General features: G+C 64.4%; 59 protein-coding genes and 2 pseudogenes (2 of these 61 cut by a window edge). 29 read left to right on the plus strand and 32 right to left on the minus strand.

What is annotated here, in order from left to right; all coding sequences use genetic code 11:
* On the minus strand, positions 1-803 hold the 5' portion of the coding sequence (locus BST42_RS14930) for a sigma-70 family RNA polymerase sigma factor (RefSeq protein WP_083120276.1). 46 nt of this gene lie to the left of the window's left edge; the window shows 803 of its 849 coding nt (coding positions 1-803); the start codon lies at positions 801-803; the stop codon falls past the left edge of the window.
* 95 nt (positions 804-898) lie between these two features.
* Here BST42_RS14930 and BST42_RS14935 point away from each other — a divergent pair, with 95 nt between their 5' ends.
* Positions 899-1,126, plus strand: a complete 228-nt coding sequence (locus BST42_RS14935) for a hypothetical protein (RefSeq protein WP_237159457.1) — start codon at positions 899-901, stop codon at positions 1,124-1,126.
* A 15-nt stretch (positions 1,127-1,141) separates the two neighbouring features.
* Here the strand turns inward: BST42_RS14935 and BST42_RS29365 are convergent, their stop codons facing one another.
* A complete protein-coding gene (locus BST42_RS29365; RefSeq protein WP_133057462.1) occupies positions 1,142-1,510 on the minus strand; it encodes a hypothetical protein in 369 nt (122 codons plus the stop codon).
* A gap of 506 nt (positions 1,511-2,016) precedes the next feature.
* On the opposite strand from BST42_RS29365, the gene BST42_RS14950 reads away from it, so the two are divergent.
* Positions 2,017-2,694, plus strand: coding sequence for an energy-coupling factor ABC transporter permease (locus BST42_RS14950; RefSeq protein ID WP_083120010.1), 678 nt, complete (start codon positions 2,017-2,019; stop codon positions 2,692-2,694).
* Positions 2,695-2,785: 91 nt separating this feature from the next.
* On the plus strand, positions 2,786-3,271 hold the full coding sequence (locus BST42_RS14955; protein WP_133057463.1) for a hypothetical protein: 486 nt from the start codon (positions 2,786-2,788) through the stop codon (positions 3,269-3,271).
* A gap of 240 nt (positions 3,272-3,511) precedes the next feature.
* Here the strand turns inward: BST42_RS14955 and BST42_RS14960 are convergent, their stop codons facing one another.
* Positions 3,512-4,372, minus strand: coding sequence for a cyclopropane mycolic acid synthase family methyltransferase (locus BST42_RS14960; RefSeq protein ID WP_083120016.1), 861 nt, complete (start codon positions 4,370-4,372; stop codon positions 3,512-3,514).
* 310 nt (positions 4,373-4,682) lie between these two features.
* Here BST42_RS14960 and BST42_RS14965 point away from each other — a divergent pair, with 310 nt between their 5' ends.
* The 4 genes from BST42_RS14965 (at position 4,683) to BST42_RS14980 (ending at position 8,674) form a co-directional block, all read left to right on the plus strand.
* On the plus strand, positions 4,683-5,750 hold the full coding sequence (locus tag BST42_RS14965; protein WP_083120018.1) for a glycosyltransferase: 1,068 nt from the start codon (positions 4,683-4,685) through the stop codon (positions 5,748-5,750).
* Positions 5,747-6,988, plus strand: coding sequence for a glycosyltransferase (locus BST42_RS14970; protein WP_083120021.1), 1,242 nt, complete (start codon positions 5,747-5,749; stop codon positions 6,986-6,988). Before BST42_RS14965 ends, BST42_RS14970 begins: the two co-directional genes overlap by 4 nt.
* A gap of 82 nt (positions 6,989-7,070) precedes the next feature.
* Complete coding sequence (locus BST42_RS14975; protein ID WP_165760858.1) at positions 7,071-7,844, plus strand: glycosyltransferase; 774 nt, start codon at positions 7,071-7,073, stop codon at positions 7,842-7,844.
* Positions 7,841-8,674 carry a glycosyltransferase family 2 protein gene (locus BST42_RS14980; RefSeq protein WP_083120026.1) on the plus strand — a complete coding sequence of 278 codons (834 nt, stop codon included), beginning with the start codon at positions 7,841-7,843 and terminating at the stop codon, positions 8,672-8,674. The genes BST42_RS14975 and BST42_RS14980 overlap by 4 nt, the downstream gene beginning before the upstream one ends.
* Positions 8,675-8,686: 12 nt before the next feature.
* Here the strand turns inward: BST42_RS14980 and BST42_RS14985 are convergent, their stop codons facing one another.
* Positions 8,687-9,373, minus strand: a complete 687-nt coding sequence (locus tag BST42_RS14985) for a GAF and ANTAR domain-containing protein (protein WP_083120029.1) — start codon at positions 9,371-9,373, stop codon at positions 8,687-8,689.
* A 558-nt stretch (positions 9,374-9,931) separates the two neighbouring features.
* Between BST42_RS14985 and BST42_RS29055 the strand changes: the two genes are divergently transcribed.
* Positions 9,932-10,834 (plus strand): hypothetical protein, encoded by a 903-nt coding sequence (locus BST42_RS29055; protein ID WP_110918618.1) that lies wholly within the window; start codon positions 9,932-9,934, stop codon positions 10,832-10,834.
* Positions 10,835-10,848: 14 nt separating this feature from the next.
* Here the strand turns inward: BST42_RS29055 and BST42_RS15000 are convergent, their stop codons facing one another.
* From BST42_RS15000 to BST42_RS29370, 7 genes are all read right to left on the minus strand, one after another.
* A complete protein-coding gene (locus BST42_RS15000; RefSeq protein WP_237159435.1) occupies positions 10,849-11,244 on the minus strand; it encodes a hypothetical protein in 396 nt (131 codons plus the stop codon).
* Positions 11,245-11,252: 8 nt separating this feature from the next.
* Positions 11,253-12,395, minus strand: coding sequence for a sulfotransferase family protein (locus tag BST42_RS15005; RefSeq protein WP_083120037.1), 1,143 nt, complete (start codon positions 12,393-12,395; stop codon positions 11,253-11,255).
* Positions 12,392-13,174: an SDR family oxidoreductase gene (locus BST42_RS15010; RefSeq protein ID WP_083120040.1), complete on the minus strand. Its 783-nt coding sequence runs from the start codon at positions 13,172-13,174 to the stop codon at positions 12,392-12,394. The genes BST42_RS15005 and BST42_RS15010 overlap by 4 nt, the downstream gene beginning before the upstream one ends.
* A gap of 3 nt (positions 13,175-13,177) precedes the next feature.
* Positions 13,178-14,305, minus strand: coding sequence for a hypothetical protein (locus BST42_RS15015; protein ID WP_083120042.1), 1,128 nt, complete (start codon positions 14,303-14,305; stop codon positions 13,178-13,180).
* A 181-nt stretch (positions 14,306-14,486) separates the two neighbouring features.
* Complete coding sequence (locus tag BST42_RS15020) at positions 14,487-14,990, minus strand: SRPBCC domain-containing protein (protein ID WP_083120045.1); 504 nt, start codon at positions 14,988-14,990, stop codon at positions 14,487-14,489.
* 214 nt (positions 14,991-15,204) lie between these two features.
* Positions 15,205-16,131 carry an undecaprenyl-diphosphate phosphatase gene (locus BST42_RS15025; protein WP_083120048.1) on the minus strand — a complete coding sequence of 309 codons (927 nt, stop codon included), beginning with the start codon at positions 16,129-16,131 and terminating at the stop codon, positions 15,205-15,207.
* 159 nt (positions 16,132-16,290) lie between these two features.
* Complete coding sequence (locus BST42_RS29370; RefSeq protein WP_133057464.1) at positions 16,291-16,566, minus strand: hypothetical protein; 276 nt, start codon at positions 16,564-16,566, stop codon at positions 16,291-16,293.
* A gap of 268 nt (positions 16,567-16,834) precedes the next feature.
* Between BST42_RS29370 and mspA the strand changes: the two genes are divergently transcribed.
* On the plus strand, positions 16,835-17,473 hold the full coding sequence (gene mspA / locus BST42_RS15030; RefSeq protein WP_083120050.1) for a porin MspA: 639 nt from the start codon (positions 16,835-16,837) through the stop codon (positions 17,471-17,473).
* 289 nt (positions 17,474-17,762) lie between these two features.
* Entirely contained in the window at positions 17,763-18,440 is a 678-nt protein-coding gene (locus tag BST42_RS15035; RefSeq protein WP_083120278.1) for a response regulator transcription factor, read from the plus strand.
* Here BST42_RS15035 and BST42_RS15040 read toward each other — a convergent pair.
* The 6 genes from BST42_RS15040 to BST42_RS15065 form a co-directional block, all read right to left on the minus strand.
* Positions 18,413-19,813, minus strand: a complete 1,401-nt coding sequence (locus tag BST42_RS15040) for a sensor histidine kinase (RefSeq protein WP_237159460.1) — start codon at positions 19,811-19,813, stop codon at positions 18,413-18,415. The genes BST42_RS15035 and BST42_RS15040 overlap by 28 nt on opposite strands.
* Positions 19,814-20,079: 266 nt before the next feature.
* Entirely contained in the window at positions 20,080-22,737 is a 2,658-nt protein-coding gene (locus tag BST42_RS15045; RefSeq protein WP_083120053.1) for an ABC transporter permease, read from the minus strand.
* Positions 22,734-23,336: an ABC transporter ATP-binding protein gene (locus tag BST42_RS15050; RefSeq protein WP_237159436.1), complete on the minus strand. Its 603-nt coding sequence runs from the start codon at positions 23,334-23,336 to the stop codon at positions 22,734-22,736. The genes BST42_RS15045 and BST42_RS15050 overlap by 4 nt, the downstream gene beginning before the upstream one ends.
* A 119-nt stretch (positions 23,337-23,455) precedes the next feature.
* Positions 23,456-24,175: an ABC transporter ATP-binding protein gene (locus BST42_RS15055; RefSeq protein WP_083120280.1), complete on the minus strand. Its 720-nt coding sequence runs from the start codon at positions 24,173-24,175 to the stop codon at positions 23,456-23,458.
* Entirely contained in the window at positions 24,172-24,780 is a 609-nt protein-coding gene (locus BST42_RS15060; RefSeq protein ID WP_083120059.1) for a hypothetical protein, read from the minus strand. The genes BST42_RS15055 and BST42_RS15060 overlap by 4 nt, the downstream gene beginning before the upstream one ends.
* A gap of 139 nt (positions 24,781-24,919) precedes the next feature.
* Positions 24,920-25,153, minus strand: a complete 234-nt coding sequence (locus BST42_RS15065) for a hypothetical protein (RefSeq protein WP_083120062.1) — start codon at positions 25,151-25,153, stop codon at positions 24,920-24,922.
* A gap of 580 nt (positions 25,154-25,733) precedes the next feature.
* Between BST42_RS15065 and BST42_RS15070 the strand changes: the two genes are divergently transcribed.
* Positions 25,734-26,423: a response regulator transcription factor gene (locus tag BST42_RS15070; RefSeq protein WP_083120065.1), complete on the plus strand. Its 690-nt coding sequence runs from the start codon at positions 25,734-25,736 to the stop codon at positions 26,421-26,423.
* Here the strand turns inward: BST42_RS15070 and BST42_RS15075 are convergent.
* Together BST42_RS15075 and BST42_RS15080 are read right to left on the minus strand one after the other, a co-directional pair.
* Entirely contained in the window at positions 26,384-27,790 is a 1,407-nt protein-coding gene (locus BST42_RS15075) for a HAMP domain-containing sensor histidine kinase (protein WP_083120068.1), read from the minus strand. The genes BST42_RS15070 and BST42_RS15075 overlap by 40 nt on opposite strands.
* A gap of 242 nt (positions 27,791-28,032) precedes the next feature.
* A complete protein-coding gene (locus BST42_RS15080; protein ID WP_083120071.1) occupies positions 28,033-28,845 on the minus strand; it encodes a ZIP family metal transporter in 813 nt (270 codons plus the stop codon).
* 128 nt (positions 28,846-28,973) lie between these two features.
* Between BST42_RS15080 and BST42_RS15085 the strand changes: the two genes are divergently transcribed.
* Positions 28,974-30,254, plus strand: coding sequence for a COG4705 family protein (locus BST42_RS15085; RefSeq protein WP_083120074.1), 1,281 nt, complete (start codon positions 28,974-28,976; stop codon positions 30,252-30,254).
* Positions 30,255-30,276: 22 nt separating this feature from the next.
* On the opposite strand, the gene BST42_RS15090 is transcribed toward BST42_RS15085, so the two are convergent.
* Positions 30,277-31,032 (minus strand): ABC transporter permease, encoded by a 756-nt coding sequence (locus BST42_RS15090; protein ID WP_435406039.1) that lies wholly within the window; start codon positions 31,030-31,032, stop codon positions 30,277-30,279.
* A 295-nt stretch (positions 31,033-31,327) separates the two neighbouring features.
* Positions 31,328-31,510 (minus strand): hypothetical protein, encoded by a 183-nt coding sequence (locus BST42_RS15095; RefSeq protein ID WP_083120077.1) that lies wholly within the window; start codon positions 31,508-31,510, stop codon positions 31,328-31,330.
* A gap of 516 nt (positions 31,511-32,026) precedes the next feature.
* Between BST42_RS15095 and BST42_RS15100 the strand changes: the two genes are divergently transcribed.
* Complete coding sequence (locus tag BST42_RS15100; protein ID WP_207569505.1) at positions 32,027-32,365, plus strand: hypothetical protein; 339 nt, start codon at positions 32,027-32,029, stop codon at positions 32,363-32,365.
* Between the two features lie 768 nt (positions 32,366-33,133).
* Complete coding sequence (locus tag BST42_RS15105) at positions 33,134-34,279, plus strand: Fic family protein (RefSeq protein WP_276010124.1); 1,146 nt, start codon at positions 33,134-33,136, stop codon at positions 34,277-34,279.
* A gap of 44 nt (positions 34,280-34,323) precedes the next feature.
* Here BST42_RS15105 and nicT read toward each other — a convergent pair whose 3' ends face one another.
* Both nicT and BST42_RS29645 read right to left on the minus strand, forming a co-directional pair.
* Positions 34,324-35,463, minus strand: coding sequence for a Nickel transporter NicT (nicT, locus tag BST42_RS15110; RefSeq protein WP_207569506.1), 1,140 nt, complete (start codon positions 35,461-35,463; stop codon positions 34,324-34,326).
* Positions 35,464-36,356: 893 nt separating this feature from the next.
* Positions 36,357-36,626: a hypothetical protein gene (locus tag BST42_RS29645; RefSeq protein ID WP_165760859.1), complete on the minus strand. Its 270-nt coding sequence runs from the start codon at positions 36,624-36,626 to the stop codon at positions 36,357-36,359.
* A gap of 45 nt (positions 36,627-36,671) precedes the next feature.
* Between BST42_RS29645 and BST42_RS30475 the strand changes: the two genes are divergently transcribed.
* The 3 genes from BST42_RS30475 (at position 36,672) to BST42_RS15130 (ending at position 38,462) form a co-directional block, all read left to right on the plus strand.
* The gene (locus tag BST42_RS30475) at positions 36,672-36,884 is read left to right on the plus strand and encodes a hypothetical protein (RefSeq protein WP_133057465.1); all 213 of its coding nucleotides are present in this window, start codon (positions 36,672-36,674) and stop codon (positions 36,882-36,884) included.
* Positions 36,885-37,025: 141 nt separating this feature from the next.
* A complete protein-coding gene (locus BST42_RS30480) occupies positions 37,026-37,181 on the plus strand; it encodes a hypothetical protein (RefSeq protein WP_165760860.1) in 156 nt (51 codons plus the stop codon).
* Between the two features lie 525 nt (positions 37,182-37,706).
* The gene (locus BST42_RS15130) at positions 37,707-38,462 is read left to right on the plus strand and encodes a winged helix-turn-helix domain-containing protein (protein WP_133057466.1); all 756 of its coding nucleotides are present in this window, start codon (positions 37,707-37,709) and stop codon (positions 38,460-38,462) included.
* Positions 38,463-38,678: 216 nt separating this feature from the next.
* On the opposite strand, the gene BST42_RS15135 is transcribed toward BST42_RS15130, so the two are convergent.
* Positions 38,679-38,951, minus strand: a complete 273-nt coding sequence (locus tag BST42_RS15135) for a hypothetical protein (RefSeq protein WP_083120086.1) — start codon at positions 38,949-38,951, stop codon at positions 38,679-38,681.
* 312 nt (positions 38,952-39,263) lie between these two features.
* Between BST42_RS15135 and BST42_RS15140 the strand changes: the two genes are divergently transcribed.
* The 5 genes from BST42_RS15140 (at position 39,264) to BST42_RS15160 (ending at position 43,088) form a co-directional block, all read left to right on the plus strand.
* The gene (locus BST42_RS15140) at positions 39,264-40,535 is read left to right on the plus strand and encodes a L,D-transpeptidase (RefSeq protein WP_083120087.1); all 1,272 of its coding nucleotides are present in this window, start codon (positions 39,264-39,266) and stop codon (positions 40,533-40,535) included.
* Between the two features lie 111 nt (positions 40,536-40,646).
* Entirely contained in the window at positions 40,647-41,144 is a 498-nt protein-coding gene (locus tag BST42_RS15145) for a hypothetical protein (RefSeq protein WP_083120088.1), read from the plus strand.
* A 38-nt stretch (positions 41,145-41,182) separates the two neighbouring features.
* Complete coding sequence (locus tag BST42_RS15150; protein ID WP_237159438.1) at positions 41,183-41,767, plus strand: TlpA family protein disulfide reductase; 585 nt, start codon at positions 41,183-41,185, stop codon at positions 41,765-41,767.
* Complete coding sequence (locus BST42_RS15155) at positions 41,764-42,189, plus strand: BlaI/MecI/CopY family transcriptional regulator (RefSeq protein WP_083120091.1); 426 nt, start codon at positions 41,764-41,766, stop codon at positions 42,187-42,189. Before BST42_RS15150 ends, BST42_RS15155 begins: the two co-directional genes overlap by 4 nt.
* Positions 42,186-43,088, plus strand: coding sequence for a M56 family metallopeptidase (locus tag BST42_RS15160; protein WP_237159440.1), 903 nt, complete (start codon positions 42,186-42,188; stop codon positions 43,086-43,088). Before BST42_RS15155 ends, BST42_RS15160 begins: the two co-directional genes overlap by 4 nt.
* 209 nt (positions 43,089-43,297) lie before the next feature.
* Here BST42_RS15160 and ripB read toward each other — a convergent pair whose 3' ends face one another.
* Complete coding sequence (gene ripB / locus BST42_RS15165; RefSeq protein WP_353961512.1) at positions 43,298-43,957, minus strand: NlpC/P60 family peptidoglycan endopeptidase RipB; 660 nt, start codon at positions 43,955-43,957, stop codon at positions 43,298-43,300.
* Between the two features lie 312 nt (positions 43,958-44,269).
* A pseudogene (locus BST42_RS30105) lies at positions 44,270-44,365 on the minus strand (hypothetical protein); the annotation flags it as partial.
* Positions 44,366-44,765: 400 nt separating this feature from the next.
* On the opposite strand from BST42_RS30105, the pseudogene BST42_RS15170 reads away from it, so the two are divergent.
* From BST42_RS15170 to BST42_RS15180, 3 genes and pseudogenes are all read left to right on the plus strand, one after another.
* A pseudogene (locus tag BST42_RS15170) lies at positions 44,766-45,143 on the plus strand (L,D-transpeptidase); the annotation flags it as partial.
* A gap of 147 nt (positions 45,144-45,290) precedes the next feature.
* On the plus strand, positions 45,291-45,698 hold the full coding sequence (locus BST42_RS15175) for a BlaI/MecI/CopY family transcriptional regulator (protein ID WP_083120097.1): 408 nt from the start codon (positions 45,291-45,293) through the stop codon (positions 45,696-45,698).
* Entirely contained in the window at positions 45,695-46,639 is a 945-nt protein-coding gene (locus tag BST42_RS15180) for a M56 family metallopeptidase (protein WP_083120100.1), read from the plus strand. The genes BST42_RS15175 and BST42_RS15180 overlap by 4 nt, the downstream gene beginning before the upstream one ends.
* A gap of 129 nt (positions 46,640-46,768) precedes the next feature.
* Here BST42_RS15180 and ccsB read toward each other — a convergent pair whose 3' ends face one another.
* Positions 46,769-47,743: a c-type cytochrome biogenesis protein CcsB gene (ccsB, locus tag BST42_RS15185; RefSeq protein WP_083120102.1), complete on the minus strand. Its 975-nt coding sequence runs from the start codon at positions 47,741-47,743 to the stop codon at positions 46,769-46,771.
* Between the two features lie 446 nt (positions 47,744-48,189).
* Between ccsB and BST42_RS15190 the strand changes: the two genes are divergently transcribed.
* On the plus strand, positions 48,190-49,194 hold the full coding sequence (locus BST42_RS15190) for a M23 family metallopeptidase (RefSeq protein ID WP_083120105.1): 1,005 nt from the start codon (positions 48,190-48,192) through the stop codon (positions 49,192-49,194).
* Positions 49,195-49,604: 410 nt separating this feature from the next.
* Here the strand turns inward: BST42_RS15190 and lnt are convergent, their stop codons facing one another.
* Positions 49,605-51,248, minus strand: coding sequence for an apolipoprotein N-acyltransferase (lnt, locus tag BST42_RS15200; protein WP_083120108.1), 1,644 nt, complete (start codon positions 51,246-51,248; stop codon positions 49,605-49,607).
* Positions 51,249-52,007: 759 nt separating this feature from the next.
* Between lnt and BST42_RS15205 the strand changes: the two genes are divergently transcribed.
* Entirely contained in the window at positions 52,008-52,448 is a 441-nt protein-coding gene (locus tag BST42_RS15205; RefSeq protein ID WP_336389818.1) for a rhodanese-like domain-containing protein, read from the plus strand.
* A gap of 700 nt (positions 52,449-53,148) precedes the next feature.
* Positions 53,149-53,556, plus strand: a complete 408-nt coding sequence (locus BST42_RS15215) for a four-helix bundle copper-binding protein (RefSeq protein WP_083120284.1) — start codon at positions 53,149-53,151, stop codon at positions 53,554-53,556.
* Between the two features lie 15 nt (positions 53,557-53,571).
* Here BST42_RS15215 and BST42_RS15220 read toward each other — a convergent pair whose 3' ends face one another.
* The 3 genes from BST42_RS15220 to BST42_RS15230 all read right to left on the minus strand — a co-directional run bounded on the left by BST42_RS15220 (position 53,572) and on the right by BST42_RS15230 (position 54,630).
* Positions 53,572-53,898 (minus strand): metal-sensitive transcriptional regulator, encoded by a 327-nt coding sequence (locus BST42_RS15220; RefSeq protein ID WP_083120115.1) that lies wholly within the window; start codon positions 53,896-53,898, stop codon positions 53,572-53,574.
* Positions 53,899-54,077: 179 nt separating this feature from the next.
* Entirely contained in the window at positions 54,078-54,323 is a 246-nt protein-coding gene (locus tag BST42_RS15225) for a hypothetical protein (protein WP_083120117.1), read from the minus strand.
* 97 nt (positions 54,324-54,420) lie between these two features.
* A complete protein-coding gene (locus tag BST42_RS15230) occupies positions 54,421-54,630 on the minus strand; it encodes a heavy-metal-associated domain-containing protein (RefSeq protein ID WP_083120119.1) in 210 nt (69 codons plus the stop codon).
* Positions 54,631-54,966: 336 nt separating this feature from the next.
* Here BST42_RS15230 and BST42_RS15235 point away from each other — a divergent pair, with 336 nt between their 5' ends.
* Positions 54,967-55,527: a DUF1942 domain-containing protein gene (locus tag BST42_RS15235; RefSeq protein ID WP_083120121.1), complete on the plus strand. Its 561-nt coding sequence runs from the start codon at positions 54,967-54,969 to the stop codon at positions 55,525-55,527.
* Between the two features lie 105 nt (positions 55,528-55,632).
* On the opposite strand, the gene BST42_RS15240 is transcribed toward BST42_RS15235, so the two are convergent.
* Positions 55,633-56,753, minus strand: the 3' portion of a protein-coding gene (locus tag BST42_RS15240; RefSeq protein ID WP_083120285.1) for an NADH-quinone oxidoreductase subunit N. The gene runs 271 nt beyond the window's last position; only the last 1,121 of its 1,392 coding nucleotides appear in the window; its start codon lies beyond the right edge, outside the window; it ends in the stop codon at positions 55,633-55,635.

A 56,753-nucleotide genomic window follows, 5' to 3' on the forward strand; every position in this document is an offset into this window, starting at 1 on the left:
AGGTCGGGCTCGGCGCGAAACTGCAGACGGCGCACCTGCCCGGCCTCGATGGTGAAGTCGAACGCGACCTTGACTTCGCCGCGGTGAATCCAGGCCGACCCGGGCCGGTCCTCGACGAAGACCGGAAACGCCGCCGCGGCGGCCCCATTGAAGAAGGCGGCCACCTCGTCGCGGCCCTCCATGTGGGCCGGTGTGCCGAGAGCGGCCGCGGCGGCGTCGGCGGAGACCGTCACGTCGGGTGCCAGGAGTTGCAGCAGGCGGGTGAAGTCGCCCTCGCGCGCCGCGGTCATGAACGCGTCGACGACTTCCCAGTCGGCGAGCGCATCTTCCGGCGACGCCGGGCGCACCTTGGCCCGCGCCCGAGATGCCAGCTTGCGGGCTGCGACCGGCGTGGTGTCGAGCATCGACGCAATCAACTCGAAGTCCACACCGAAGCTGTCGTGCAGGACGAAAGACACCCGTTCGGCGGGTGTCAGCCGGTCGAGCACCACCTGAAGGGCGATACCCACGGTGTCGGCCAACACCACGTCGTCGGCGGGGTCGGGTGCGGTCTCTTCGACCTCGATCGACTCGGTCGGCACCGGGGTGCGTGCGCGCAGCCGGTCGAGGCACAGCCGAGAGGTCACGGTGGTCAGCCAGCCGGCAAGGTTGTCGATCGGTTCGTCGGTGCCATGCAGCCGCAGCCACGCCTGCTGCACGACGTCCTGCGCCGCATCGGCATCACCGAGGATCCGCCCGGCGATGCGCTGTAGGCGCGGGCGTTCGGCCTCGAAGCCGTCGCGGAGCTGATCATCATTCACCATCGCGGTCACACTTTCCTCGTTGGGCGCGTCAACATCTTGACGCGCCCGGACAGCCGGGTGTGACACCGACAGGAGGAGTTAGCCCCGTGAAGACGATGACCTGCCAGGACCTGGGTGGCCCCTGCGATCTCGTGCACCGCGGCGAGACCGCCGACGACATCATCAAGGCGCAAGATCAGCACCTCAAGGATGTGGTCTCACGTGGCGACGAGGCCCACGTGCCCGCGCGGGAAGAGATGAAGGGCCGCTGGCGTCACCCGATCAAATCGATGGGGTGGTACAACGACGTCAAGAAGCGATTCGCGGAGCTGCCGGAAAAGTAAGTTTGCGGACGGTGCCTAGAACCACAGCGGCGAGTTGACGAGCTGCACGAAAAGGTAGACCGCCAAGGGGATCTCGACGGGAAGTGCCACGATGAAGACGACCGTGAAGACGGCGCCGGCAATGCCGTTGGCGACCCCGCCGATGGCGCCCGCAACGGTGTTGACTCCGCCCCGGACGGCACCCGCGACAGCGTGCTCGACACTGTGGATCGCGCGAACGACGTTGAAGTGTTGAATATCGCTGCCCAGCATGACGATGCGGCCGAGCAGGTCAGTGATATTCGGGACGCCACTTGCGTGCGCTGCCGACGAGGCGCTGCTGGCCGTCGTGTGCCGGGTGGGTGCTGTCAACGGCCTGGGCTTGGGGTCGGCGACGCCCGTCACGGCGCTCGCCGCCAACAGGGTCGCCGATGTCTTTGGTCGCGGCGAACTGTGGGCGGCAGGACGGGTCGAGTGACTCGCAGAGACGTGGTGTCGCGCCGAGGACCCGGTACCTGCATCGGCGTGTGCCGCAGCTGAAGCCGCCAGTGCAGCCGCACCGATACCGATGGTCAACGCACCTGCGCCCAACCAGGCCGAATAACCAATCACAGCAACCCCCGATGTGCCGAATCCACCCTTGTTTGCAGCCTACGGGGGCCGGGCTGCCGCCGTCAGCAAAATTGCGTGCTGACCGCTATATGTCGGTGCGGCGCCGGCCGGCCACGGCGAACGCAGCGTCGCGTGGACCTGTGATGAGAATCGAAGCCCCTCGATTAGTCGCATACGGCGAGTGTTTGGTTCCGGTGCCATTCGAGGTGGAGGCGACTACTGGCCGACTTGAGACGACGCCGGGAATTCGTGTTTAACTCTATTGCGAGCCAACGCTTTAGAGAGAGGTCGGGTCCGCCGTGCACATCGAACCGGGAATTGTCGAAGGCCCCAAACTCATCTTGAGTTATGTCACTGCCGGGGGAGCGGGGGCGTATGCGCTGTATCTGGCGTCGAAGCTGGTGAAGGCCCGTGGTCTGGGATCGGTGCTGCTTCCGACCCTGGCGACGACGGCGTTGGTGTTCGTGTTTTTTCAGGTTTTCCCGCACTATCCCGTCGGGATCTCGGAAGTGCACCTCATCTTGGGGTCCACGCTGTTCCTGATCTTCGGCGCCGCGCCCGCTGCCTTTGGTTTGGCGGGGGGCCTTCTACTGCAGGGGGTCTTCTTCGCGCAGTTCGATCTCCCGCAGTACGGGATGAACGTGACCACGCTGCTCGTGCCGCTCTTCGCGCTACAGTTCGTCGCGCACAAGGTGATCGCGCCGGAAACGCCCTATGTGGATCTGAAATACCGTCAGGCGCTCGCGCTTTCGACCACATATCAGGCAGGCATCGTCTCCTGGGTGGCGTTCTGGGCGCTGTACGGCGAGGGTTTCGCGGGACAGACCGTCAGCAACATCGTGACGTTCGGCGCGGCCTACATGACGGTCATCATCATCGAACCGCTCGCCGATCTCGGTGTGCTGGCGGCTGCCAAAGGTCTACGTCAACTCAGAGATAGCCCGGTCGTCGAGCGACGGTTGTTCAACCCCGCCTAGATTTCTGCCCAGACGTCACGGGAACCATCGGCATCTCGATTCCGACTATGAGGTTTGCACTGGTGGTGGTTCGGCGATGAACGGGGATCACGTGAAAGATGTTCTGAGAGAGTCGATCCGACACGAGCTTGCCGGGATAGAACGCCGGGTGCTGGATGAGGCGTGGATTGGTAAGCCCCGCTGGGCAGGCTACGCCGTGCTGACGATCCTTGTTTTCGTCTCTGCCGCGGCCTGGTGTAGCGACGTGGTTGGCGAGGTGTCGGGACCCGGGTCCAACCGGGTGCCGGTGATCGGCACGGTGGCGCTCCTGGGCGCGGCCGGCGCATCGGCGTTCGCCCTGGCAGTGCGCCGGTTTCGGGAATGTTGCGCCGCGGCGTATGTCTGTGGGCTGGCCGCAGTGATCGGTGCCGGCGCCCTCTGGTGGTTGCGCACGGGACGGCCGGACGCGCCGGTGGGGTGGTTGATCGTTGCCGATGTGGCCGCAGTGCTGCTGACCTTCGGGTGGCTGTCGGTCGTGGTAAAACCGATCGAGCATTCACAGCCCGAGATGCGCGCTCACCTCGGGGCGGACACCTGAACTAGTTCGAGACCTTCGCCATTTGTTTTTCGCAACAGATTTCGGAGTGCGCCGAATCCGAACAGCACGGGCAGTCCTTCTCATATCGCAGAGTTGAGCCGCACTCGGTGCACTGGTAGGTGTCGCCGGCATTTCGAGTCATACCGATGATTCTGCGCCGCGCGCGCTCGAGGCGGCGGCGGAATCAGCAGAAACAACGAGACAGGCGCGAGGTCTGTCCTGTGAGGCCCCTGACCTGGTTCATTTCTCGAGAGTGAACTGGTTGATGTCGATCGAGCCGTTGCGGAACAGGTCGGCGCAGCCGGTCAGATACTTCATGAACCGGTCGTACACCTCCTGTGACTGCACTTCGACGGCTCGGTCGCGGTTGGCCGCCAAGTTGGCCGCCCAACCTTCCAGCGTCAGAACGTAGTGCGGCTGGAGCGAATGGGTGCGGGTCAAGGTGAACCCGGTATTGGCGACGTGCTGTTCGATCAGATCAGCCGACGGCAGCTGGCCGCCCGGAAAGATCTCGGTCACGATGAACTTGATGAATCGGCACATCTCGAAGGTCAGTGGCAAGCCTCGACGATGCATCTCATACGGATGAAAGCCGCAGATGGTGTGCAGCAACATGACACCGTCGGCGGGCAGCGCATCGTAGGTCTTCTCGAAGAAGGCGCCGTATTTCCGGTGGCCGTAGTGCTCCATGGATCCGATGGAGACGATGCGGTCGACCTTTTCGTCGAAGTCCTCCCACCCCTGCAGCCGCACGTCGAAGCCGCGTCGGGTCGGGATGCGGGCGAGTCGTGCCTCCGCGGCGTCACGCTGTGTCCTACTCAGCGTGAGGCCGATGACGTTGACGTCGTAGCGTTCGATGGCCCGCTGCATGCCGGCCCCCCAGCCGCAGCCCACGTCCAGCAGGGTCATGCCGGGCTCCAGCCTCAGCTTGGACAGGGCGAGGTCGAACTTGGCGATCTGGGCCTCGTCGGTTGTCATGCCCTCGCGCTCGTAGTACCCGCAGGTGTAGCCCATGGTGGGGCCGAGGAAGAGGGCGTAGAACTCGTCGGAGATGTCGTAGATCGACTGCATCAGGTCGAAATCGGTTTCGAGCGCCGTCACGGCGACACCCCCCGGGCTTAAGTTTGCTGGCACGTTTGCCAACAAGCGTAGATCAAAGCTCTCCCGCATGCCGCGTCTTGGGGGCCGCTGCCCTTCGTGTTGACTGATAGCTAGTCTGCCGACTTAGCCAGAACCCCCTAGTCGGTTGCTCGGCTCAGGACGCAACCGGCCCCGGACCCTCAACTCGACGCGGGGTTTGGCGCCCCCGTCGTCGGGTATCCGTCTGCTCGTCGCGGATCGGTGCACACGGTCTCGTCAATCCTCGTGATCAAGCAGTTGTCACGCCCTCGATCAACAGACGGGCCAATCGTTGCTGCGTGTTGCTTCCGTTCCCGCCTCCCACCTCTATGTGCGGCATCTGTCGGACCCGGATGACGCCGATCCGGTGCGTCGACTTCCTGACCCGGTACCCGCCGATGGGCGCAAAGTGCCTGGCGGCTGGTGGCCCCCACTGATGCTGGATCCGGCCTGGATTCAGGCGCATCACGCTGAATTCGAGGTATTCCACGTACATTTCGGTTTCGACGCCATTGATCCTGTCGTATTGCGCGATGTGCTTGATGCATTGGCGACGCACCGCAAGCCGCTGGTGTATACGGTGCATGACCTTCGAAACCCACACCACCGCGACCCGGACGCGCACGAACGTCACCAGGACCTGTTGGTGCCCGCCGCGGAGCGTCTTGTGACGCTCACGGAGGGCGCTGCGCAAACGGTGGCCGACCGCTGGGGACGTCGGGCAGATGTCCTACCGCATCCCCATGTGTTGAGCCGAGAGCGCATCAGCCGCAGACGATCTCAGCACGACATGTTCGTCGTCGGTGTCCACGTCAAGAGCCTGCGCGCCAATATGGATCCGTTTCCGGTGCTGGACAGCCTGGTGCGCACCATCGCTGATCTCCCCGGCGCGGTTTTGCGAGTCGACGTCCACGACGAGATCTTCGACGTCGACAACCACTGGTATGCGCCGGCCGCAGGGGAGGCGCTGCTCCAGTACGGCAGATACCCGTGGGTGGATCTGCGGGTGCACCCGTACTTCTCTGATAGCGAGCTGTGGGATTACCTTTCGGACATCACCGTCTCGGTACTGCCGTATCGTTTCGGCACCCACTCGGGCTGGCTTGAAGCCTGTTACGACCTCGGTACCGCCGTCATCGCGCCCAACTGCGGCTTCTATCCTCAGCAGAGGCCGTGCGAAGTGTTCGAGTTCACCGAGACATCTTTCGACGCAGCAACTTTGGACAGGTCGACACGTGCCTTGTATGACCGCTTCCAGTCTGGACAATCGGCGCCGCGGGCCACGTGGCCAGGTCGCCGGGCCGAGCGCGCGGGCCTGGCCAGCGCTCATCGCGCGCTATACGAAGAGGTCTTGGCGTGAGCACTCCGTTGCGAGTCGCCCTGATCGCCTCGAACCGCTATCCCATCCGCGAACCTTTCGCGGGCGGTCTGGAAGCACACGTCTGGCAGCTGGCTCGAGGTCTGGTTGACGCCGGCCATCACGTCACCCTGTTCGCCGCCCACGGCTCGGACCCGGGTCTGAGCGCGGGCCAGCTGGAAGTCCGCGAGCTGGTGGTCAGTGCTGCCGCATCACAGGATCCGTCGATGCCGCCGGCGGCGTTCATGGCCGACCATCACGCGTATCTGGCTCTGATGACGCAGTTGGCGACGGTGGGGTCTGACTCCTACGACGTCGTCCACAATCACAGCCTGCATCACTTGCCGGTGCTGCTGGCCGCCACCCTCGCCACGCCGATGGTGTGCACGCTTCACACTCCACCGACACCGTGGCTGGAGTCCGCTCTGGATATCACCGGCGGAGCCGGCGCCGAATTCGTCGCCGTCAGTCAGTACACGGCGCGCCAGTGGCGCCACGTTCTGGCAGATGTAACTGTGGTCCCCAACGGCGTGGATGCCCAAGCCTGGCCCCTCGGACCCGGTGGCAAGGCATTGGTGTGGTTCGGGCGGATCACCCCGGAAAAGGCCCCGCACTTGGCAATTGAAGTCGCGCATCGGGTGGGAATGCCATTGGTACTGGCGGGGCCCATCTCTGACACGCTCTACTTCGACGTCGAAATCCGGTCCCGGCTCGGTGGCCTGGTCACCTACGCCGGACATTTGCCCATCAAACAGCTCAGGACTCTGCTCGGCCGATCAGCGGCGGCGCTGGTCACGCCGGAATGGGACGAGCCCTACGGGCTGGTCGTGGCGGAGGCATTGTCCTGCGGCACACCCGTGGTGGCATTCGCGCGGGGTGGCATCCCCGAGATACTCGACGACCGATGCGGCCGACTCGTCCCGCCCGCAGACACTGCCGCGATGGCGGCCGCCATTCCCGAAGCAATAGCGCTGTCCCGCAATGCCGTACGCCAGCGCGCCGTGGAGGCCTGCTCGTCGGCGGCCATGCTGAACGCCTACGTAGGCATCTATCGACACATCATCGAACGACGCGAGGTCACCGGCAATGATCGGTTATTACATCCATCACCAGGGGCGCGGCCACCTCAACCGAGCAGCCAGTATCTGTGCCCAACTCGCGCTACCTGTGACCGGGTTGACGTCGATCCCGATGGCGGATCTTTCGCCGTTTCACGCAGTGGTTCCACTGCCGCGGGATGATCTGGGAGACGACCCCGTTGACGTCACCGCCAACGACGCCTTCCATTGGGTGCCATTGCACGACAACGGTTTACGCGAACGCATGGCAACAATCACCGAATGGGTGTCCAGTGCAAGGCCGCAGGCGATGGTGATCGACGTGTCAGTGGAAGTGACCACTCTGGTGCGGCTGCTTGGCATTCCGGTCGTGGTCGTCGCCATGCCCGGGGAGCGCACCGACGCGGCCCACACGTTGGCCTACCGGATCGCCGATCACATCATCGCCCCTTGGCCCGCCGAGGCTGGAGAGCCGGGCTGGCTGCAACCGTATCGCCACAAGACCACGTATGTCGGAGGGATCACCAGGTTCGACGGACGCACCCGTACGACGGGCCGCGCAGCGCGCACACAGGTGCTGGCGATGTTCGGTGCGGGTGGGTCGACGGTCGATGGGGCCGCGATCGCGCAAGGTCGTGCTGCGGTACCGGACGCGAAGTGGGACGTTCTGGGCGGCTCCGGCGACTCCTGGGCCGACGACCCATGGGACACGTTGTGCGCCGCTGACGTCGTGGTCGCACATGCCGGTCAAGGCTCGATCGCCGACATCGCCGCCGCGCGTACGCCTGCCATCCTCATCCCACAGGAGCGCCCCTTCGGTGAGCAAGCTGCGACGGCGAAAGTTCTTGCCCGCCAGAACCTCGCCGTGGTGCGGACGCAGTGGCCGCAACCGTCGGAATGGCCGGCGTTGATCGATGAGGCGACTCGTATCGAGCCGCAGAACTGGCGTCGGTGGCGAACGGAGGGGGCGGCCGGCCGTGCCGCTTCGGTGATCGAGAGGGTGGCTAGGCGCCGGTCGACCGATGGGGCATGTCCATGAAGACGGCCGTCATCACCACGGCACACGGACGGCACGATCACCTGCGGCGGCAACTGGAGGGGATCAGTCGGTCCGTGACCCAACCTGATGTCCACGTCGTCGTCGCAATGTGCGACGACGCCATCGCGCCGCTCGTCACCGAGCGCAGTGATATCGGCAGAACAGTGCAGATGGCAGTTCCCGCCGAGCGACTGCCACTGGCGGCCGCCCGCAACCTCGGCGCGGACACTGCGATTGCCGACGGCGCAACGTTGCTCGTATTCCTCGATGTCGACTGCATCCCCGGACCCCACATGCTCGACGCCTACCGCCGGGCGGCCGCGGACCCGCTGCACACCGATGCCCTGCTATGTGGTCCAGTCACGTATCTATCGCCACCGGGACCGGGCGGCTACGACCTCGAGGCGCTTCCGGGCGCAGCCAACCCGCACCCGGGCCGCCCCGCCCCGCAGCCCAACGAAGTACTGGTGACAGCCGAGTATGAATACTTCTGGTCGCTCTCATTTGCGCTGACCGCGCGAACCTGGAGCGAGATAGGTGGCTTCTGCACCGCCTACAGCGGTTATGGTGGCGAAGACACTGACTTCGCTCAGGTGGCAGCATCCCGCGATATCGGTATGCGGTGGGTCGGGGGAGCCGACGCATTCCATCAATATCACCCGGTGTCCGAGCCGCCGGTCGAACACCTCGACGATATTGCACTCAACGCCAACATATTTCGCGAACGGTGGGGCTGGTGGCCGATGCGCGGTTGGCTGGAGGAATTCACCGCGCGAGGCTTGATCACTTGGCGGGGAGACCAGCTTGTCGTGACCTCCGTGGCGCGCTGACAGCAGTGACGATCACTGCTTGGTTCGGGTCTCGACCGTGAGCCGGGCGATCTCAAAGAGTCTGGTGTTCGTCTCCTGCGACAACCGAGTCAACAATGCGAACGCCTGGACGTCATCGATGCCGAAACGTTCCATCAGAATGCCCTTGGCCTGGCCGATGATGTCCCGGCTGGCCAGGGCCCGATCGAATTGCTCGCTCGCCTGGGCGCCCGCCAGGGCGACAGACGCGTGTTGAGCCAAGATTTCGCCGTAGAGCACCGAATCGCCGTCGAAAGCGTCCGGATGGTCGCCGTAGAGATTGAGGGCGCCGAGCTTGTCTTTCGCAAACAACTGAAATGACAGTGAGCAGTGCACGCCAAGCGTCAAAGCTGCCTTGGCGAACTCCGGCCATGCAGTGTGCTCGGCCACGTCTTTGATGTGAACGGTGCGCTGTTCCCGCAGGACACTTATGCAGGGGCCCTGGTCGAGTTCGGATTGCAGCGCGTCGAGCTTGGTTACAAGCGGGTCGCTGGGGACCCGTGCCTCAATGGCATGCCCCTCCACCAGGGAAATGCCCGCCCAACGCACCCCGGGGACAATCGCAACCGCGCCATTGATGATGGTCTGCAGCACCGCCTCGCCGCCGACTTGATTGTCCATGTCAACGGCGAAATTCCCCAGCGCCCGAGCGAGATCCTGTCTGCTTGGATTGCCTGACATGGTTATCGGGTACCCGCGTCGCCCGATTTTTTCACTGCTGGACCTTGGGGTCAGCGCCGAATCGAAGCGGCTTACCGGCTGCGCGGACGGGCAGGCACGAAACGTGGACCAATCTGACGCCCCACTGCCCGCCCGGCCATGGACAGGGGCGCGCCGTGGACAGACGGGTGCTCGACGTCCTGGGGCGCGACTCATTTCGTGATGACGTGTTGGCGAGCGGGGAACGAGCAAACCGGCAACGGCGCACTACGAAATCGCGTCCGTTCCCCAGCGCTGCAACGTGGCGAACCAACACCGCTATGTTCGCTCTACATAGCGGTGGGCTCAGGGTGGGGTCTTCTTTGCTGGGATCGACGGGATTATTCGTGCGGCAAACGCGAAACAGGCCCCTCGCACGACCAAATGAGGTATCGTCGCCGAGGTCGGCTACCACCTCGGCGTCCAGGATGCGGCGTCGTACGGGATCGTTAGTCGGCCAATCATGAACTTGTGCAACGAAACGCGGGGACAGGTATGTCGGCGTCAACCAGGGGTAGTTACCTCGGTAGGCGTCGTGGCATGGATCTGCCCGTCCGTCGGTGGCTGCAACTCGGCGTGGCGTCCGCCGGCATGGGTGCGGCGCTCATCGGCTGGTCCCTGGTTGGTCCGGAGGCCGGAACGGCGAGCGCAGACAGCGGTGTCGGGTCGTCTTCGGCGGGGCCGGCCACTGCTTCGTCCAAACGCGCCGATGCCGACGCTCGGCCGGCAACACCCCGCAAGGGGAACCGGACGGAGGCCGGCGCTGCGAATGTGCCGCCGCGGGTCGTGTCCCATTCGAATCGCGTCGCAGCAGCTGGGTCTGCTTCGGTTGCAGACAGGCTTGTGAACGCGAATGCGCGGATGACTTCGCGTACCGTCACTTCGGGCAGCAAGCCGGTCAGTGCGGCGCAGAACGCCGTCCCGCACGCCGTCCCGCCTGTGGTGGTTGCGGCGAGTAGAGCCGACCCTTTGGGGGCGCTCGGCCGATTCGTCACCGGCACAATCAAAGAACTTCTCAACCGGAAAACGACTCTGAACCCGTTGCAGAAGTTGGACGACTTGAGTCCAAAGCAGAAGAGCTTGTTGGACTTGATCCCAAGTCCGAAAGTCACTGTGCCGAAAGAGCACTCGTTGTGGTATCGGGAAGTACAAGCACGTGAAGCGGCAAGCCAGCAGCGGGCTGACGCAAATCAACGGCGGATAGCCGAGATTATGCAAAAAGGGGTTAAGTTCACCGCCCGAGACGGTTCGCCCGTTTACTCGATGGACGGAAAAACCTTCGTCTTCTACACCGTGGTGTCGATCATCAATGGTAAAAACGCCCCGCCGGTCCCCAAGCTGTTCACTCTGTCCGACAGAAGCTCGCAGCGGAATCGGGACGCATTCATCAGAAGTCACTTGAAGATTGATCCAGCGCAGGTGCGAAGCACGTGGGGAAAGTAGCGGCAGTCCCGTCGTCATCGACGTCCCCGGCCACCTGGCGGTGCGTGGCCGATGATCGCTCCTGGATCGACCCGAGTGAATTCACGCCCGTGCACGCTTCCGTCGATTACGGCTCCGCGCATGATCGCAAGGTCACCGCCCTCATTGATGGCGTCGCCTCTGCAATAACCGCGGTGCGTGGCCTTGCCGCCACGCTCAACAGTCAGTCGTTCCACCATGCCGATGATCAGGGCGTAACCGCCTGGGGCGATGGTGCGTGTGCCCCCGACATAGCCAATCAGCAGGAGCTTCCCACCGCTCGTCACGCGGACGTCACCGTCAGTCGTGCCGACCTTCACGCGGGGGCCTGAAATGACCGTGGTCACGGTGTCGACAATACGAGCTTCGCGGTTGTCGATCGCGGCCGCCATGCTGACGACTACCTGGCGAACCTTTCGTTGACCTGCTCGGCAGTCAACCCGTAGTCCGCCAGCGTGTACTTGTGCTTGGGGGCGCGGTGGCTTTCGCTGCCCTCGGCATGCGCGACGTACATCGCCGAGATTGCCTCGTCGCTCAAGGTCAACCCGAAGTGCCGGTACACCCCGCAGGCCACGGCCACGGGATCGGCTACAAAATCGAAGTAGTCGATATCGCAGAACTGTGCAGGGTTGTAGTTCACGCGCGCAGTCTTGAAGCGCTCGATACCCCGGGCCCAGGTATCTAATACGTCATGACCGATCTGTGCGCCGACGAACGTGTTCGACCAGCCTTTCGTGCTGTGCTCTGCCAGTGAACACATTGATGCCAAAAGGGTTTCGGGTGGTCGGTGACATTGAACGATCAGCGCATCGGGATAGACCGCCATGATCGCATCGAGTGAGAACAGATGACTCGGGTTTTTGAGAACCCAACCCTTGTGCGGCTCGTTGAGTCCGATCAGCTGAAGGTTCTGGCGATGCCGTTCATACGATGGTGTCCAGTCTTGGGTATCCAACCAACGGGTGTAACTGGGCACGTGGGCAAGTGATTCGAAGGACACCGAGTGCAGCGATTGCCGGAGAAGCTGCCAGCACTCCTCTAAAACGTCTTCCGCGATGTAATGCAAGCCCAGGAAGTCTGGATTCTCTTGATGGGCTTTTGCGTAGTACGCCTTGAGCTTCTGATACTCGGGAATGGTATTCCACTGATCGCGCGGCGGCCGGGGCTGCGGGTACTCTGCCAGCCACAGTTCGAGCCCCTGATGACAGGGGTCTGCCCCGAGTAGGCGGTGCAGCGCCGTCGTCCCGGTTCGGGGTAGTCCGGTTACAAAGATGGGCTGCGTGATTGCGACTTGGGCGTAGTCGGGGTGGCGCTTCCAGGCCGCTTCGCTCAGGAGGCGCGCGACCAACGCCGAACGCAGGTAGTGGTGCGTCATGGTGGCGCCAAGCGGGGTGAAATCCGCTTCCCGCGAATAGGATTCGAGCAGTACGCTCAGAGCCTCAGTGAAATTGTCGGAGGTGTCTCCGAAGTCGCTGTGGCCGGCCACTTCGATGGCCGCCTCGCACAAAGCGTCCACAGATCCGACCTCGGCTGATGTGGTCATGCTTTGTGCTCCCCGCAGTTGACATCGACAGTCTGGCCGGTGATGCCGTTGGCCAGATCGCTGATCAGAAACATGATGGCCGAGGAGACATCGTCCTCGGTTACCAGACGTTTGAGGTCTGATGGCGCCGCAGCTGCAACATAGACTGCATCGACGGACACCCCGGAGGCTTCTGCCTGCTGCTGGAAGTAGTCCTGCAGTACTTGGCCCCAGATATAGCCAGGAGCAACAGAGTCGACACGTATCCCGCTGCCGCCCAACTCGCTTGCGAGAGATTGGGACATGGCGAGCAAAGCAGATTTGGCCAGCTTGTACGGGCCGTACTGTGGGTCAGAATGCCGGATGACCATCGAACTGAGGTTCACAATCGACCCTCGCGATTCGGCGAGGGCAGGCGTGAACGCCTGGATGGTGCGCAGCGCACCGAGTACCGTCAGCTCGAAGGAGTCGCGGATGTGGGCGAAAGTTGTTCCGGAGAAGGGCTTCATGGATGGATACATGAAGGCGTTGTTGACCAGTCCATCAATTTTCCCGTAGGCGGCCAGGGTCTGCTGGGCAAGCGCCTCGACATCGCCGTCCACCGTGATGTCGGTGGGCACGGAGACCGCGCGCCGACCGATTTCGGTTACGCCGGCGGCGACCTCATCGAGTCGCGGTGCCGAGCGCGCCGCCAGCACCAGATCGGCACCTTCCTGGGCGCATCGCCTGGCCAGAGTGGTGCCCAAACCGGGGCCGACCCCCGTGATCACTACGACCTTGTCTCGCAGCAGTCCCGTCATGGTTCAGCCCAGCATTCTTTCGGCGATCTGCCTCTGACGCTGCGCTATCCGAGCTCGCCAGTTCTCCGCGGAAATCGTGTTGTGGTCGATGAATGGCAATGTGTTTGCGACGGCGGCGGTACTGACGAGTTCGACAGTGGGGCCGTCGGACTCCGTCAGTTCGCGTGACAAGCGTTGCCACCGAAACTGAAAGTAGCCTCGACGATGACCAAGTGTCTCGACCCAGTTGGTCACGCCGGGGTTCTGGTCACTGACGACGATACGCACGAAACCGTCCGGGTCGACCTGCATCTGCGCGCCGTTGAGCGACGTCTGATGGTTGATGTAATCCATTGAGGTGTACCACATATTGCCCAGCTGAAAGCCCAGGTAGGGCGCATCACTCATAGGTACGGTGATGATGAGAGCCTGATCGGGATCAAGTTCGAAATGCCCCGCCGAGGAGTATTGGGTGGTAAGGCCACCGGGGGTGGAACGCGGCGCCACGGCGGTGTTGACGGGAAGGTTCAGATAGAACCACTGGGGAAACTGCAGCCAAGTCTTCACCCGATTGATCAATTGGTCTGCGGCAATGCTGAATTGGCGTTCGATGAGTTCTCGCGTCAAGGCTGGCGGAGCCGTACCCACGGTGTCGGTTCGATGAATAGCCAGCGTTCCTCGTCGCTGTGACCAGTCACCGTACACCTCTCGAATGACGAGCTGGCCGGGCCGCTGCGGGGTGAATCGCCATTCGAAGTGTCCATCGGCTGCGACGCTGAGTTCGCGGTCGTCGAATGCCACTTCGCTTTCCGGGACAGTGTCGTCGGTGTACTCGCCGGCCAGGTACTGGAAGCTCAAATCGGTTGTGGTTCCTCGAGTTCCGGAGACCACGTACTCGAAGCCGGCCTGCATCTTCGTCCCGAAGTACAGGGTGTCCGGGTTATCGAGGCCCATCTTGGTGAAGGGTCCGGTCCCGGTGAGGAGAAAGGGATGCTCGGGGGAGGAGTAGAAGGCGTGGTGGGTGCATGCGGCTATGCCGCCGGCCAGATACTGCAGGCCCTCTGCAAGGTCGTTGTCGTTGTCGATGTGTGGTGCTGCTCTGACCAGTTTCTCGGCTTCGCTGATCGCCTTGGCAAGTGGGTCGGAGTTCATGTTGGCGACGCTAGTGACGGGTCGGTCGCGCGTCAGCGGGGAACGTCCACTCAGCGGAATACTTTCTGGGTAATGTTGGTTAATTCACCCGAGATTTAGACTGTTCGCGCACGGATTCGGCACGCTCCGGGTCTTTCCGGGTTTGCCAAGAGGTGCGTTCGTTCACCAAACACGCAGTGATTTAGGCTTTGATGCCCCTCTGACGGGAGAAGATGTGTTCGCTGCGTCGCTTCAAGGCGAGTGCGGTGTCATCGAAGGCACGTTTCACCCAACCCCCGGTTTCGTTCATGATCTCGCGGGCGTGGTCACCCAGAAAGGCGTCCGTCGAGTAGTAGCGGCACCGGTTGGCGTCGACGGGCTCGATCACCTGGTCTCGGCGAGCGGCGTACGGGGATTCCTCGGTGGCCACCAACTCCCAGGACAGCAACCGCTCAGGCACGATCGCGCAGATGTACTCGGTGTTGGTGAATGTGCCTTCCCCACGGGCATAGTCGGCCAGCAGCATCTCCACGGGGGCGCCCATTCGCAACGTCGACACTGCCGACAGGCAGAAGGGATTCCACAACGGATAGCGGTCCAACTCCACCAGTACGCGCCACACGACATCTGAGGGGGCGTCTATGTCGACGGTGATCGAACGCACCAGGGTCTGCGGGTCGTAGTGAGGAATCGGAAGGTCCGACATCGTGTCTCCTGCGAGAAGTGCTGCGGCGGAGAGCTATCCGGCGCGGGTTAACAAAGAGTCGTACCGTGCCATGGCCCGATCGGCTTCGGTGTCACCGAGGCCGGTGAGTGGGATGTTTCTGCTGCGGCCCACCGGCCGCCAACAGCTCCTGCAGGTAGTTCATCCCGAGCTCGGGGCCGCTCCACAGAACGTGGGTGTCCGCCCCACACCGGCATTAGCCGAGGGCCAGCCACAGCAAGCTGGCGGTCCCGGCCATTACGCAGTAGATGGCGAATGGTGTGAGAGTGCGTGTTTTGAAGTAGCTGGTTAGAAACCGCACCGCGAAGTACGCCGACGCGAATGACGCAAGGCTGCCAACCAGGACTTGGCCGTGGATCCCGTCGCCAAGCGGGCCAAATAAATCGGGGATCTTCAGCAGCCCCGCGGCCAGAATGATCGGGGTTGCCAAGAGGAAGGAGAACCGCGCGGCTTCTTCGTGGGACAAGCCACGGGCCATGCCGGCGACCATGGTGACGCCTGAGCGGCTGACGCCGGGAAGTAGCGCGAGAATTTGGGCGCAGCCGATGAGAATCCCCTGGGGTAGGGAAAGCCGGGCCAGTCGGTCGTCCACAGCGTTGCCCATGGAGCCGGCTGCTTCTTGACTAACGGGCTCGCCCGTGTCGGCCGATGCCAGAGCTGGTGTCCTGCGCCGCATCAACTCGCCGCCGTAGAGCACCAACCCATTGAGCGCCAGGAAGACTGCGGCTGGAATGGGTTTGCCCAGCGTTGTCCGGAACAGATGCTCGAGAGCCAGACCTGATAAACCCACGGGGATCGTCGCGAGCACGATCAACCACGCCAGCCGCTCGGCCGGAGTTTGGATTCGCCGGTACCGCACGGACGTGACGAACCCGGACACGATGCGGACCCAGTCGCGCCAAAAGAAAACCAAGAGGGCTGCTGCGGTGGCCACATGCAGACCGACAATGAAAGCCAAGTAAGGGGATTCCGGCGTCGAGACATTGAGGTCGGTCGCCCACCTCCCACCGATCAGCGCCGGCAAGAGAACCGAGTGACCCAGGCTGGAGACCGGGAACAACTCGGTGACGCCCTGTAGGGCACCGATTATCAACGCTTCGGCACAGCTCAAATGTGAACTCATCAAAGGGGCTTTCGCGTCGGCAGGCGACTGGCGTGTGAGTTGGCCACGCAGCACGGTACCCCGACGTCACGTGACCGGCCCCAACCTTCTCAGCGGTCTTTCAGCGGCGATCTTCCGGCTGGCCCAGGCGGAGTGATTGATTGACCGGGGCTAGCCAGATCAGGTCGACGTATCGTCCGGAAATCGAGATGCGAGCGCGGACAGCATGCCGATGACGCTGTGACGGGTCGTGTCGACGGCCCGCAAATCACCCTGCACGCGAAAGACATCCAGGGATCTGTTGCAGCGTAGATGCTCGTCCAGCTGTGCCTGTAGTTTCTCGGCCTGCCGTTCAAGAACGTCTAGTTCGCGTCGTAGTTGCTCGCGGAAGTGGCCGGCCTGGGCTTGGTCAGCTGCTCTATAGATGGCGGGTACTGCAGAATCTTCGGCAGTCATTGCTCACGTACGGTAGCCGCCGGGCGGACGACGACACAACGAGTTCGACAAGGGCTTGATGCCTGCCGCTCCCCAAAGAGGGCGTGAAGCAGAGCGGCTTTCAGCGTCCTCTCAGCGCCGTGGTGCGATGCTCGCCGCCCGGACGTTCAGCGCTGAGCGCCCGGGCATTGAGTTACCCCCGTTCGGGCGCATGCGATCCAGTGTGGCCAGAACGATGCAACAGGGTGACCGGCATCAGGTGCGGTCGCGACAACGGTGACGGAGGAACATGAAGATCATCGGTCGAGTGGTGGTGGCGATGATCGCCGCCGTCGCGGCACTCTTCGTCGGGACAGGCACGTCGCACGCAGGTTTGGACAATGAGCTGAGTCTGGTCGACGGCGGTGGCCGGACGATGACGATCCAGCAGTGGGACACCTTCCTCAATGGGGTGTTCCCGTTGGACCGCAACCGGCTGACCCGGGAGTGGTTCCACTCCGGCAAGGCTGTCTACAGCGTGGTCGGCCCGGGTGCCGATGAGTTCGCGGGCACCTTGGAGCTCGGCTACCAGGTGGGCTTCCCGTGGTCGCTGGGTGTGGGCATCAACTTCAGCTACACCACCCCCAACATCCTGCTCGACGACGCCAACATCTCCCCGACGGGCTTCAACCCGCTCGGTTCGGTGATCACCCCGAACCTGTTCCCGGGTGTGTCGATCTCCGCTGACCTGGGCAACGGCCCCGGTATCCAGGAGGTCGCCACGTTCTCCGTCGACGTCTCGGGCCCCAACGGTTCGGTCGCGGTGGCCAACGCCCACGGCACCGTCACCGGCGCGGCCGGCGGCGTGCTGCTGCGCCCCTTCGCCCGCCTGATCTCCAAGGCCGGCGACAGCGTCACCACCTACGGCGAACCCTGGAACATGAACTAGCCACGGACAACGTGGTTGGGGCCACCTGCTCAGCGGTTTCTCAGCGCACCGCTGGCATCGTGGGCGCCGTCGGATAATGCCGCGGCACATCGTCGTCGCGTCAGGCCCCCGGGTTAGGCCGGTCCGGTCCGGGACGGATCGTCGAATCCAACTTCAAGGTGCCCGCGGTGTTGGACAACGCAACCACAGGGCAGAAAATCGCAGGGGAGACGGCACGCACTGCAGGCCAGCCGGTTCTGCAGTACTGGACGAGCGGTTCATCGTTTTGGTGGAGGACGTGGAGGACATTGTGCGCATCTTGGTCGTCGAGGACGAGCCGCGGCTGGCCGAATTGATTCGTCGTGGTCTGGTGGCCGAGGGATTCGTGGTGCAGGTGGCCGGGGACGGTCGTGCGGGCTTCGACCAGGCCCTCGGCGGTGGATTCGATGTGCTGGTTCTGGACATCATGTTGCCATCGATGAGCGGGTACGAAATCGTGCGTGACCTGCGCAAGGCTCAGGTGTGGACGCCCGTGCTCATGCTGTCCGCCAAGGACGGGGAATACGACCTGGCCGATGCATTCGACCTCGGTGCGGATGACTACTTGATCAAGCCGTTCTCCTTTGTTGTGCTGATCGCCCGGTTGCGGGCGCTGCTGCGCCGGGGCGCGCCGGCACGCCCGCCTGTGCTGCGCGTCGACGATCTTGAGTTGGACCCGGCCCGCCACCAAGTGACCCGAGGCGGCGTCGAGGTTGAGTTGACGCCCCGTGAGTACGGAGTGCTCGAGTACTTGATGCGCCACGCGGATGCGGTCGTCACCAAGCAGGAGATTCTGCAGTCGGTGTGGGACGTCAACTACGGGGGCGACGACAACATCGTCGAGGTCTATGTCGGGTACCTGCGGCGCAAACTCGACGTACCTTTCGGCTCCCAAACCATTCACACCGTGCGCGGGGTGGGTTACCGACTGGCCTCGGCAGGCACATAACTGTCGGTGTCGGCGGGCAGCGTCACCGTGACGCAAGCCCCGCTGTCGTCTGAGTCTCCGATGCTGACGGTGCCACGGTGAGCTGACACGATTTCGGCGACGATGGCCAACCCGAGGCCGCTACCACCCGCGTCCCGGGTTCGAGCAATATCGAGACGCACGAAGCGTTCGAACACCCGTTTGCGTTGATCTGCAGGTATTCCCGGTCCGTCGTCGGCGATGCGGATGACGGCGGTGTCTCTCACTTGCTCACATACGAGTTCGACGGTGCTGTCGGCGTGTCGGACAGCGTTGTCGACGAGATTGCGCACCATGCGCGCGAGCTGTCTGCGGTCGCCGCTGACCCGGGCCGCGCCGATATGTGCCCGCACCGTCAATCGCGAGTTGCCTTGCAGGCGAACCTTTTCGGAGGCGATGATGTCGTCGAGGTCGACATTGTCGGCACGTACACGAAGTTGGTGTTCGTCGGCGCGAGCCAGTAAGAGCAGGTCGTCTACCAGGTCGCGCATGCGTCGCGTTTCAGGAATCAACGATTCTTCGACGAGTTCGGCGTCGAGCATGTCGGGCCGGTTGTGTGCCAGCTCCAGCGCGGTGCTGATCGCCGACAACGGACTTCGCAACTCGTGGGACACGTCGGAGATGAACCTGCGTTGTGCGGCGTGTCCGGCTTGCAGCCGGGTCAGCATGTGGTTCATGGTCTGAGCAAGATGGGCAATTTCGTCGCCGGTCGGTGGTACCGGCACGCGTTCGTCGAGCTGCTCGGTACTGATGGTGTCGACCCGGGCGCGGATGCGTTCGACGGGACGTAGCGCTCGCCCCACCAGAAAGTAGGTCGCCCAAGCAACTAGCCCGACGACGAGCGGTCCGGTGATGGCCAACAACATCCCAACTGTGGCCACGGTCCTTTCGACGGGTTCGCGGTTCCCGCCGACCAGGACGGTGACCGGTCCCGCCGGAGTTGTGGCGCCGCGCGCGGTGACCCAGAGGTCGCCGCGGTCGCCGGACAGCTGGATGCGCCCAAGTGTCACCGTCTGGCCGGGCGGCACGATCACCGGCGCCACAGCTGACTTGGGTGCTCCGGCTGACGCGAGCCGCACCGCACCCCGGTCGTCTAGGACCTGGATGAGACCGACCTGGCCGTCGGTGCCCAACAGGCCGGGATCGAGTTCGGCTGGGCCGTCGGTGCGCATCTGTTCGACGAGTTGGCGGGCGCGGGTCTCGGCGGCGGCTTGAGTGGATCGCTGCAGGGTCTGGTAAAGGACGAGCAGCATGGCTGCCGACGCGACGCCGAGTCCGAGTGTCACCACGATGGCGGCGGCGATGGTGGATCGGGCGCGCACCGACCAGCGCGACAGCCGCCCTGCCACCGAAATCGATTGTGGGCGATCGATCGTCACGCCTGGCCCGCCCTAAGCGAGGGGCGGTTCGTGGGCACCTGCATCTGGAATGCCTCCTTGATAATGGGCGTCCGCTCTCGTGGGTGGCACCACCACCGGTGGTTCGGGGTCGCGATGGGTCGATTGTTCGGCACCGGCTACTCCGCGGCTGGGTGATCACGCTGATTTCCCGCGCCTGCCCCCTGGATTCGAAATCACCACCGGTGTCGGTGCTTAGCCCCGACGGATGGCGCTGGGACGGGTCATTGGTCACGGATGAGGCCACCTGCGGGGCGGCGGGAGAACAGCAGCACCGCGGCGGCGCTGACTGCGCCCAGCGCCCCGACCGTCACCGCCGCGGTAATCCCCAGGTAGGCCCACGGGGCCGCAATGGTGTCCGGCGGTGGGTCGAACACCCCGCTGAGCACTTTGACCAGCATCACCGACAGCACCGACCCGGTGAGGCCCCCGGCCACGATGCCGATGGTGGTCAGGACGGCGGTTTCGCTGAACACCATCGCGCGCAGGTGGCGGCTGTGTGCGCCAAGCGCCGACATCAGGGCGTAGACGCGGCGCCGATCGGTCAGACCGAGGCCCAGCACGAGCCCGCCCGCTCCGACCGCCAGTACCAGCGCGAAGGAGAGTTCGATGCGGGTCAGTCCGGACAGGTCCACTGCAGTCAGGCTGGACCCGACGTTGGTCCGCACCGTGTTGATGTCCGTCACGGTCGCCGCGGTCCCCACCACGCCGCGGATGCGCGCGGCGATCGCAGCGGTATCGCGGCCACCGGTATCGATCAGATAGACGGTCGAGGCTGCGGCGCCGGTCTGCGCGGCGACGTAGTCGGCGTTGGCAACCAGGAAGCTGTCCTTGGGGGCGGTCGGGAACTCGGTGACAACCCCGGCGTAGCGGAAGGTGACCGGGCGCGGCTGTCGGGTGGAGGCGTCGATGATGCGCAGCGTCACCTGGTCGCCGGGACGTAACTGGAAGTCGTGCACCGTTTCAGCTGACAGCAGGATCGAGTCGGGCTTATTGACCAGGGCACTCATCTGAGCGGTCGCGGTCGATTGCGGAAAGTAACTGTCCTGTAGCGCGGTTGCCCGGGTGATCGAGGCTGGGCGCACTCCGTAGAGGTCTTGAAGATCGGCGCCGATATAGGCGAACCGGTGCGCCATCGGTTCCACCGCGCGAACCCCGGGCACCGTGGCGAGCTTGCTTGCGATCTCGGCCGGTAATGGCGCCGCCGCAGTGACCGTGACGTCGGCGCCGTTGGTCAGTTGTGCGTCGACTTCGGCCTGTTGGCGGTAGGTGGCGTTGAATGTCGCCGTGGATGTGGCAAACGCCACCGCCAAGGTGAGCATGACGATTGCCCCCACCAGGGGGCGACGCGCACGGGAGATGCCCGCAGCGACGGTGCCCGCCAAGTCACCGGTGAACGGCCGCAGCGCCGAGGCGATCAGTGGGCGGCCGCGGCCGAGCAGCAGATCGGCCAGCCGCCAGGTGAGTAGCGCGGCGCCGATCCATAGCAGCGCGGGGCCGGCGAACGCCCAGTACGACACCGAGATCGCCGGCACCCCTTCGGGGGCCAGTACCAGCTGATACCCGCGGCCGGTGGTGGCGTAGAACACCCCCGCGGCACCAGCCAGGATGAGGCCGTCGACGCCCAGGCGCGCCCAGATCGGCACCCTGAGCGTGCTCAGGAGCGCCCGCCCGTCGGCAACGGTTCGCGCGCGCAGCTCGCGACGCGCCGGCACCAGCACGGTCGCGGCCGCCACCGCCATCCCGGCCGCCGCTGCGGCAGCCGGCCACCCCACTGAGGCGGTGACCGTGCTCCCGAACCGAGGCGACCCGAACGCCATCCAGTTGACCACCGCAGCCGCAGCCAGCCCGGCCACCGCGCCGACCGCGCCGACGACGGCCGCCTCAGCAGCGGCCAATCCCAGGACCTGACGTGCAGTAGCACCCCGCGCCCGTAGCAAAGTCTGCTCGGCTCGGCGCCGGTCGGCGCCGGCGGAGGTGACGGTGGCGGTGAGCAGGGCGGCCAACACAGCCCCGGGCAGCCCGAGGAACACGAACAGGACCCGGGCATAGGCGGCGTCGCCCCGTGCGGCGTCCAGCGCCGCACCGAGGTTGTCGCCGACCAGCGCGGCCCCGGCACTGTGGGCTTCCAGGTTGCGGGCCGCGGCGCGCACTGTCGTATAGGCGGCGCCCGGATCGGCCGGTAGGGCATGGGCGCGGCGTAGATGGATCTGGGTGGAAACCAGATCCGGGCGGCCGGCGGCCAGCGGATCGAACAGGTTGTGCCATTGTGTTTCTCCAAGCAGCACCACGTTGTCGGGCGGTGCGGCCGGCTGCGCGGCCGGTGTGGCGCCCACCGTTTGGAACAGCGAATTCGCTTGCGGCAGTTCGACAATCCCCGCAACGGTCACCGCAGCGGCGGGCAGTCCGGCGCGACCGATGCGAATTGTGTCGCCTGGGGCTACGTGCAGGTTGGCTGCGGTCTGCTGAGCCAGCAGGACTCCGGTGTCCGCACCGGTCAACGTACGGATCTGGTTGGGGAACAGGTCCCGGTAGGTCGCCGGGATGCCCAGCACTACCCCCGCACTAGTGGTTTGGGTACTGCCGGCGACGGTGGCTGACAACCCATCGGTCTTGGCGAATTCGACTCGCGCGTGGGCCTTCACGCCGGGAGTGGCCTTGAGCAGTCGGGTGGCAGCAGTGGTGTCAGCGCCGGGGGTGAACTGGACCTGCCAGTCTACGGCCACACTGTGCACCGCGCGCTGGGTCATCGTGGCTTCCGAGGTGGCAAGAAACGATCCCAAAGTTGAAATCAGGGCGACCGCGACCGCGACACCGGCGGCGGCCCCGAGCAGGCGGGCGCGGTGGCGGCGCAACAGGCCGGTGAGCCACATTGCGATCATCGTGGGTCCTCGCTACTGGTGGTGATGCGTAAGCGGCCGTCACGCATCGTCCACTGAGTGGGTAGACGCCGGGCGATCACGGGGTCGTGAGTCGACACCATCAGCGCAGCACCCAGTTCGTCGGCGGCGCGCAGCAAGACGTCGATCACCAGCGTGGCGGCCGCGTGGTCCAGCTGGCCGGTGGGTTCATCCGCCAGGACGAGCCGCGGTGCGCTGGCCAGGACGCGGGCAATGGCGACGCGCTGCGCCTGCCCGCCCGATAGCGCGTCGGGTAGCGCCTCGCTCAGAGCATCGATGCCGAGCCGGGCGAGTGCATCATGAGCGCGGGCGGTCGCCTCGCGCTCCGGGTGTCCGGCGAATAGCAGCGGCAGGCGCACGTTTTCGATCACGTCAAGATTGGGCACCAGGCTGCGGCCCTGGAATACCAGCCCCACCGCTGGCCGGGCCGCGTGCGGTTCCGCGGATAACCAGCTGATGGTGCCGGCGGTGGGTTCGTCCAGACCCGCCAACAAATGTAAGAGGGTGGACTTGCCCGATCCCGACGGCCCGGTCAACGCGATGCGGTCATGGCAGGAAATCGCCACGGTCACGCCGCGCACGGCCACCACGGTGCCAGTGCCCGTACCGAAGCAGCGAGTGAGTCGATGTGTGCGCACCACGGTAGGCCCTTCTTCTCTCGACTCCGTCCGCGTCGGCAGATCTGTGTTCCGGATGTTGTTCATGGCACCATCTGTCCGTCGCTGAGGGTGACAACGCGGTCGGCGCTAGCGGCCACCGCCGGGCTGTGGCTGGCGATGACGATCGCGGCTCCGGTCGCTGCGCGCTCCCGCAGCAGGGCCAACACGTCGGTTTCGGTCGCGGTGTCGAGCTCTCCGGTGGGTTCATCGGCCAACACCACCTCCGGGTCGTTGGCCAGCGCGACGGCCAGCCCGGCGCGGGCCAACTCCCCGCCTGATAGCTGCTCGGGGTAGGCGTTGGCACGTTCGGCGATATTCAGCGAGGCCAGCAGCACCGTCGGGTGTGTATGTGCGGATCTGCTGGCCAGCCGCTGGATCAGCAGCAGATTCTGTTCAATAGTCAATGTTGTCAACAGGTTTCGATCCTGATACAGCAGTCCCATGTGTCGCGCGCGAAGCTGACAGCGCAGCTGTTCGGATTGATGACTGATGCGTTGTCCGCGCAGCCTGACGGTGCCGCCGTCGGGTTCGTCCAGACCAGCCAAGCAGGACAGCAACGTCGACTTACCCGAGCCGGAAGGACCGACCACGGCAACCAGTTCACCGGGGTACACGGTCAGTGACACCCCCCGCAGCGCCAGCGTCTCCTCGTCACCGGCGCGGAAGAACCTGTACAGCGATACGGCCTCCAGCACCGGCTTGCTGCCCTGGGAGGGTACAGCCGTAGCGGTAAGGGCCTGCCCCGCTTCGGGCGTGGTCATCGCAGCCATGTGAACGAGTCGGTGATGGTGCGCCACGGGTCGGCGGTGTCCGAGCCCTTCGGCGCGGCCAGCGTGACCACCGCGCCGCGCCCGCCACGGGCGTATTCGTAGCGGGCGACATCCTGACGGACCGACTTTCCGGTGACCGGGTTCGGCGCAGAATCGGCCTGATAGCGGATCACGATCACCGGGCCTGCAGAGCGTTGAACGGTGCTGACGTCTGCTGTGGTGAACCCGGGTGTATGCGCGGCGATGCCGGGGACCTCGATGGTGCGGGCGTACGTTTCGGTGGGTTGATAGAAGCCGTCGTGGGGGGCGACGGTGATGGTGTTGTACTTGTCGCTAAAGGTGACCGTCGAACCGGAATCGGTTCGCGCCCAGCCTTCGGGGTATTTGAGCGTGTAGGACCCGTCGGCAGCGGTGTACGAAACGAAGGCCTGGTTGTCGGGGATGTCGCCGGGCGGGTTTGACTCGGTCACCGACTGCGCGGCGCCGGCCGATGGCGGTGGGGCCGACGATCGGCCGGCGTGACCGGAGGCACCGCACCCGGCGACCACGCCGATGAGCACGACGCCACCGGCCATCGCCGCCAGTACGTTCTTCATGACAGGCATGTTGTTCTCGATTCCTGGATGGGATGTCGCGGCGCGTGAGATCCAGTACGGCTAAGCACCGGGGGATTCGTGTCCCGCCACCGACTGCACGGCCGCAGTCGCCCAGGCGGGCCGATGGCGTTGGGTGCACTCAGCAGGGGGCGTCGGGGACTTCGGGTCCGCCCTGTTCGCCGCCTTGGGCGTTGTCGGTGCCCGGTGCGCCCGGTTGATCGGGGGTGTCTTTGGGTTCGGGAGTGTCGCACTGGTGCGGAGGCGGTGGCGGCGTGGGTGCGGCATACGCCAGCGCCCCGCTGGCACCGCTGAGCGTCGCAGCGGCCAACATGGTGCCGATTCCGGCGAGCAGCCGCTGTGTGGATTTCCTCATGGGTTGTCAATTCCTTTCTGTTTACTCGAGTCGTTGCGGGGCTCGATGACTTCACCGTGCCCTCGACCTGCTGAACATTCGCTGTGCGCGGCTGAAGACGGCGCAACCCCCGGCGGCCACGCCGCGCAACCACGCCAGCAGACACCCTGTGGCGCTGAGGGTTTCACGCAACGTGCGCAATCCGTATCATCTGAATAAGCGTTGGCCGGACGTGTTAGAGATGCGGCGCTCTTAAGCAAACCTCTGAACCAGGTGGTCACTCCGAACCTGTTTTCCGGGTGTGTCGATCTCGGCGCCTACGGCGAACCCTGGAACATGAACCGACCGCACTACGCGACCATGGCCGCTCAGCGAACTCTCAGCACCATGCTGTCATCCTCAGCAGCATCGGAAGCGGCGAGTCGGGGGCCGGCTCAACGCCTCGGACCTTTAGTGGGTCAGCCGATGGAGGCCGGCGCGCCATAGTGGAGATCCTGCTCTCGTTGACCCGTGCGGATACTCTGCCCTAGCGATGGCGCGCCGGCCGTCCGGCGTTCCGGTGCCTGGTGCGTGCGATCCGGTTGATGGAAGGCCACGTGAGATGAAGATTCTGCTCGTCGAAGATGAACCGCATGTGGCATCGAGCCTGAAGCTGGGGCTCGGCGCGGAAGGATTCATTGTCGTGCATGTCGCGACGGGCACCGAAGGCTTGTGGCAAGCGACTGAAAACCATTTCGATGTCATCGTTTTGGACATCATGGTGCCGGAATTGAGCGGTTATGAGGTGCTTCGCCGCCTCCGTGCCCGAAGCGTCTGGACCCCCGTGTTGATGCTGACTGCCAAGGACGGTGAGTATGACCAGGCGGACGCCTTCGAGCTGGGGGCAGACGACTACCTGGTAAAACCGTTTTCCTTCGTCGTTCTGGTCGCCCGGCTGCACGCGCTGGCCCGCCGTGGCGCGCCGGAGCGGCCGGTCGTGATGACCGCCGGTGATCTCACGCTCGATCCCGTACGCCATGTTGTAGAACGTGCCGGTGCTCCAATTGATCTGAGCCCCAGAGAATTTAGCCTGCTCGCTTACTTGATGCGCAATAAGGATGCGGTGTGCACGAAAGCTGACATCTTGCACAGAGTCTGGGATCCGCACTACGAAGGTCCCGACAATATCGTCGAGGTCTACATTCGATATCTTCGTCGCAAGATCGACATTCCGTTCGGCACCAACACCATCGAGACCATTCGCGGCGTGGGCTACCGGTTGGAATCCGGCGTCGTCGCGGCCGGCAACTGAACTGTCACCAACGTTCCGCCCCCCGGTCGGCCGGTGATGGTTATTTGGCCGTCGTGAGCAGCCACGATTTCGGCCACGATGGACAACCCCAACCCGCTCCCGCCCCCGCCACGCGACCGAGAACTATCCAGGCGCACAAACCTGTCGAACACCCGATGACGGTCCGCGGCGGGGATCCCGGGACCGTCATCGGCGACAGTCAGGATCGCCGCGCCTTCTCCGCTTCGAACTTCGACTTCGATTTGCGACGTCGCGTGACGCGCGGCGTTGTCCAGCAAATTCCGCACCACCCGAGACAACGCAGCCGCATCGCCGTTCACCTCGACGGGTTCCGCGGTGATGTGGACCGGATGTCGGCAATTTCGGCGCAGCCGGATCACTTCACCGGTGGCGATCTCGTCGAGCCGGGTCGGCTCGCGATGGAACGTCAGTCCGCGCTCGTCGGCGCGGGCCAACAACAACAAGTCCTCGACGAGCGCGCGCATCCGTTGCGCCTCGGGAACCAGTGTGTCCTTGGCCAAGTCGACATCGAGCAGTTCAGGATGCGCGACGGCGACATCGAGAGCGGAGATGATCGCGGTCAACGGGCTTCGTAACTCATGAGAGGCGTCACCGACAAACTGACGCTGCGCCACATGACCGGCCTCGATTCGATCCAGCATGTGATTCATGGTGACCGCCAGCGCGGAAACCTCGTCGCGACCTGCGGGCACGGGAACACGCTCGGCAAGATCTGCGCTGCTGATCGCCGCGACGCGCGCGCGCATGGCATCTACCGACCGCAGCGACCGCCGAACGAGGCGATACGTTGCGCCGGCCGCTACGGCGACGACCACCGGGGCGGCGAGCAGCAGCAGAATGACTGCGGTACGAACGGTGGACTCTGCGGCGTCGTCGCCGCCGGCGACCACGACGATGAATGACCCCTTGGGTGTCGTGATCGACTGGGCGCTGATCCGCATGTCGCCGTCCGCGGAGCTGGTTGGCGCCATGCCGGTCCGCAAGTCGGCGCTCACCTCGTTCAGCGGGACCAACGGGGTGTCAGAAACGCTGTCCGACCGGCGCAGCACTTTGCCATCGGGAGCGATGACCTGCACGGCGTCGATACGTTGATCGGTTGCCAGCAACGGATCGTCGAGATCGGCGGGTGCATCCTCGATCAGACCGGCCGACACATCACGTACTCGCGCTGCTGCGGCGGCGTCCACACCGGCGATCAGGGAACGATAGAAGACCCCGGTCAACGCCGCGCCGGTCAGGGTGAACGCAACGAAGACGACGGTCCCGGCGATGAGGGCAGACCGGGCCGCGATGCTCCACTGCGGCAGTCGGAACCGCAGTCGTGGTGGCGCCAACGGCTGCGACATCTCAGACGGGAGGACGGCGCCATTCACTCCATCACTGTGCAGCAGTCTCGGCCTGAAGTCATTCTTAACGTGTTTGAGCGCCTCTTCCCAGTAGATGCCAATCAAGCGCCCGCATGACTTCCCGGTTGGGCTCAGCGCCGCCCCGGACACCGGAAGCACACAGCAGGCGGTGCAGCACGCCGCCGCTCAGTAAAGCGTTGCGGGCCAATGCTTCCACGGTCATATGACGCGGTGTAGCGCTCTCAGGCTCCGGCAGCGGTGATGATCGCGTCAGTGGCGAACCCTGCCACGACTCCGATAAAGATGCCCCAAGCGGTCACCAACTTGAGATTGGCGTTCCGTGCGACGGCAAGAAGCTCGATGACCACGTACAGGATGGAGCCAGCCGCCAGGCCGAGAAACGCGACCGATATCGACTCGCTGACAAAGCGCTGCCCGACAAGGGTTCCGATGAAGGTTGGCCCACCCCCGATGAGGCCCAACACCATCAACATTCCCCAGGACGGCCGCTGTCCCGCTAGGGGTGCGACGATACCGAACCCTTCGGTCGCGTTGTGCAGGGCAAAACCGATGACGAGCAGCACCGCGAGGGATAAATCGCCGCTTGCCGCCGAGTTGCCGATCGCCAAGCCTTCGGCGAAATTGTGCAGCCCGATCCCGCTGGCGATCATCAGTGCCAGACGGCGTGTGTCCGTCGCTGTCACGGTGCCGACAGTGTCGGTGGTGCAGGACTGAAAGCTGCTGGGAATACGTGTGTTTCGACTTCGCAAACCGTCCACCCAGGCCAGCCCCAAAAGACCGATGCCGAAGGTCGCTGCCAACAGGGCGCCCTTCACCACCACATCGGCGACCTGATGCGCTGCCAGCGCTCGGTCGACCGGCTCCCACGCATGGGCGAGCACGTCCCACAGCAGAAAGACCAGAATGCCGATCGCGACCGCATTGAGCCCGGCCTTCAGCGTTGGCATCGGCGTGCGTAACCGCCCGATTGGCAGGCCAATAAAAATCGTGAACCCGGCGAAGGCGCCGAGTAGGGCAATCTGGCTTGCCGACATGCTCCTCGCTTCAAACGATTATTTCCGGTCATGAACCGATGATGGTGAGCCTCACCTAAGCACGTCGGCGCCAGCCCGGCTACTGCCTCTCAGCGAGTACTCAGCGACCGCCACCTACGGTCCGTGGCATGACGGAGACGACCACGACTGGCACGCCGACGACCGGGCGCACCCTGCTCAGCAAGGTCCCCGAAGTCACCCTGTGGTTCTGGCTGATCAAGATCCTGTGCACCACAGTCGGCGAAAGCTTCGCCGATTGGATCAACATGACACTCGGTGTCGGACTGATCGATACCGCGTTGATCTTCACCGCCGTGCTCGCCATCGTCCTCGCCTGGCAGGTCAGCCTGAGTCGCTACGTGCCATTTGTGTACTGGCTGACTGTCGTGGTGCTGTCGGTGACCGGCACGCTGTACACCGACATCCTCACCGACCATCTTGGTGTCCCACTCGCGGCGAGTACCAGCGCCTTCGCAGTGGCACTGGGAGTTGCGTTCGCCGTGTGGTATTCGCAAGAGCGGACGCTGTCAATCCACAGCATCGTGACACGACCCCGAGAACTCTTCTACTGGCTTGCGGTACTCATCACCTTCGCCCTCGGGACGGCCGTCGGTGACTGGACGCTGCAGATCACCGGCTGGAGCCCAGGCATCGCGGTACTGCTGCCCGCAACCCTGATCGTTGCGATCGCCATCGGTTGGCGTCTGGGCGCCAACGCAGTCCTGTCCTTCTGGCTGGCCTACATCCTCACCCGGCCTCTGGGCGCGAATCTCGGCGACTGGCTGGGCTTGCCATGGTCTCAGGGCGGCCTCGGCATCGGCACCGCCGGCACCAGCGCCGCCTTCCTTGCCGCAATCCTTGCGACAGTCGGCTACCTCACCTATAGCCGCGTCGACGTAGTGGAGAGTTACGACGGCAGCCATACACCAAGCGTCACCACTACTCCCGGTCGAGAGCGTGTCCTACTCGGCTACTACCTGGTCGTCGCGGCGGCGACCGTGGCCCTGCTTGTCTGGGCCGGTGCTCAACCTCATGAAACCCCCGGCGGCGACGACGAGTCAGACGCCCCGGCTGCCAGTGCCCCGGTCGCCGGTGCGATGACTCTGCCCGGGAATCCGCAACCCGCAACTGCCCACTTCCCGGCGCCCGAGATCGCGCGACTGCGCTCGATCGTGGACGCCACCCTCGTCAGAGTCAAAGCCGGCGACCAAAGTGGCGCGAAAACCACGATCACTGAGCTCGAAACCGCCTGGGACGCCGACGAATCAACGCTACGACCTATGGACGGGTCGGCATGGAGCCGCCTCGACAGCCAGATCGACCAAGCCCTGCACGCCGTGAGGGCAGCCAAGCCCGACACTTCGAGTCAGATCGCCAGCCTCACTGCACTGACCAAATCGCTTGGATGACTTGTCCTTTGGTCATCCGTCACTATCTCGATCCTGGGGCATGGGCCGTGCGATGGACGGCACCCCGGGCGATCAGCTCGAGTGTGACGGCGACGGCACAGGTCTGGGAGAGCAGTATGGACAGCAGAATCAAGATCTGAACCGCACCGGCCTGTATTGCCGACCCTGTGCTCAGCAGCACGCCGACGAAGGCGCCCGGAAGCGTCACAAGACCTACCGTCCTGGTCTGATCCAGGTTCGGCAGAAGTGCGTCAGCGGCGGTGGGGCCGATCATCTCCATCCGAGCAAGACGATCGGTGAATCCCAAGCTGAGTAGCGCTTCCACCTCACCAGCACGCGTGCCGAGGGTGTCCAGTGCACGGCGGGCGGCCACCGAGACCGCGGTCATGGTGCTTCCCAGAAGGATTCCGACGATGGGCACCAAAGCGACGCCCGTGAGCGGTACCAGCCCCGACGCCAGCAGCAAAGGCAGAACCACGGTCATGCCCGTCGCGAGCGCGGCCGTGAGAAGCCAGGACCGATTGGACCGGCTACGCCGCGCCGCAGTGACCGCGGCAGCGACGAACATAACCGCGAGTACACCCACCGACGTCCCGAGACTGCGTAACGCAGCCGTCAGAATCGCGGCCACGGCAGCCAACTGCAACACTGCACGAGTTGCGGCGCGCGGGACTGTCCACGCCGAGCCCAGCGCAGTCAACCAATAGATCGCTGCGGCGGCGATCACCATCACCACGCAGACGACGATCAGTGTCGGGCCCACGATGTGTTGCGACAGTTGCACTCCATCCATTCTGTCGTATCGGAGGATCGGCATCGCCGGTCCTGAGACATGTGATCTGGCGACTTGGCCGCGGGTGAGAACCACAACGAGGCGGTTGTTACTCGCGAAGGCCGTCCCAACACCAGTTCTGTGACGGGCCCATACGCCGAGAACAGCACTCACTCCGAGACGGTTCAGCCGGGCCGTCTTTATCTGAAGTCTGACCGCGTCGTTAACTTCACTTAGGTGCTCAAGTGAAGTTAATAGGGGACGTCCGGCGGATACCTCGGGGTTGTGTATGCGGATCCGCCTACGGTGGACCGGGACTGCCGTAGATGCCAAAACCGTACTGGCGAAGCGGTTCCAATACCGCTTTGCCGACACTAACCGCGGGATCGGTGTTGGGGTTGTCAGCCGAGCTCGCGAATGCCAACATCCCGCCGTCGACGAAGGTGAACGCGTACCACTGACTGCCCTCGTTCGCTAAGTCCACCCTGCATCGCCAACTCGGTGGGAAAGCGGGCGATCATCACGTTGGTGACTTGCCCCCGTGGGTGCACCCGTGCACTGCACGCCGCGACTGCGGTCGCGTTCGGCAACTCTTTATAGGGAACTCGAACGTCGTAGACGGGTGGAGCACAGACCGCGGCCGCCCAGTCGGACGGCCATTCCCGCACCTTGTTTATCGCGCTGTATTCATCACCAGGCGGCAGTGGGTCACGAACCTCATACAAGATGGGGCTGCGGAGACGCACGGATACGCCGTACTGGTGAAGGCGCACCGCGGGTGCAATGACGACCGCCGCAGGCACGGCGAGCGCCACCAGAGTCGCGCCGACTAGCAATGGCCAATCTCGTTGCCGCATCAACGAACCCCCAAACGTCTACCGCGTTGCCGCCATGATGCACCGTGTAGCGCGAACCGACCCATCCCAGGACCAACCTCCGATGCCACGACCTTCGGGACAACACCCGGTCGATCCCGTTGTAGTGAAGCTAGGGTTGAGAGGTGCAATCGGTAGGCACCGTGCGGGAGTGGCACACCGAGGAGGGGTGGGGTGTCATTGATTGTCCCGATACCCCAGGGGGCTGCTTTGTCCACTTCAGTCACCTCTTCCACGTGGACATCCCGACGCCTGGTCCCGGTGAAGTCGTCGAGGTCTCCGGCGGATTCCGTGAGGCCTTCGAGGGCGAGACTGTGGATTTCGACTGGCAACCGACCGCCTACCCCGGAAGTCAAGACGGTTACTCATTTGTCGCCATCACCGTATGGCCTCGTGGGCGAGCGGCACCGCACCGCACCGTCCGCTACTACAAGGACGGCGAAAGTCCATATCACTCAGGATGATTCGACGCCATCTCGGTCGTAGGGATCGGAACCGTCACCCGCAGCGGCAGGTTGCCGCAGTCGTCTGCACCGCCGAAGCCTTCACGCGGAAGCGGTGTCGGGCTTGCTGTCGCCCCCACATCCAGGGTGGCTCCGACGGATTGGTGGAGGGTCTCTGCTTTCCGTGTCGTTTCCCGCGAGGGCGCCGAAAGGTGCATCGAGCAGCAGTTCGCCAACGCCGGCACCTCGGCACCTCGGCGCAACGACTCACAGCTCGGGCAGCGGCACGCCAGCAGCATCACAGCGCAATGGCGAACGGCCGCAATAAGTCCACGCCGTGCCCTGTGAGCCGCGGCTGGGTCCACAACCAGGTGGCGGAACTGCTGGCCACGCCGTCACTTGGGCCCTAAATACCATCTCTGACCAGCGCCCCCGGCAGGAATCGAACCTGCGACCTAGGGATTTGGAATCCGGGGTGCCGATGAGTTCCGGGAAAGTACTCGTTTATGCTGGTAGGAAATGGTTTTTGCTTCTGGGTGATGCGGCCTCGGACCGGCTGATTCCGGGTGATTCTTGGTCATAATCGCCGAATAAACGGCAACGCGGATCTGCCCATGCAACAGCCCGTCACGGTGTTGCTATGCGCTGCGCGGCTCGACGATCACGTCAATGCGAAGTGATAACAGTGATGCGCTTATTATCAGTTATGTATCTAAGTGATGATAACCTGACCGAGTGTCATCACATGGCGCTTCGACTGCCGTGCAGTACGAGACCCTGACATGGAATATGCCGACCGAGGCCGGATACGGGCGGCACAACGTGCGCGCAGCGTTGCGGCAGTCCGGCGAGTACCGCGCAGCGATTCCTGCAGAGATCGCCAATCTTGAGATCTCCCTGCCCTCCCGCGTCATCGCCGATGCCGAGGAAGCCAGTCAAGAGATCGCCCGTTTCGACGCGGAACTTGGCGAGGAGATTGCCCCCTTCGCTTCGGTGCTGCTCCGATCAGAGTCGGCCGCCAGCTCCAAGATCGAAAACCTGACCGCCTCCGCGCGCGCAATCGCCGAAGCCGAGACTCTCGGGCAATCCAGCCGCCGCAACGCCTCGGTGATCGTCGCCAACACCCAGGCTATGCAAGCCGCCCTCGCCCTGGCCGACCGCATCGACGGCGACGCCATCCTAGCGATGCACGCCGCGCTAATGAACGCCAGCAATCCCGACATCGCCGGCAAGTGGCGAACCGAGCAGGTGTGGATCGGTGGCGGCGACTTCGGCCCTCGCGGCGCCGACTACATCGCCCCGCACCACAGCAGAGTGCCAGGAGCCATCGACGACCTGATCGCGTTCTCCGGGCGCGGCGACATCCCTGTTCTTCCTCAGATCGCCATCGCCCACGCGCAGTTCGAGACCATTCACCCGTTCCCGGACGGCAATGGCCGCACCGGCAGGGCACTCATCCAGGCCCTGTTGCGCAACAAGCGGCTGGCTCGTCAGGTCACGGTCCCGGTCTCGGCGGGGCTGCTCACCGACACCGATTCCTATTTCGAGGCGCTAAACGCATACCGCGAGGGCGACCCCGCTCCGATCGTCGAAAAGCTCTCGGCCGCCTCTGTTTTAGCGGTCGCCAACGGCCGCCACCTCGTCGGCGACTTGCAAGTGGTCAGGCAAGTTTGGGCATCGAACATCACCGCTCGCCGGGATTCCGCGGTGCACCGTATTGCCGACATGTTGATCAGGCGCCCGGTCGTCAACGCAAAACTATTGACGCGTGAACTCAACATCCCGATGAGCAACGTCTACCGCTATTTGGACCCTTTGATAAAGGCGGGGATCATCATCGAGTTCACAGACCAGTCGCGGAATCGCGCGTGGCGTGCACCTGAGGTGCTGCATGCCCTTGATGCGTTCGCCCTCCGCGCCGGACGTCGCGGCTGATCACGCCACTTGTGCGCCTTCAGCCCAGTCCTCAAGCAGGTGAGTTACATGGTGAGGTTGGTGCTCCAGCGTTCTTCGATGCGGCCGAATCGCCAGATGGAAATGGCAAGGACCCAGGAGACGACGAACAGGGCGACGGTGATATAGCCGACGTAGTCGAGGCTGATGTTGGCGATCGCGGCCAGCGGTCCGGATGCGATGTGGAGTCGGTCGGCGAGGACGCCGACGAGTTCGATGGTGCCGATGATGAGGGCGACGGCCACCGACAGGGTGGTGATGGTCAGGTTGTAGAAGATCTTGCGGACGGGTTTGGCGAAGGCCCAGCCGTAGGCGTAGTTCATGAAGACGCCGTCGGTGGTGTCCATCAGGGACATGCCGGCTGCGAACAGAATCGGTAGCACGAGGATGGCGTAGAAGGGCAGATTGAAAGCAGCGGCGCCACCGGCCAGGACCAGGAGGCCGACTTCGGTGGCGGTGTCGAATCCGAGGCCGAACAGGACGCCGATGGGGTAGATGTGCCAGGGTTTGGTCACGGATTTGGTCAGCCCACCGAGGAAGCGGTTCATGAATCCGCGTGAGTCGAGCTGCTTTTCGAGTTCGGCTTCGTCGTATCGGCCTTGCTTCAGCTCGCGGAACACTTTGATGATGCCTAGCAGCGCGATCAGGTTCAGGATGCCGATGATCCAGAGGAACACCCCAGAGACCGACGGGCCGATCATGCTCGCGATGGTATGCAGGGGTGAGTTTTCGTCTTCCACTGGGCCGACGAGGGCGCGCACTCCGACAGACAGCAGAAAGGCGAGGGCGAACACTATAGTGGAGTGGCCCAGGGAGAACCAGAATCCTACGGACAAGGGTTTGCGGACTACTCGGTTTTGGAGGTTGTCGGCAATGAGTTTGCGGGTCGTGTTGTCCACAGCCGCGATGTGGTCGGCATCGAATGCGTGCCGTAATCCAAAGGTGTAGGCCAAAATTCCGACCCCGACGGTGAATACGGGATGGTCTCCGCCGAGGCTGTAGTGCTCGGGAACCACGAACGCGAATAACACGCCGAACCCGATCAGGTGCAGCGCGATAATGAACCCGTACATGCCCACCAGTGACCGTTTGTCTGCGCGGGACAACGAGCGGCGAAATTGCGCGAATCCGCTGGCAGCCGCAAGCTCGATCTCCGATGTAGTCACGGGAGTGGAGCCTATTCGTCATATGATTGTCTGTCTAGGTGAAAAGATGGACGGAGGCGATCGCACACCTTCACCGTCGGCGGCCCGAGGCCAACACGGCCTACCTCACGCCTTCATCTATCGATAACCATGCTTTGCGGGGCCCCACGCCGCCGACAACGCCGGATGCGCCGCCATCGACAGTTGAGGTCCAAACTGTTTTATACCCCCTAGGGGTATAAAAGCGTCAGTAGGATGGCGTCTTTTTCGAATGGCGACTGGCACGAGTCTCCTTCGGATAAGACAATCCGTCGTGAGGGATGGCTGACCGGTCGACGCCAGTCAGCCTGCATGCAGTCTCTGTGGCCGATCTGGCATGCGAACGTTATAGACCGCTGCTCGTGCACAGTCGCCGTTGATGCCAATGTCGAAGTGTGGTAACCGAGAAGGCAACCAAGACCGACAGTCGACTTGCCGCGCGGTGCGCAGCGGTAGCCTCCATCGGAGCTGCTGTCATCCACTTCGCCGTGGCACCGATGCACTGGAGCGACTGGCTGCCGTCGGGAGTGTTTTTCGCCGGCATCGCACTATTCCAGCTGGTATGGGGGTTTCTTGCGTGGTCATTCCCGACGAGATTGCTTCTAGCGGCTGGAGTTATAGGCAACGCGGCTTCAGCGGCGTTGTGGGCCTTGTCCCGGACTGCGGGCGCGCCGATGGGCCCGAACGCGGGCGAACCGGAGGCCGTCGAGGCGGCTGGCATCTGCGTCCTATTACTGCAGTGCTACGTGGTCATGGGTGCGGCGTGGGCGTTGCATCGACGCAGTCAGCCAGAAGTGGTATCGGGCTTCTCGAGAGCCTTCGTGTTGTTGGGCGCGAACACGTTGATGGTCGGCGCGGTCACCATCGGTCTCGCTTCAAGTCTCCAGGGACACCACCAGCACCACGGTGATGCGGCGGTGGCCGAAGTTGACCAACGCCAGACACACGCCACGAACACCGAGGGTCACCATCATCACGCCGACCCTCTCGCCCCGCCGGATAGCGGTGTAATTGTCCCCGACCCTGCAGAAGAGCCCGTCGAGTCGGGTAGACCAGTGACGGACATGGGGCTGACCACCGACGGTGATCATCACGCAGCGGACTCTCTCGCACCGGCTGAGGCCGATGGCCATCAGCACAGCCACGGCGACGGAGGCTGAATCGGCGCGATCGAAGGGTGCTGCCGCTTAGTGGCTGTGCTCGAAGAGCGCCAATGTGTGCACCAAGGAGCCGTCGACGAAGTAGGCGCGGCATTCGAAGTGGTCCTGCAACGGCATTATGGATACCGGTACTGCCAAGGAGCTCAAGGAGCGCGCGCGCAGAACGCCCGACTGAAGCGGCTGCTTGCCGAGGCCGAGCTCGAGAAGGAGGCGCTGCGGGAGGTCGCGAAGGGAAAATTCTGAGCCCAGCTGCCAAGCGCCGCGCCGCGGACATGCTCAAGACGATGTTGAGCATGTCGGAGGGGTTGGCGTGCAAAGCCGTTGGGCTGGCCCCGCTCCACCTATCGCCGGCTGCCGCTGACCCCAGCCGATCCGGAGGCCGAAATGAGGGCCTGGCTGCACGCCTACGCCACCAAACATCCCTGCCACGGGTTCAGGCGGCGAGCCTGGGCGGCGCTGCGCTACGACGAGCGCCGTGAGGTCCGCAAGAAGAAGACCCACCGCCTCCGGCGCGAGGAAAGTCTGCTTGCGGCTGCATAGCCCGCGCAAGCGGGCCCGCACCTTGAACATTGGAGTCGACGACAACCAACATGCATCTCCTTGTATCCGATTGCTACGCGTGTCTGGCGGGACAGCCGGTCGCCCGATTCCTACTATTCTGCATAGTAGGTTCGTGGAAAGCCGGTCGCTGGCTACGGACACGGGCGGGCGCGCTGCACGAGAAGCAGCCAGAAAGCGATGCGATCGAGTGCAGGATCAGTCGGATAGTGCCAGGCTTCGTAGCGAACCGCTACCAACGTCTCACGTTGTGGGTTGGAGTTGTCAATAGAAGTACCTTCACATCTGCGCAGATCTATCGACGTGGGCTAGCCACCCATGCTTACGGTTCACGATGACCCGTCGTATCACTTTGACAAATATCGGTTTCCCACCGAATGTGTCGGATCGCCTTTGCGTTCGAGCGCCGAGCTAAGAATACTTGGCATCCGCTTCGCGTCAGTTATTCCGCGACACACGCGGTGCGGTCTTCTGTTTGCCTACGTAGTAGTTCAGTATTGAGAAGTGGTGGACAACCGGGACGCGTCGACGCCTGCGGCATTGGCAGTAACGCTCATTGGAAATCATGCCAGCTGGATGGAGGCGATTGTCGACTACTTTCGACGCGACGAAGTCCACATCACCTTGGTCGACGACCACGCTCGAGCTCTTCACATCGTCGAGCGGAACCAACCGAGCTTCATCGCCTTTGACACCGACGATCTCGATGCGGCAGCGCTAGAGACGTGCCGAAACGTGCGGGCAATCGCCGATAGTCACATCACAATTTGCTGCACTCGTGGTGACGAGGCGGCCGTGGTGGCCGGCCTAGCGGCCGGCGCCGACGATGTGCTTACCGGGCGTCACACCAGTCGTGAACTGGCAGCCCGGATCCGGGCAGTCCAACGGCGGCGCAGAAGTGCTGCTTCCGCAGCGATCCGAAGGGGGAGCGCGCCAGGGCAGTACACCTGCGGCTCGATGGTCATCGACGTGACGCGACGGCAGGTCTATGTCGGTGCGGACCACGTCAACGTGACCAGAACCCAGTTCGACATTCTTGTCGAACTGGCCAGACGAGGCGGCGCGGTCACGACCCGAGAAGAACTAGTCGCGGCAGTATGGGGGGCCCGACAGAAAGCCAACCTCGACACTATGACCACGCACGTCAGGCAGCTCAGGCGCCGCCTCGGCGAGGACTCCGAGCGACCCGTATTCGTGATCAGTGTCCGAGGTGTTGGCTACCGTCTGGGACCGAAGGTAAAAGCGGTTGACCTGACGCAGTGACGATTCCCCGGCGAGACATCAACTGCGAACCTTCCACGCCACCGAATCCCTCAGTAACATAGGCACTCAGCACCCACGTGCAAATCGCAAGATGCAGGTTGGTTCGCCGCGTCAAGGCAGAGCACGAAGGAGTGCCCTTCGAGGGTTGCACCACAACGTGCTGGGTACGACATCCCTCGGTTGCCGGCGAATGTGGTCGGCCACTATTCCTGAGCCCTACGTCTTCACTGCAGAGCCAACGGCGAAGAATCCGACGAAGACAAGGACTGCCGCCATGGGGTAGCCGATGAGGAGGTCCTGATAACCCATGACGTGAAGCTTTCCGAGATGGGTGACCATATGCGTTACTCCCATGACCGCGCCGACGACAACGAGGGACCAGCCAGCGATACGCCGGCGCCGCAGGCGCCTGTAGGCCGGGGTATAGATCGATTGATGTGCGAAGCGGCCCTTCGAATCTTGCCGTTTGATGCGACGAATCGGACTCACAAGCTCATCCCTTCTGAAAGTCGAGCCACGTAACCTACTGTATAACGCAGTACTGCATCGGAACGTGGATGCGCACGGTGCTGAAATCGGTGAAGACTTATTCACTCGAAACATCCGTCACAGTCTCAGTGTGGTAACCGTCTGGACCCGCCGTGTGCGGGATCGGATTGGTGCGCGCGTCGACCGGTTACCTAGGGTGATGTGCGGGCGTGCCGCGTAGCGGCGGTGGGTCCAGGCTCGACGTACCTACTATGTAGGATAGTAGTCAGGGTTGGCCGGGCCGGTGACGCAGGCCTAATCGGACACAGGGAGATGAGCTTGGTCGTCGATCGTCGGCTCAAAGTCTTCGTGCTTGCCGCCGTTTTACTGATCACCGCGGTGCTGGGAGCCGTGGTGAGTGTAAACCTGGGGCGCTGCGTCACGAACTGCACACCGGCCACCTCCCCCGGTGCGTTGTCCGGCGACAAGGCTGCTCCGCCGGGGCCGGCGGTGTTGGCCATCACACCCGGGCGCGGTGCGGCCGATGTTGACCCGTTGGCGCCGGTGACCGTGACGGCGACATCGGGCACGCTGGCCGAGGTGGTGATGGTCAACGAGCAGGGCAACCGCATCGTCGGCATCACCACCCCCGACAACACCGTGTGGAAACCCGGTGTGCCGCTGGGTTATGGACGCACCTACACCGTCACAGCGACCGCCGTCGGAGCCAACGGCGCTCCCACGCGCCAGAGTTCGACGTTCTCGACGCTGACGCCCAGTAACCAGACCAAGGTCGCGCTGACCACGACAGCGGGGACCGCGTTGCGTGACGGCGCCACCTACGGCATCGGCACCGTTGTGGTGGCCCACTTCGATGAACCGATCACCGACAAGGCGGCCGCCGAGCGGCAACTCTCGGTGACCACCTCGCCCCCGGTGCGCGGCTCGTGGTACTGGCTTGACGATCAGAACGCGCATTGGCGCCCACCGCAGTATCTTTCACCCGGAACAGTGGTGACCGTCGAGGCCAACATCTACGGCGCACCGCTGGGTCAGGGGCTCTACGGCCAGGAGGACGCCCGGGTCAGCTTCAGGATCGGCGACGCCCACGTATCGATCGCCGACGACCTGACCAAGCAAGTCAGCGTCTATAACAATGGCCAACTGGTGCGCACCATGCCCACGTCAATGGGGATGGGCGGCAGCGAAACGGTAAACGGACAGACGATTTCGTTTTGGACTCAGCGCGGCATTTACACGGTGATGGACAAAGCCGACCGGGTGGTGATGGATTCATCGACCTACGGTCTACCCATCAATTCGCGGCTGGGATACCGGGAAACGATCTCGCTCGCCACCCGTATCAGTACCGACGGCATCTATCTGCACCGGCTCGATGCCACGGTGTGGGCGCAGGGCAACACCAACGTCTCCCATGGCTGCTTGAACCTGAACGCGGACAACGCCCGTTGGTTCTTTGACTTCTCGGTGCCCGGTGACGTCGTCGAGGTCCGCAATACCGGCGGCGAGCCTCTGAAGGTGTGGCAGAACGGCGATTGGAGTATGCCCTGGGACAAGTGGCTCCAGGGCAGCGCGTTGTCCTGACCGCGTCGCGGGCGCTGACGACCCCAACGATCACCTGCACCGATTAAATACTATGGGGATTAGTACTAAGCTGAGCGATGTTGTCGGACGGGTGTGCGGGATGGTGGTCAAATGATGGCGCGTCGTGTGGTGTGGCTGCAATTGGTCGTCGCGGTGACGGCGGCGGCAGTCGTCGCCGTGGCAGTGGGCGTGCCGAGCGCCATGCTGGCCAACCCCTTTTTCGTGCGCATGACCCCGGTGCCATGGTGGAGCTATGCCGTGTGGGCGCTGACCGCGGCGCTCAGCGGCGTGCTGGCGGCGACCTATGTCAATCGCCGCGCGACCGTATCCGCGGCGCCGGGACGTGCGGGAATCCTCGCCAACATCGGCTCGGTGCTGGCGGTGGGCTGCCCGCTCTGTAACAAACTGGTGGTGGCCGCCCTCGGCGTCAGCGGGGCACTGACGGTTTGGGCGCCGATTCAGCCGCTCATCGCCGCCGCGTCCCTGGCGTTGCTGGGATGGGCGCTGTGGCGGCGGCTGACGACATTGCGTTCCTGCCCGGCCGGCGGTGACGGTGCGCTAATGCCTGCGGTGACCGCGGCGCCGTCGGCGCCCGAGCGTGATAGTTAGCCGTGCGGGGGCGAGCCGGGGCCGTAGTGGTCGCCGCCGTGGCGGTGACCGTCGCTGGTGTGGCCGTCAATCACGGCCCGAACTCCGCGCCGGCCGGGCAGCGATTGACGGCCGAGCGTGCCGAGGCAAATGACCCCGCGGTGACCGAAGCCGGCGCCACACCGTGCCCGGCGCCGATGCCCGGAGCCGCGCCGGTTCCGACGTTGTCCGGGGTGATGGCCCTTTGCCTGGGGTCCGCAGCGTCGGTGGATGTGGGCGCCGCCGTGGCCGGCGCGCCGACGCTGCTCAATCTGTGGGCGTCATGGTGTGCGCCGTGTCGTGAGGAGATGCCGGTGCTCAACGCCTACACAGATACCCCCGGGGCGGTGCGGGTCATCGGTGTCAATGTGCGCGACCGCCCGTCCTCGGCGGCGGCGCTGATCCGGGATCTGCACATCGGCTATCCCTCGTTCACCCACGCCGATACGGTGGTCGGCGCGTTGGGGGCGCCGCAGCTGCTGCCACTGAGCTACCTTGTCGATACCGACGGATCGGTGCGCCGCCTGCCGATGCTGGTGTTTGGCGATGTCGCAGCGGTCACCGATTCGGTCGCCGCCGCGCGTGGGGAAAGGCAGGTGTCATGACAGCGCGCAAAGCGACCGGCCGGACGTCGCGGCACGCCGCTGCGCGCCCGACCCGGCCGCTGCCCGGGCTGGGCGAGTTGGAGGCGGCGATCATGGATGTGGTCTGGCGCACCGACGATGCGGTGCGGGTCCGTGACGTCCTCGACGAACTCGAACCCGTCCGCAAGCCCGCATATACGACCGTGATGACGGTGATGGACAACCTCTACCGCAAGGGATGGTTGAGCCGTGAGCTCGACGGGCGCGCCTATAGTTACCAGGCCACCCGTGACCGCATTCAGGCGGCCACCGACGCGCTGCGTGACCTACTGGCCGACAGCGGCGACCCGGCCGCGGCGCTGCTGCACTTCGCGCGCAGCGCCACCACCGCCGAGTCGCGGGCCCTGACCCGCGGTTTGAAAGAGCGGGGTCGACGGCGGTGACCGCGGTGATGTGGTGGACCATCGGCGGCATAGCTGTCGGTGTCCTCACACCGCCGCTGTTGCGGGCGTTGACCCGCCGCGGCGTTGACGCCGCGGTGCTGTTGGCCGTATGGGGGGTGCTGGTGTGCGTCACGCTCACCGCGGTGGCACTGCCGGGGCTGGCCGAATTGCTGCACCGGTGTTGGCTGGCATTGCACGCCGGCCCGCCCGGAGGGGTGGATACCATCGCGGGCATCATCAGTGCAGCCGCGCTGGGCATCGCCGCAATACGCGGCGGCTGGCAACTGAGCCTCACGGGCCGGCATCGACGTCGCTTGCACAACAAGCACGCCGAGCTGGCGTGGTTGCTGACCGGTCGGGGTCCGCAACCGGGCGCGGTGCTATGGCTGCCGGCCGCCGAGCCGCTGGCCTACAGCCTGGCCGGCGATCCGCCGCTGGTGGTGATGAGCACCGGATTGCAGCAGTGTCTGGACCGCGCATCGGTGCGCGCCGTGGAAGCCCATGAGCGCGCGCACGTGGGCCGGCGCCACCATCTGCTGATCGCCGTCGCGCAAGCCGTCGCCGCCGGGCTAGGATGGCTACCTTTGATGCGCCACTCGCCGTCGCTGGTGCGCACACTGGTCGAACTGGACGCCGACGCGCACGCCGCCCGCACCCACGGCCGCCAGGGGCTGCGCCGGGCGCTGCACGCCTTGAAGAGCGCTCCCGCACCGTCGCCAGCACTGGGCATCGCTGGCGACTGCACCGAGCTGCGACTAGCCCGGCTCGACGGACGCCGCCCATCAGCGGGCCGCATCGCCGGCTCCAGTGCGGTCTGGGGCGCCACTCTGGTGCTGGCCGTCACCACCGTGCTGACCTTCGCCGCCCTGACCGGGCTAGCGTCCTGCACCACGGGCTGACCGCACCGGCTGGCCACAGTTCGTCCTGACATGTCGGATCAGGTGTGCGCCCGCAGAAGATGCGTTCCCACGATGCGGTGGTCGACCCCGTTCCACGCGCCGTCGACCACCGATTCAGAGGTGCGGCAACGTGTTCAGTGGAGGATTCTTGTGCGTCGTCGGCGCCCCTGAGCTCAGGGTGCCGCGTGCCGAAGCCCGTACATCACAAATCAGCTTTCGATGACACGTGTCACATACGGTGTCATTCCACCGGTTCGTACCGGCGAGATCTTGACCGGTACGCCGGTTTGCTGGGCTTCGAGCATCTGGCCGTCGCCGAGGTAGAGGGCCTCGTGCTGGCTGCCGCCGGGACCCCAGAACAGCAGGTCGCCGCGCTTGGCCTCCGACGGCGGTACGTGGCGGCCCGCCGTGTACTGGTCACCGGAGTACCGGGGGAGCAGGACACCGACGCCGGCGAACGCGTAGCGTGTCAGGCCCGAGCAGTCGAAGCCCACGGTGTTGGCGCCGGAGTCGATGCCGCGGCTTGGCCCCGTGAGGCTGCCGCCGCCCCAGGAGTACGGCACACCCAGCTGGGAGACGGCGCGACGGATCACATACTCGATCGCCTGCCTGCCGTACACGCGTCGCCCGGGAGCAACAGGCGTTGGGCTACCTGCCTCCGACCCTCCGATACCGATGCTGCTGAGGAACTTTCGGCCCAGGTCCAGCGTGGTCTGAGTGGCGACATTCGTCGCTTGCAGCGAGGCGTTCGCGATCGCTATGGGATCCCCGGGTGCGCCGGCGCTAAGAACTATCGGCAACGTCGGATCCCACAGGCTGTTATCGGCGCGGGCCGGGCCGGGCAGGGTCAGGCCGAGCAGTAGCCCGATAAGACCAATGATGATGCCCAACCGGGACAAAGGGTTCCACCACCCGTCAGTAATCGATGAGTCGCCGACGTACGTACGCGATACGTACCAATTTCACCATAAGTCACTTGAGTCACATAAGTAACAACCACAAATTTCACTTTTGTAACTTTGGAATTGGCAGTGTATGGGGCCCCGCGAAGAGCAGATGTCGCTGTTTGCGAATCGACTGAGTAGGCGCAGAAGCGGCAGGCGGCTGCGTCGCCACAGGAACCAAACGGGCTGGGCAATGACGCGCTATCACTCGTGCGACCACCCGAGCCAGCACTGTGGAAGCCAGACGATGGTGCCGACACTGACCATATTCGGCCGATTGAGCGAGTGCACGCGCGATGTGATCGCGGTCCCTGAAATCGGTGAGGACACCACTAGCGCTCCGCTCTGCCCGGTATGGGCCCGACGCTACTATCAGACTTAGTACTAACTCGCTCAGTAGGTGAATCGGGCCGTGCGGAGGCGGCTATCAGATTCGTTGTTGCAGTGTCATCCATCGTCGAGCGGTGTTCGAGCGCGCCGAGGATCGGCATACGTGGTGGTTACGTAGCGCGGTCTTTGATGCGCACCGTGGGTGAGAGGAGGGTCCGTGCACAGCATGCGGCGCGTCCCAGCGGTATTGACGGTCATTGCCGCGGCGCTGGCCGTGGCGCCTCCGCCGTTGGTTTCGGGGAAAGCCTCATCATCGAGCCCATCGAACATGCAGGGCCGCGTAGCGATGATCCGCCCAGGACCTGCGGACAGGTGGTTGGGGTCGAACATCCGGTGCTGGTGGGGCGTGGCCGACGTGTCGGCGCACACGTTCACCGTGAGTATCGATGGCCAAGTGGTGCGTCAGATGCCGGGCGTCGATGGGTAAGCTTGGGTTCGAAACTCCGCGAGGGACATTCACAGCGCTGGAGAAGCAACGCAGCGTGGTCTTCGACTCGCGAACAATCGGCATTCCCCTTAGCGATCCTGAGGTTATCTGATCGAGGGCGAGTACGCGGTGCGGGTGGCATGGGGCGGGGTCTACGTGCACTCCGCTCCGTGGTCGGTGGGGTCGCAGGGCTCGGCCAATGTCAGCCACGGATGCATCAACCTCAGCCCGGCAAACGCCGAATGGTATTTCAACACCATCCACGTCGGCGACCCGGTCATCGTGCAAATCTAGCCGCTGCCCGCTGCGGCTGATCAATGTCGGCGGTCAGGGGAGCAGCAACGGATGAAGCGGCGCCGATTGCTCGATGCCGCGTCTTATCACGGTCATTTCTGCCGGGCGAGGTAGGCTCGGCAGCAATCAACACTGGAGGGTGAAACCGTGCGGGTACGAGGTTTCGGGGAACTGGAAGCCGTCGTGATGGATCGTGTTTGGAACCGCGATCCCGACATGGTGACGGTGCGTGAGATTTTCGAGGAGCTCGCCGAAGAGCGGCGCATCGCCTACACCACGGTCATGTCGACCATGGACAATCTGTATACCAAGGGGTGGCTTGAGCGGGAGCGCGACGGCCGGGCCTACCGGTACTGGGCGACCTTGACGCGCGAGGAACACACTGCCCGGCTGATGCGTGAAGCGCTCGATGGCGGCGGCCGCTCAGAACTGGTGCTCAGCTATTTCATCGAGCAGATCGGCCCCAAGGAATCCGAGCGGTTGCGGGATGCGTTGGGGCGGCTGGCGAGGCGATCAAGCACAGCGAAGCGGTCAAGCAGGGCGAAGCGGCGGTGAGCATCGCCGCGTGCCTGCTGGTTTACAGCGTGGTGGTGGTCATGTTCGGGCCTTCGGTCTTGGGTGTTCTCACCCATAGCGGGCATGCTCCCAAATGCGGGGTGGCGGCGTGGTTGATCGCGATCGGCAGTGTCCTGCTCACTTGGCTCTCGATCGTGGTGTTGGTGATCCTCGATGTCATCGCCCACTGGCACCAGCGCGGTTCGTTCGTGGTGTCGTGCGTCCGATTCCTGTGCGACTTGGCAGCCGGTAAACAAGGGGTTGCGCCGAGGGTGATGCTCCTGGCGGCGGCCGGCGCGGTCATTGTGGGCGTCGCTGTCATCGGCATCCGGTTCATGCGCACCATCAGCCGGCTCCGTGTGCATGCCCACGGGCATGCACACGCGGTTCGACTCGTCGGCCGCCCAACGACCGAACGCGGGGTTTATGTTGTTGAGGCCGACGAGCGCACGGCGTACTGCGTGGAGGGCAAGCCCCCTGCGATCGTGGTCACCAGCGCCGCCGTGGCGGCCCTGAACGAGGGTGAGTTGAAAGCCGTTCTGACACATGAGCGTGCGCACCTGGATGGTCACCATCTTCATATCGTCACGATGTTGCGCGGCTTGGCGGCAGCCGTTCCTCGCCTTGCCCTGATCACCCGGGGTGTCACTGAGGTCTCACGGCTATTGGAAATGTGTGCCGATGACGTGGCTGCGCGGCGCCACGGACATACTCCACTGCTCACCGGGTTGATGGCCCTGGCCGGTGGCGCGCCCGCCGCAGCGCTGGGCGCAGCCGACGTCGCGGTATTGAATCGCGCTGAACGCCTGGCCCTTCCGCCCGCGCACAGTGCCCGCGTCCGCGCCCAGGCTGCCCTCGCCAGCGCTTCAACGATCATTGCCGTCGCGCCGGTGGGCACCCTTGTGCTCGGCGCATCCGGGTTCCTCATGTGCGGCGGCTAGCGGCCACCGGCCCGAGCGGCGGCGCTGTGATGTGACGGCCGACCGCGTGCACGGCTGCCCGCCACGCTGTCTGGCGATTCGTGAGAGCGGGCTAGGGCACGTCGCGTCATTCCGACCTCGGGTTGGGGTCTACATGACGCCGGCATAGGAATGCAGTCCCGCTATGACCAGGTTGATGAAGAACAGGTTGAACAGCATCGCAACGAACCCGACAACGTTGACCCACGCGGCTTTTCGCTCGCGCCAACCCGCGGTCGATCGCGCATGCAAGTAGGCGGCATATGCCACCCAGGCGATGAACGACACCGTCTCCTTGGGGTCCCACCCCCAGTAGCGGCCCCAGGCCTCCTCGGCCCAGATAGCGCCGAAGATGACGCCGAAACCGAACACCGGAAACGCGAAAATGGTTGTGCGGTAAGCGATGCGATCGAGGGTCTGGGCGTCGGGCACCCTTTGCACGATGCGGCGCACGGCGCTGTCGGGGCCCGGCTGGCCCAGCGGTGACATCTTGAGCAGAAACAGGATGCTGGCCACGCCGGCCACCAGGAACACCCCGGAGCCGAGGCTGACCACCGACACATGGATCGGCAGCCAGTAGGACTGCAGCGCGGGCATGACGGGTGCGGCGTTGGTGTAGAGCCAGCGACCCGACACGGTCAGCAGGATCAGCACCGGCACGAGGACGAACACCCACAGCGCGCGGTAGTGCGGGCGGCGCAGCACGATCGCCGCGGCGACCAGACCCGAGAAGCACGTCAGGTTGATGAACTCGTACATGTTGCCCCACGGCACCCGCGCGGTGGCCAAGCCGCGCAGCACAATGCACACGAGCAGTAGTCCGATGCCGACGTAGACCAGCGCCAGCCCAGCCGTGCCGAACCGCTCGTCGAGCGGTCGCTTCGGCACCTCGGCGACGACGCCCGGTGTGGCACTGTCGGCGCCGACCGTCGCGCCGACGAGTTCGCGGGCTTCGGCATTGCGGCCACGGCTGTACGCCAACTCCACTGCAACGAGCAACAGCGCGACCACCAGCACCACCACCGACGAGGTGAAGGCCCAGTCGGAGTATCGGGCCAAGCCGAGGTTGATATGCACCGTGTTCATGGGACCAATCCGATTAGGGTGAGATACCTACTACAGATACTAGTACTTAGCGCATTAGTGGAATCGGGCGCTACTGCCGGACACGGCTCGGCGAGGATTCGGCCCGTGGTCACCAACCGGTGATCACCGAGTATCGCCACTGACGCCGCCGCCAATGCGCGACGCGATATGAACCGGCTCAACGCCCTCACAGGATGTGCTTCTCTGGGCGCATTCGCAGCACTCCAATATGACTACTAATCCGAATAGTACTAAATTGGCCCAGACGCACTGCTTGCAGCACTGATCGAGCCGCGGCGAACCGGCCCTCTGGCGAGTCATCCGGTTACGGTCGGTAAGCGCACCTGGGGCAAGGAGTTTCGCCGACTCTCTTGTCACAAGCCGGTGAGTTTGGTTAAGTCACCTGATCCAGGTAGCGATCTGGTCACGGCGCGGAGGTCCTGAGATTGGCTGAGCAGCGTCCGTACCCGCCACCGCGCCACGCCGCCAACTGGGATCCTGAAATCACTGAAATCATTCCATTCAACGAGTGCGGCACGCTGGCTGAGATCGCATTTCGGGAGCACTGCCCGTTCGACAATGACTTCCACGTCATCCACGCCCGTGAGCTGGGTGACGACCCCGATGGCGACGATGATCAAGTACCGCTGCAGCTGCTCGACTCCGTGCCGTGCCGAGCCACGGGCAGTTGCCACAGACCGCCGCCACCGGTGCGGCACTCCGCCGGCCCGTCGCGACCCCGACCACCAGGACGTCACCGCACCGCTGCCACGGGTCCTGAGCGCAGCCGTGTACTGATCGCCGCAATGGCCGTCGGCGCGGTGGGTGCGGCCGCTCAATCCGCGCTGAGCGCGGCACACCTCGACTCCGGGCCGGCGGTAATGACCGCCGAAGCAACAGTCCTCGGCACCGGCAGCACGGCAAGTGACGGCGGCATTCAGGTGATCGCGGCGGCTCCGCCGGTCAACCCTGCGGTGGTGGCCGAGGAATTCGCCCGCGGTGTGGCTTTCGCCCAGCAGCGCGCAGAACGGGAGGCACGGCTGCAGCGGCCGTTGTACGTGCTGCCGACCCGCGGCATTCTCACATCGGGATTCGGCTACCGATGGGACGCACTGCACAGCGGGATCGACATCGCGAACGCGATCGGAACGCCCATCTACGCCGTCGCAGACGGCATTGTGATCGCCGCAGGCCCGGTGGCGGGGTTCGGCATCTGGGTCAAGCTGCGCCACCCCGATGGCACCGTCACCTTGTACGGTCATCTCAACAGCACCACCGTCAACGTCGGTGAGCGTGTCCTGGCCGGAGACCAGGTCGCCACCATGGGCAACACCGGAAACTCCACCGGCCCGCACCTGCATCTGGAAGTCCATGCTAACGGCACCTACCGCGTCGATCCTGCACCCTGGTTGGCCAAACGAGGCGTAACTCTGGCCGATGTCGTCGGCTAGAAGCGCTGATGCAGTGCTGTGATCGACAGCGGAGCCACCCTGGCACTGCCGGCTCCGGCCGAAAACGTCAGACACACGCGCGCTGGGCGTGCGTGCCCCGTGATTGACGCCAAGCCGGGTTTCAGCGCTACTAATCTGCTTAGTACCATCATCGCCCATATTGCTTCGGAAAGGCCGGTCAGTCGTGTTGAGCCTCAAACGACGTGTTCCGCGCAGCCGTAAACCATCGATTTACACCCCGGCCTACCTGCGCGAACCACTGCGCCGCCGGCTGGGCTGGCTGCTTGTCGGGGTGGGCGCGGTGATGGCGCTCGTGCATGTCTACATCCACCTAGCGCGGCTGAAGATTATCGGTTACCAGGATCTCCTGCTGGGCTACCCGGCGGCGGGGATGCTGGTGTTCGCCGGCTTCATGCTCGTCGAATGGACCGCCAAACCCAGCCGTTGGCGCGGTGCGATGCCGGACCGACCGAGTCGCCTGACGTGGTCGGGGGGTTCAGCCCGCGGCTGATCAGGCGGATGGCCAGCGCGCCGACGGCGATCGCGACGAGCACCCACTGCACATATGGTGCCCACCGTGTGGCGGGACTGATGTTGACCTGCAACGGGATTCGACGTTCCAGGTAGGCGGGTTCGAAGAAGCCGGTGTCCGCCACGACGCGGCCCGCCGGGGTAATCACCGCGCTGATGCCGGTTGTGCCCGCGACGAGGACGCTGCGGCTGTGCTCGATGGCGCGGATCTTGGCGAACGCCAACTGCTGGCGGCTCATCTGCTCATTGAACGTGGCGTTGTTGCTGGGAACCGCCAGGATCTGGGCGCCGCCTAGCACCGCCTCACGCGCGGCCCGATCGAAGATCACCTCCCAGCAGGTGGTGACACCGACCGGCACCCCGGCGGCCTGCACAACCCCGCTGCCGGTGCCCGCGACGAAGTATCCGGCCCGGTCGGCATAGTCCGAGAAAAAACGAAAGAAGCGCCGCCAGGGCAGATATTCACCAAACGGCTGCACGATTTTCTTGTCGTGGCGCGCCCCAGGCCCGGTAACTGGATCCCACACGATCACCGAGTTGGAACTGGCCGGGGTCGATGGACTCCACTCGGGCCGAGCCAGGACGGCGCCGACCAGAATCGGCGCGCCAACCGCCTTGGCGGCTAACGTAATCTGCCGCGCCGCATCATCGTTGATCAGCGGATCGATATCCGAGGAGTTTTCTGGCCACAGGACGAATTGCGGTGGGTCGGCTCGTCCTGACCGGATGTCCTCGGCAAGCCGCAGCGTCTGGCGCACATGGTTGTCGAGCACCGCGCGGCGCTGGGCGTTGAAATCCAAACCGAGCCGCGGGACGTTTCCCTGCACCAGCGCAACCGTCACCGACGGCCCGGCGGGCTCAGTTGAGCTGCGCACCGTGGGCCCGATCGCGGCCGTGGCGATGGTGACCAGCGCCAGGCACAAAACAGGAATTCCAACAGCACCTTTGCGATCGGTGCGTACCGAACGCCGAACCAGCAGGACCACTGCGGCGAAGCAGAAGCTCACCAAGGCCGTGCTGAACGACACCAGCGCCACACCGCCCAGGCGCGCTAATACGGCCAGCGGGCCGTCGGCCTGACCGAATCCAACCGTTCCCCAGGGGAAACCGCCGAACGGAAACATACTCTTCAGGACTTCCACGGCGGTCCACCACGCCGCCCACCACAGCGGCCAGCTGGTCATTCCGCGCAGCAGCACAGCGGGCACGGCGAACACGCCTGGGAAAAGAGCACACACGGCGGCCAGCGCCACCCACGGAACCGGCCCCACCATCACGCCGACCCAGGGCAACAACGGCAGATAGAAGGCCGAGCCGAAGGCCAAGCCGTACCCGAAGCCGCCAACGGGGCGGGTAAGCGGGTCAGCCAGCACCCAGCCCAACAACGCCAACCCGCCGATGGCGCCGGCCCACCAACTCAACGGTGCAAAACTGGCCGCCAGCAGCAGACCGCCGCCCACCGCGGCGGCCAGTTTGGCCAGCCAGCGCAGCGCATAAGACGCGCCGACGCTCACGTCCCGCACGACCGGATCCAGGACGCGCCCGCCCGCAGACGATGACCAACGCAGCCACCCGCAATCCACTGTGTTCGCACCATTGACTACCGTCCTCATCGGTTCCGCCGGCGCATGCTTGCGCTACACCCCCAAGCTACTACCTTGCTTAGTACTGCCCGCGACCATAGCGGGCTTCGGCGGGTGGCGATCGGCGCGTGTCGGCCTAAGATGCACCTCTCCAGATACCCCGCACGGTATGTGGAGAAGGTGCTTCCGGTGGCCACTCCGCCGGAGTGGCACGGGTCCTGCGTGAGCCACTCCGGCGGTGCCCACTGAACACACCAGCACATCGACGCGGGACTTGTCGCTGAAGTGTTCAGATCAGACGCGGAGGATCGCTCGCCATCGACGGACGGCGATACGACACCCAGAGCCGGCGCTCATGGGCAGCACTTGTTGTCGTGCTTCACGGCGCGCCATTGCCTGGTGTTAGCGCCAAGTGCACATAACCGCGCACTGGACGACCGCGCGAACCCTAGGATGGCGCGCAACTCGTACCAGCCCCGCCGCCTGGGGCTTCACATCCGTGCTCATCCCATCTCTTCTCCACACGCCAATACCCCCCTAGGGTATCCGTTGAGCAGGTGGCGCGTACAGGCCGCGGAGGCCCTGGCAGCCGATGGGACAGTGCGGTCCCGATTCAGCGGCGTCACGATGCCGTGGCGGGGCCAGCCTTCGACCTACTATCGGTCTTAGTACGATAGTAGAGGTGATGTCGTTGATCCTGTGCGTCCGTGTGCACGTCGCCATCATCGGTGCGGTGCTGACACCGGTTGGCTGCGGTTCTCCCGCCGAACCGCTGACATCGTCGGCGACACCGCCGCCCGTAGGACAGACCGACACTGCGGCTCGCGCACCGCGCTCCATCGGACCGCAACAATTCGCCGAGGCTATCGCCGCACCCGAGCGGGTCACCATCAACGTGCACGTGCCCTACGAAGGCGACATCGCCGGCACAGATCTCAGCATCGGTTCGACCAAATCGAGGCGCAGATCAACAGGTTGCCAGCCGTTCGCAGCACTGCGCTGGCGGTCTACTGCCGTACCGGACGGATGAGCACCATCGCCGCCTCAATTTTGGGCAACCTGGGGTATCACGACGTGGTGGAGTTAGCGGGCGGAATTCAGGCCTGGCAGCAAAGTGGCCGCACCGTGGTGCGGCGCTGACCATCTGCAGTTCAACGAACCGACCCGCCGGCGCGCCCGTCGGTACAGGAAGTCTGAATCGTGCACGCCCCCAACGACATAGGTCAACCGGCGTCACAAAAGGCTGCAGCACCGTGGTCGGTTCTCACCGTGGCCGGTGGCACGTCGCTTAGCTGCCACCGGCATGCCCAGCGTTCATCGAGAAGCTCATCGATCAAGGAGGTGTCGGGGCGGCCACCGAGCCTGCGAATGGACGCGCTGACCGCGCTGAGCAGTTCGAGTTGGCGGTCGATGGCTTGAAGGCTTCCCACGTCCCTCCATTGGGCTGGACCGGCGGACCGCAGCGTTGACGGCTCGCACTACATATCTACTGTTCCGGTACATCTATGCTAATCGATGCGTCCTCACGCTCGACGCGACTCCTCGGTGCCACGACAGCGCTGGCTAGCGCACACGCCCCGGCGGCAGCAGCGTCGTTCGTCGCGACCCTCCACAGCGTCCAACGCGGACAAGAAGCTGGCAGGCGTGCTGGCGAAAATTCGAAAGCCGCGTGCTATCAACAGCATTCGGTGCGAGGGTCGCTGAAGGTGTTGCGCGCTGCAGGGGCCCTGTCCCTCACCGAAACGGGGTTTGACCATAGGGGGGACGGGTATGCGGCTGCCGACCGTGGGCCACGCCACGGTCAGCCCATGCGATACGTGCCATGGAAATGGAGGACGGTATGAGCACCGCGAGCAAGATGCTGGAAACTTATCCGCAAGACCTGGGTGGTATCGACCGCGCCTCGTTGACGTCCTGTGTCGAGGCGTGTCTGGAGTGCGCGCAAGCGTGTACGGCCTGCGCCGACGCATGCCTCGGTGAAGGCTCGGTGCAGCAGCTCACCACCTGTGTGCGCACCAACCTCGATTGTGCCGATGTGTGCGCGGCGGCCGGCCAAGTGCTGTCCCGCCATACCGGTTACGACGCCAATCTGACCCGCGTGATGCTAGAAGCGTGTGCCACGGCGTGTCGCTCCTGCGGGGACGAGTGTGACCGCCACGCCGATCACCATGAGCACTGCCGTATTTGCGCGCAGGCCTGCCGTGGTTGTGAACAAGCCTGCCGACAGCTGTTGACGTCACTGCGCTGACACGCTGCCCGCGACTCACGAGCGCACGAGCCGGTTGATAGCGTCGGTGGCCTCTTTGATCTTGGCGGCGGCGTCATCGCCCCCGGCCTGCGCGGCGTCGATTACGCAGTGCTTGAGGTGATCGTCGAGCAGACCGAGCGCCACCGCTTGCAACGCGCGGGTGAGCGCACTGACTTGGGTGAGGATGTCGATGCAGTACTGCTCGTCCTCGACCATCCGGTGTACTCCGCGCACCTGTCCTTCGATGCGCTTCAGACGGTCCAGGTAGCGGTCCTTGTCCGTCATGTAGCCATGCCGCGGCAGCGTCGCCGTGGGTTTGGCTTTCGATGCTGATGTGGGCATTTGTTCCTCCCAAATGGTGCACCCGGGATCGACACACCCGGGAGAGCAGGCCGGCGCATAGCGCGGCGGATGCCCGTGCCGACGTAGCTCACAGATATTGTCGCGCGAAAGGCGGCTACGGGTGATGCGCGCCGCGCGCATCCGCGCAGGACGCCACATCACCGGTCGCCGATCAGGGGTCATGCAACAGCGTAATTCGCTGGGTCTGCGTCGAACTTCGGGACGCAGCCAGCGCAACACAACCAGTAGGTGGCCCCGGCGTACTGGCGGACCCAGCCCTTGGCTTCAGCTTTGGCCTTGGCGACGAAACGTCCGGCCATGACCGGGCACTGGGCCGCGTCGACGCCGGGGTTAACCGGGTCGTGGTCGTGCTCGTGCTCGTGGTGGTGATGGCTTGTGGGCCTGGCAGCGCCGTGATCTGTCATGGTCGAGGGTGTCCCTTCGGCTTCGGACTCACACGTCGGCCAATCGGTGCGAACGTGGCAATTTGGCTACTATTCAGGGGTATTGTGCGGCAGGTCATCAGCATCGGACCGCGGTATAGCCAGCTTCGTCGACAGCGGCGAGTACAGCCGCGTCGTCGATCGGCTCGGTGCTAGTGACGACCAGCTTGCCGGTCGCCGCGCTGACGTCGACGTCCTCGACACCGTCGATCCCACCGACTTCCTCATGCACCGACATCTCGCAGTGCCCGCAGGTCATGCCTGTCACTTGGTATTCGCTGGCGGCCATGACTATTCCTTCCTCGCTAGCTGTGGGCAATGACTGTTTAGGTCAACCGACGGTCCCTGCTTACTCACATGACGCGGCTCCTGTCATACCCAGGCCGGGTATCCGCACTATAGGTGCAGTATACCCCCCGTGGGTATTTCACCAATGTCCGTCACTCGCGCTCTTCGCCACAGCCAGAATGGATGTCTGCTGGAATCGGGGTGGCGACGCCATGTGGAGCCTCGCACCGCGAGCGCGGGGCACCTCCAGGCCTATTGTTCTACGGTGTGGGTACGTAGATAGGATGGCGGGCGGCGCGGATTGCCCGCGGTTCCACACGCTGAAAGGACGACATTCGTGCGCAGATTGGCAAGGATCTTTGTCGCCGGGGTGGCGATGCTGGTAGCGGTAGGCGTCGGTATGCCGACGGCGACCGCGTCCTCTGGAAGCTGCCCTCATCGGTTCGGGTCGCCGCAAAAGCTGACAGATGCCGGCGGTGCGGTGGTCCAGCAGTGGACGGTCAGTGACTTGCGCGCGAGTACCGACACAGCGCCCGGCTATCCATTAGCCGGTCGACTGTGGGAGGCCACAGCCTCCGTCGAAGCGGTGACGGGTGCTGTGACACCGATCATTCCCAACGTGTATACGGTGTCGGCTTCCGGTGAGCGCTATCAGGTGCTGTGGCAGGTGGCCAGTCCCAGCGCTATTCCGGGCGGAACCATCACCCAAGGCCAGACTTCGACGGGCAAGGTCTATTTCGATGTGACCGGTGCCGATCCGATGGCCGTCATCTATACCAACGGCGGCTCGCACCCGGCGATGATGTGGTGCTGCAACGGCAATATGACGATGCCAATGGAAATGCCCATGCCCATGTCGATGGCCGACTGTCCCGGTTGCGCGGGAATGATGTCGTAACCCCGAATAGCAATGGCCTCGCGATCCGTTGGCGAGATTGGACGCGGGGGTGTCGGCCCATGCGCGAAAGAAGGCGTTGATGACCGCCGGCTTGGCTGATCATCATCAGCTGACCAGTTGCCATAACGGGCCGGCGGTGATGCCTATAGCGAGGCTGAGCGCGGCGGCCAACACCGCCGCGCGCTCGGGCCAGGGGGACACCGTCGGCCCGTCCGCATCGCCGGTCTGCTCGGGACGCCTGAAGGCAGGAACGATCCAGCGCAGGTAGTAGAAGAGGCTGACGAGCGTGTTGACGAACACCACGACCGCTAGCCACGCGTAGCCGCCGTCCCATGCTGCGGCGGCGGTGGTGACTTTGCCGATGAACACCGCAGTCGGCGGGGTGCCCACGAGACCGAGTAGGGCGACGACCAACGCGCCGGCCAGCCATGGGTGGGTTCGGGCCAGGCCGCGGTAGGCGTCCAGGTCGCGGCACCCCGGCAGGGCGGCGGTCACCGCGAACGCGGCGATGTTGGTGACGGTGTAGCCGCCGAGGTAAAACAACAGCGACGGCAGGGCCAACTCGCTGCCGCCAGCCACCGTAATCGGCACCAGAAGATAGCCGACCTGGCTGACCGTGGACCACCCCAGCAGCCGACGCGGGTCGTGTTGCCAATAGGCGGCCAGGTTCCCCAACGTCATGCTGGCGCACGCGAATACGGCGATCAGAACCGGCCACGCCAGGTTGTCGGGCAGCACGGTGGCGAGGCGGTACAGCGCCACTAAGGCCCCGATCTTGGGCACGGTGGTCAGAAACGTCGCCGCCGTAGCGTTGGCGCCCTGCGCCGCGTCGGGCACCCAAAAGTGCGCCGGCACACCACCGGCCTCGAACATCAGGCCCGCCAGCACACCCACTATTCCGGCCGCGACGGCCACCGACGGTGCGCCGCCTAGAGTCATCGCCAGCTGCGGGTAACGCGTGGCGCCGGTGAGGCCGTAGAGAATCGTGACGCCCAGCATCAGCAGTATTCCGAACAACGCGCCCATCAGATAGGCCTTCATGGCAGCCTCGGCCGCTGCTGCCGAGCGCACCAATCCCACGAGCCCGTAGAGCGGGATGCTCGCCAGAAAGTATCCCGCCACGAGCAACAGCAGGTCGTCTGCGCCTGCCAGAACAAGCACTCCGGTCGCCGAAAACATCAGCAGCGCATAGGTTTCAGATTCCCGCGGCGAGGCCCGCATCTCAG

This window comes from Mycolicibacterium rhodesiae (assembly GCF_002086695.1).
Lineage (GTDB): Bacteria > Actinomycetota > Actinomycetes > Mycobacteriales > Mycobacteriaceae > Mycobacterium > Mycobacterium rhodesiae.

Excerpts from the sequence above, each read along its gene's own strand:
- mspA (WP_083120050.1), top strand. The coding sequence starts at position 16,835 with ATGAAGATCATCGGTCGAGTGGTGGTGGCGATGATCGCCGCCGTCGCG.
- BST42_RS15140 (WP_083120087.1), top strand. The coding sequence starts at position 39,264 with ATGAGCTTGGTCGTCGATCGTCGGCTCAAAGTCTTCGTGCTTGCCGCC.
- BST42_RS15080 (WP_083120071.1), bottom strand. The coding sequence starts at position 28,845 with ATGTCGGCAAGCCAGATTGCCCTACTCGGCGCCTTCGCCGGGTTCACG.
- BST42_RS15105 (WP_276010124.1), top strand. The coding sequence starts at position 33,134 with ATGCCGACCGAGGCCGGATACGGGCGGCACAACGTGCGCGCAGCGTTG.
- BST42_RS15220 (WP_083120115.1), bottom strand. The coding sequence starts at position 53,898 with ATGCCCACATCAGCATCGAAAGCCAAACCCACGGCGACGCTGCCGCGG.
- BST42_RS15015 (WP_083120042.1), bottom strand. The coding sequence starts at position 14,305 with ATGAACTCCGACCCACTTGCCAAGGCGATCAGCGAAGCCGAGAAACTG.
- BST42_RS14980 (WP_083120026.1), top strand. The coding sequence starts at position 7,841 with ATGAAGACGGCCGTCATCACCACGGCACACGGACGGCACGATCACCTG.
- BST42_RS15005 (WP_083120037.1), bottom strand. The coding sequence starts at position 12,395 with ATGACCACATCAGCCGAGGTCGGATCTGTGGACGCTTTGTGCGAGGCG.
- BST42_RS15215 (WP_083120284.1), top strand. The coding sequence starts at position 53,149 with ATGAGCACCGCGAGCAAGATGCTGGAAACTTATCCGCAAGACCTGGGT.
- BST42_RS15145 (WP_083120088.1), top strand. The coding sequence starts at position 40,647 with ATGATGGCGCGTCGTGTGGTGTGGCTGCAATTGGTCGTCGCGGTGACG.
- BST42_RS15065 (WP_083120062.1), bottom strand. The coding sequence starts at position 25,153 with ATGAGGAAATCCACACAGCGGCTGCTCGCCGGAATCGGCACCATGTTG.
- BST42_RS15055 (WP_083120280.1), bottom strand. The coding sequence starts at position 24,175 with ATGACCACGCCCGAAGCGGGGCAGGCCCTTACCGCTACGGCTGTACCC.
- ccsB (WP_083120102.1), bottom strand. The coding sequence starts at position 47,743 with ATGAACACGGTGCATATCAACCTCGGCTTGGCCCGATACTCCGACTGG.
- BST42_RS15060 (WP_083120059.1), bottom strand. The coding sequence starts at position 24,780 with ATGAAGAACGTACTGGCGGCGATGGCCGGTGGCGTCGTGCTCATCGGC.
- BST42_RS15000 (WP_237159435.1), bottom strand. The coding sequence starts at position 11,244 with ATGGCGGCCGCGATCGACAACCGCGAAGCTCGTATTGTCGACACCGTG.
- BST42_RS14975 (WP_165760858.1), top strand. The coding sequence starts at position 7,071 with ATGGCAACAATCACCGAATGGGTGTCCAGTGCAAGGCCGCAGGCGATG.
- BST42_RS14985 (WP_083120029.1), bottom strand. The coding sequence starts at position 9,373 with ATGTCAGGCAATCCAAGCAGACAGGATCTCGCTCGGGCGCTGGGGAAT.
- BST42_RS15230 (WP_083120119.1), bottom strand. The coding sequence starts at position 54,630 with ATGGCCGCCAGCGAATACCAAGTGACAGGCATGACCTGCGGGCACTGC.
- BST42_RS30480 (WP_165760860.1), top strand. The coding sequence starts at position 37,026 with ATGAGGGCCTGGCTGCACGCCTACGCCACCAAACATCCCTGCCACGGG.
- BST42_RS15010 (WP_083120040.1), bottom strand. The coding sequence starts at position 13,174 with ATGACGGGACTGCTGCGAGACAAGGTCGTAGTGATCACGGGGGTCGGC.
- BST42_RS15155 (WP_083120091.1), top strand. The coding sequence starts at position 41,764 with ATGACAGCGCGCAAAGCGACCGGCCGGACGTCGCGGCACGCCGCTGCG.
- BST42_RS14935 (WP_237159457.1), top strand. The coding sequence starts at position 899 with ATGACCTGCCAGGACCTGGGTGGCCCCTGCGATCTCGTGCACCGCGGC.
- BST42_RS29370 (WP_133057464.1), bottom strand. The coding sequence starts at position 16,566 with ATGACTGCCGAAGATTCTGCAGTACCCGCCATCTATAGAGCAGCTGAC.
- BST42_RS15025 (WP_083120048.1), bottom strand. The coding sequence starts at position 16,131 with ATGAGTTCACATTTGAGCTGTGCCGAAGCGTTGATAATCGGTGCCCTA.
- BST42_RS15225 (WP_083120117.1), bottom strand. The coding sequence starts at position 54,323 with ATGACAGATCACGGCGCTGCCAGGCCCACAAGCCATCACCACCACGAG.
- BST42_RS15020 (WP_083120045.1), bottom strand. The coding sequence starts at position 14,990 with ATGTCGGACCTTCCGATTCCTCACTACGACCCGCAGACCCTGGTGCGT.
- BST42_RS15070 (WP_083120065.1), top strand. The coding sequence starts at position 25,734 with ATGAAGATTCTGCTCGTCGAAGATGAACCGCATGTGGCATCGAGCCTG.
- BST42_RS15045 (WP_083120053.1), bottom strand. The coding sequence starts at position 22,737 with ATGATCGCAATGTGGCTCACCGGCCTGTTGCGCCGCCACCGCGCCCGC.
- BST42_RS29055 (WP_110918618.1), top strand. The coding sequence starts at position 9,932 with ATGGATCTGCCCGTCCGTCGGTGGCTGCAACTCGGCGTGGCGTCCGCC.
- BST42_RS15085 (WP_083120074.1), top strand. The coding sequence starts at position 28,974 with ATGACGGAGACGACCACGACTGGCACGCCGACGACCGGGCGCACCCTG.
- BST42_RS15075 (WP_083120068.1), bottom strand. The coding sequence starts at position 27,790 with ATGTCGCAGCCGTTGGCGCCACCACGACTGCGGTTCCGACTGCCGCAG.